We start from the raw sequence: 54,475 nt of genomic DNA, 5'->3' as shown, positions 1-54,475 counted from the left end.
GTTCGCGTTGGAAGGGTCGGCCAGGATCACGCCCGAAGGCGCCTGCGCACCGGGCGTGATGTTGGTCCACGAGAAGCCGGTCTCGACCGACTTGTAGACCTTGGCCACGTTGCCCGCCTGCACCACCGTGGCATACATCAGGTTGAGGTTCTGCGGGTCCAGCCCGTAGGCGATGTCGACCAGCTTGCCCTGCTGCGGATCGCGCCTGACGAAGGTCGCGCCGCCGTCGGTCGAGAAGAACGCCTGGTACACCACGCTGCTTTCGGCCTGATCGGGAAAGCGCCCCTTGCCGCTGATCACCCAGACGCCGTTGGGATCGACCGGGTGCGTGCGCAGGCCCGTCACGCGCAGGTTGGCGGGCAGGTTCGAATTGGTCGGGCTCCAGGTCTCGCCCGCGTTGGCCGAGCGGATCACATACGGCTGCAGGCTGTCCCATTGCGGATGGACCACGGCATAGACGACGTTCGGATCGGCCGACACCGCGATGGCGGCGATGTAGCCCGTGCCGTATTTCTGGCTGAAGCCGGTGCCGTTGCTGTTGCCGACGAAGAGCCCGCCATCGGTGCCCACCAGCAGCTTGCCCGCGGGGTGTGCCGCGATCGAAGCGATGTGCGTCACGGTCAGTCCGCTGCTCGAACCGACCGCCTTCCAGCTGGCCCCGGTGTCGGTGCTCAGGTAGAGGCCACCGAGATCGGAGCCCACTGCCCAGTAGCCTTCGCTGGTGATCACCGGCGAATTGAAGGCGCCGCCGCCTCCGGGGTTGGCGGGCTTCCAGCTTTGTTGCGCATGGCTGCACAACGACGCGAAAAAGAACAACGACAGCGCTGCCAGCAGGCTGCGCAGGAATGTGTGCCTCATCGATCCCTCCGGTGGTTCCATCGCATCGCAGCGAGCCCCGACGGGCCGTGCCGCGCGCGCATGGTTCTCTTCCCATGGCCGCCGTCGACTGCTCCTGTGGACGGCGACGGCAGACTAGGTGGCACCCCCAGCCTTGTCAAGCTAAGGCATTGGCACTAACCGACAGCTCAGCGCGGCGTGCCCAGCAACCCGGCGCGGCGCGCCGCCATCGCGGCCTGCGTGCGATTGGACACGCCCAGCGCCGCAAAGATCGCGGAGATATGCGCCTTGATGGTCTTCTCCGTCGTCTCCAGACGTTCGGCGATCTGCGCATTGCGCAGGCCCTCGCACAGCAGGTGCAGCACCTCGGTCTGGCGCGAAGTGAGCTGGCTCAGCACGTCGGCCGGCGTCGACAGCACGGGCAGCGGTGAAGCGCTCTGCGGCGATGCCTGCACCACGTTCTGCTCGCCGGCGATCACGCGGCGCAGTGCATGCAGCAGTTGCTGGCTGTCGGCCGACTTGTGGACGAAGCCATGAGCGCCCGCTTCGAGCGCGGTCTCGATGTCGTGCGGGTCTTCGGAAGCCGACAGCACGAGGATGTGCAGGCCGCCGCGGCGCCGGTGCAGTTGCTTCACCAGCGCGGCACCGCCCAGGTCGGGCAGGTAGTAGTCGGTCATGACGGCATCGAGCCGGGGCAAGGTCGACAGCGCCTCCAATGCCTCGCTGCCGCTGCTGGCGGTTTCGATGTGCATCGAAGGCTCTGCCTCGCGCAACGCAAGGAACAGGCCTTCGCGAAACATCGCGTGGTCGTCGATCAACAGAATCGTGGAGGGCATCCTCCGATTCTGTCTCCAAAGATCGTGCGCTCATGTTTTGGCGCGGGTTCCGGTGAGCGTGGGCAACTCGGTCGCGCTGGAGTTGACGTTGACGCTGCGGTCGAAGCGCAGGTACGGCCCGGCAAAGCGGCACACCACCGTGTCGCGGAAGGCCGACTCGACGAAGGTCCATGTCATGACGAAGGTGCGTTCGTCGCGCCATTCGCCGCTGGCCACCACGCGCATGACCTCGGGCTGGTACTCGTGGTGCAGCTTGTTGCCGGTGATGGTGGTGTCGCCCTCGAAGGGCTTGCGCAGGCCCACCTGCACCTTGTGCGTGCCGCGCTCGTCCTGCATCGTGAAGAGGCAGGTCTCGGATGTGAAGTCGAGCTGCATCGCGCTCACCTTCTCCGGGTTCTCGGGGAATTCGAAGCGACGGCCCGAGACGGTTGCGGCGACGGGCGAGGTGCTCGGCCTCATCGGCGGCTGCAGTTGCAGCGTGCGCGTGCGGGTCTTCAGCAGCGCGTAGTCTTTTTCGCTGGTCGCCACGGTGCCACCGAACGCGGCAGGAAAGTGCTTGTAGAGGATGCCCGCGTTGAAGCCCGCCTTGGGCGGCAATGCCGAATTGAGCGCCAGCACCGCGTTCTGCTCGGGGAACACCACCGCATACTGGCCGAACAAACCATCGGCGTTGTAGGCACCGTTCGGGCCCAGCCACCACTGGTAGCCGTACTTGTTCTTGGTGTGCGGCGCGTGCACCGAATCCACCCACGCCTTCGTGAGGATCTGCTTGCCGTTCCACTGCCCGTTCTGCGCATGCAGGATGCCCAGCTTGAGCGAGTCGACCGTCTTCCAGCTCAGGCCGTTGGCGCCGGGCGAGATGCCTTCGGGGCCCACGTCCCACTCGTAGCCGGTGATGCCCATGGGATCGAACATGCGCGGCTTGAGGTAGTCGGCCGTCGATTGCCCCGTGGTCTTCGTCACGATGGCCGACAGCATGTAGGTTGCGGCGCTGGTGTAGACGAACCTGCTGCCCGGCGTGTAGACCACCGGGATCTTGAAGAACTCGGCGATCCAGCTCGTGCGGATCGGCCGCCACACCGAGCCCGACACCATCGACTCGTGGCCGGTGCGCATGGTCAGCAGATCGCGCACCGTCATCGCCGCGAGGTTGGCGCTGACCGTGGCCGGCAAGTGCTCGGGAAAGAAAGACACGACCTTGTCGTCGAGGCCGAACTTGCCATCGGCGATGGCCATGCCGACCGCGCACACGGTCACGCTCTTGGTGAGCGAATGCGTCATGTGGCGGCGCTCGGGCTTGTACGGGTCCCACCAGCCTTCGGCCACCACATGGCCGTTGCGCCACAGCATGAAGCTGTGCAGCTCGAAGGCGCCGCGCTCGGCATCGTCGAGAAAGGCCAGGATCGAGGCGGGCGAAATGCCCTGCGCCTCGGGCCGGCTGCGCGGCAGGCCGTCTGCAAAAACAGGCGCGGCGGCGGCACCGGCCGCGGCCCAGCCGATGCCGGGCACGGAGGCCATGGCGGTGCCGCCCAGCGAAAGGCGCAGCAGGCCACGGCGCGAGATGTGAGAAAGCGAAGGCGTTGTTTCTTGCATGGTTGTTGGTGTTGTCTCTTGCAGGCTGAAAGCCTGCACAGTTTCGCGCCGACAGCTGTCAATCGCCTGTCGGCAATTGCAGAGAAAACCCGCTTGCCCCTGTGCATTGGCAGCACCCGCATCGACGCCAACGCCGGGCAATGAGTACCTTCGACCCGAGGGAAAACGCCAAGCCCCGCCTCCCCGTTCCTTCCTAGAGTTGAACTCGCCCGACTGGATGCGGCAGCAACAACCGAAGGAAGACGCGCCATGGAGTTCGACTACGTGATCGTGGGTGGGGGTTCCGGCGGCGCGACGCTGGCGTCGCGCCTGAGCGAAGACCCCGCCGTGAAGGTCTGCCTGATCGAGGCCGGCGGCGACGGCCGGGGCATTCTCGTGCGCGCGCCGGCGGGCACGGTGGCCATGCTGCCGGGCCGTCCGCCCATCAACAACTACGCCTACCAGACCGTGCCGCAGCCGGGCCTGAACGGGCGCCGCGGCTACCAGCCGCGCGGGCGCTGCCTGGGTGGCTCCAGCGCGATCAACGCCATGCTCTATGTGCGCGGCCATCGCGACGACTACGACGACTGGGCGCGCGCAGGCTGCGCCGGCTGGTCCTTCGACGACGTGCTGCCCTGGTTCAAGCGAGCCGAAGGCAACCAGCGCGGCGCGAGCGCATTGCATGGCGCCGATGGCCCGCTGCAGGTGTCGGAACAGCAAAGCCCGCGCGCCATCAGCGAGGCCTTTGTGCAGGCCGCGATGGAATGCGGCATTCCGCGCAACGACGACTTCAACGGCGACGAGCAGGAAGGCGCGGGCCTCTACCAGGTCACGCAGTTCCATGGCGGTGCGAAGAACGGCGAGCGCTGCTCGGCCGCCGCGGCCTACCTGCACCCGGTGATGGACAGGCGCCCCAACCTCACCGTGCTGACCGGCACGCAAGCCCTGCGCGTGGTGATCGAAGACCGGCGCGCGGTCGGCGTGGAGGTGCGGCGCGGCGGCAACATCGAAACCATCCACGCGCGGCGCGAAGTGGCGCTGTGCGGCGGTGCCTTCAACTCGCCGCAGCTGCTGATGCTCTCGGGCATCGGCGACCCCGCCGAGTTGGGCCGCCACGGCATCGCGGTCAAGCACGCGTTGCCGGGCGTGGGCCAGAACCTGCAGGACCACACCGACTTCATCCTGGCCTACAAGTCGAAGGAAACCGACCTGTTCGGCATCGGCCTTGTCGGCGGGGTGCACTTGATGCAGGCGATGCTTGAGTGGCGCAAGCGCGGCACCGGCCTCATTGCCACGCCCTTCGCCGAGGGTGGCGCCTTCATCAAGTCGTCGCCCGAGCTGCGCCGGCCCGACCTGCAATTGCACTTCGTGATCGCGATCACCGACGACCATGCGCGCAAGCTGCACATGGGCTTCGGCTTTTCATGCCACGTGTGCGTGCTGCGCCCCAAGGGCCGGGGCGACGTGCGCCTGACCGATGCCAGCCCCGATTCGGCGCCGCGCATCGACCCGCGCTTCCTGTCCGATGCGGAAGACATGGCACTGCTGCTGCAGGGCGTGAAGAAGACGCGCGAGATTCTTCGCGCGCCGGCGCTGGAGAAATACCGGCACAGCGAGGTGTACACGGCCGACGCCCACACCGACGAAGAACTCACTCAACACATCCGCGCACGCGCCGACACCATCTACCACCCGGTGGGCACCTGCAAGATGGGCGTGGATGCGATGGCGGTGGTCGACCCGCAACTGCGCGTGCACGGCATCGCGGGCCTGCGCGTGGTCGATGCCTCGGTGATGCCGACGCTGATCGGCGGCAACACCAATGCGCCAACGATCATGATCGCCGAGCGCGCGGCCGGCTGGATGCGCGGGCCGGCGACCTTTGCGCAACCGGCTACGGCTGCGACGAGCCTCGCACCACAAGCTCTCCCGGAAGCAGCAGCTGGCGCGGCGCTGCATCCAGACCCCGCAGCCGCTCGATCAGGCATGTAGCCGCCGTGCGGCCGATGGCATCGGTCGGTTGCGCCACGGTGCTCAGGCCGGGGCCGATGAGCGAAGCCCATTCGGGATCGTCGAAGCCGACGAAGCCCAGGTCGTTGCCGAACTGCCAGCCCAGCCGCGCCATCGCCTGCGCCACGCGCAGCGTGACGACGGCATTGCCAGCCACCACTGCCGCGCGACGGCCGCGCTTGGCGCGCTGGCGCAGGGCGCGCAATGCGTCGTCGAGCGCATCGCTCTCGCCTTCGACGCATTCGAAGATCTCGCCCGCCACGCGCGGCTCGTGCGCGGCCACGCAGGCGCCGAAGGCGGCCGTGCGCTCGCGCCGCGAACTCACGCCCTTCTGCGGCTCGGTGACGTAGAGCAGTTCGCGGTAGCCGCCGTCGACCAGATGGCCGCAGGTATCTTTCATGGCCGCGTGGTTGTCGAGCGAGACGAAGTCGGTGTGCATGCCGGCATGCTGGCGGTCGACCAGCACGGCGGGCTTGCCATGCAGCGTGACCGCATCGACCACGTTGCTGCCGCGCCCCAGCGTGTTGAGGATGAAGCCGTCGACCTGGTAGCCCGCGAGCGCATCGATGGCCTCGCGCTCGCGCTCGCTCTCATTGCCGAGGTTGAACAGCATCACGAGGTAGCCGGCGTCCTGGCACGCCTTCTCGGCGCCGCGCAGCACCGCGACGGAATACGGGTTGGTGATGTCGGCCACGATCAGGCCGATGAGCCGCGAGCGGCCGTGGCTCAGGGCCTGCGCCATCGGGCTCGGCGAGTAGGCCAGCTTGGCGATGGCGATCTCGACGCGCGCAGCGATGTCGGGGCTCAGCAGCCGCTCGCGGTGATTGAGGAAGCGCGAGACGGTGGCTTTGGAGACGCCTGCCGCTTCGGCGACGTCGGCGATGGTGGCGCGGCCGGTGGGTTTCATGGTCTTGCTCCTTCCCCCTCTGGGGGAAGGTTGGGATGGGGGCAGGCAGAGCGCTCAATGGATACGCCGCTTGCCCCCACCCCTGCCCTCCCCCAGCGGGGGAGGGAGAAAGGCCTGACGGAAATCATGCGGCGGCCGTGTCGTACGGCGCTGTCGGCTTCTCACCGGCCAGCACCTGCAGCAGATTCGTCGTCGCCAGTTCGGCCATCGCGTGCCGCGTCTCGTGCGTGGCCGAGCCGATGTGCGGCAGCGGCGTCACGCGCGGGTGCGTGCGCAAGGGTGAATCGATCGGCAGCGGCTCTTTCGCGAACACGTCGAGCCCGGCCGCGCGCAGCGTGCCGTGGTCGAGCGCATTCAGCAATGCGGCCTCGTTCACCGTCGCACCGCGCCCGCCGTTGATGAACGCCGCGCCCGGCTTCATGCGGGCAAAGAAAGCGCCGTCGATCATGCCGCGCGTGGTGTCGGTCAACGGCAGCATCGCCAGCACGATGTCGGCGCGCGCGAGCAGGTCGTCCAGCGGCGTGTGGGTAGCGCGGCCTTGCAGTTCGGGCGCCTGCGTGGCCAGGTCGACCGGTCGGCGCGCGTGGTACAGCACCGGCATGCCGAAGCCCAGCGCGGCGCGGCGTGCCACGGCCTGGCCAATGCGGCCGAAGCCGAGAATGCCCAGCGTCTTGCCGTGCACGTCGGTGCCGAAAAATTCTTCGCCGATGTTCTTCGTCCAGCGGCCTTCGCGCACAAAATTCGACAGCTCGACCACGCGGCGCTGCGTGGCCATGAGGATCGCGAACACCGTGTCGGCCACGGTCTCGGTCAGCACGTCGGGCGTGTGGCACAGCACGATGCCGCGCTTGTGCAGTTCGGCCAACGGATAGTTGTCGACGCCGACCGATACGCTCGAGATCACCTGCAGCTGCGGCGCCGCATCGAGCAACGCGGCATCGACCGGATGGCTCGAACCGATCAGCCCGTTCGCGGTGGCGAGCGCGGCGGCAAAGGCTTCGGGCTCCTTGCGCGGGTCGGCCACGGCGACGTGGTGCACGGCCTGCAAGCGCGCCAGCTGGTCTTCGGGCAAGGGCCGGAAGACAAGCACGTTCCTGGGTTGCGTCATGGTCTTCAAAGCCCCGCTTCTTCAAGTTCGGCGCGCGTGGGCAGCCCTTCGGTATCGCCCAGCACCTGCACGGCGCGCGCGCCAATCCATGCGCCACGGCGCACGGCTTCGGGCACGCTCTTGCCTTCGAGCAAAGCGCTCACCACGCCGGCCGCGAAGCCATCGCCTGCGCCCACGGTGTCGATCACTTCCTTCACCGGAAAGCCGTCGACGCGGCCGGTGCCGGCTACGTCGCTGTCGTAGTACGCGCCCTCGGCGCCGAGCTTGACCACCACCAGCTTCGCACCACGTTCGCGGTAGAAGCGCGCGACGGCCTCGGGCTCGGTGTGGCCAGTGAGCAGCAGGCCTTCTTCGATACCAGGCAGCACCCAGTCGGCACGCGAGGCGAGTTCGTTGACCCAATGACGCATGGTCTCGGTCGACGACCACAGCGTGGGCCGCAGGTTGGTGTCGAACGAGATCGTGCGGCCAGCAGCGCGCATCACGTCCATGGTCTTGAGCGCGGCCTGCAGGCTGGTGTCGGAGATGGCGGCGAACACGCCGGTGGCGTGCAGATGGCGCGCCGAGCGCAGCCACGCTTCGTCGACATCGGCCGGGCCCATGTGGCTCGCAGCCGAGCCCTTGCGGTGGTATTCGATCGGCGGGTCGCTGCCGTCGGTGACGCGGCCCTTGAACTGGAAGCCGGTGCGCTGCGTCGCGTCGGTGATCACGTGCGAGCAGTCGATGCCCTCAGCGCGCATGGCAGCCAGCAGCGCGCGGCCCATCGAGTCGGTGCCCAGGCGGCTGGCCCAGCCCACCTTCAGGCCCAGGCGCGAGAGGCCGATGGCCACGTTGGTCTCGGCGCCGGCGGTGCGCTTGTGAAAAGCCTGCGCGTTTTCGAGCGGACCGGGCCGGTCGGCCACGAGCAGCAGCATGGCCTCGCCGAAGAGAGCGACGTCGAAGGCGGTGGGTTCTTCTGTCATGTGATGTGTGTTCTACGCGCGCGCGGCGCGGATGAAGTCGATCTGCGTGCGGGTAACGGCCGGCAGGTCGTCGCCCACGAGCGGGTATTCGATGGCGTGCGGCACGTCGGCGGGCAACGCGCGCAGCACCGCGCGCCACGGCGCGACCGAGTCGCCCAGCGGCACCGCCACCCACTTGTGCGGCAGGCGCTGCGCGCCCTTGCAATGCACATAGCGCACGCGTCGGCCGAGCGCCTGCGCGGCCTGCAGCGGGCATTCGCCAAGCCAGTGCCAATTGCCCATGTCGAAGGTCATGCCGAGTTCGACGCCGGCGCGGTCGGCCACGTCAAAGAAGGTCTGCAGTGCGGCCAGCGTGCCGGCGCGCACCGTCTGGTCGTTCTCGATCACGAGTTCGACGCGGGTTTGCGACAGCTCCACCTTCAGGCCCCAGAGCGAGCCGTGCGACGAAGGCTGGAAGTCGCCGATGGACATCTTCAGCCGCTTCGCACCCACGCGCGTGGCAGCGGCAATGCCGCGCTTGAGCGCGGCGCTGTCGAGCCAGCCGCCTTCGGCCCACAGGCCCTCGGGGCTGGAGTACACGGAGGCAAGGCCGTTCAGCGCGGGCAATTCGGCATCGGCATCGCGCAGCATCTCGCCGCGCACCTCGACCGAATCGGCACCCGCCGCCAATGCCAGTTGCGAACACCAGAGCTGCCCATGCCGCCCCACCTCGGCCGCGCCGAAGGACGACAGAGAAATCAGGACCTCGAAGGACATCAGTGGCCCTGGTTCGAGCTGAGGATCTGGCCGAGGAACTGGCGCGTGCGCTCGTCCTTCGGGTTGCCGAAGAACTCTTCGGGCGGCGCCTGCTCGACGATCTTGCCCTCGGCCATGAAGATCACGCGGTCGGCCACGCTGCGGGCAAAGCCCATCTCGTGCGTCACGCACAGCATGGTCATGCCGTCTTCGGCCAGGCCGATCATGGTGTCGAGCACTTCCTTGACCATCTCGGGGTCGAGCGCGGAAGTGGGTTCGTCGAACAGCATGATCTTGGGCGCCATGCACAGCGCGCGCGCAATCGCCACGCGCTGCTGCTGGCCGCCCGAGAGCTGGCTGGGGTACTTGCCGGCCTGCTCGGGAATGCGCACGCGCTTGAGGTACTTCATGGCCACCTCTTCCGCCTGCGCCTTGGTCATGCCGCGCGAGCGCATCGGCGCCAGCGTGCAGTTCTCAAGAATGGTGAGGTGCGGGAACAGGTTGAACTGCTGGAACACCATGCCGACTTCGGCACGCACTGCGTCCACGTTCTTGCCGCCGGCCGTGAGGTCGATGCCATCGACCACGATGCGGCCCTTCTGCACCGTCTCCAGGCGGTTGATGCAGCGGATGAGCGTCGACTTGCCCGAGCCCGACGGGCCACAGATCACGATGCGCTCGCCCTGGCGCACCGACAGGTCGATGCCCGTCAGTACCTGGAATTCACCGTACCACTTGTTGACCGCTTCCATGCGGATGATGGCGTCCGTGGTGGAGGCGGCGGTTGTGACTGCGTCCGTCATGCTTGGGGGTTCCGTCGTCGGTTCAGCGCTGGGCTCAGTTCATCTTCGGCAGGTCGACCTGCAGCCACTTTTGATAGAGCTTGTTCAGCTCGCCATTGGCGGTGTTCTTCTGCACGAAGTCGTTCACCGCCTTGTGCAGCTCTTCCTGGCCGGGTCGCATCGCGATGCCCATCGATTGCTGCACCAGCGTGAACTTGTTTTCGTAGGTGTTGGCGGGCACGCGCTTGGCGATCTGCGCCGCCACGGTGACCGAACAGCCGATGGCATCGACCTGGCCCGAGATCAGCGCCTGCATGGCCGATGCGTCGTCGTCGAAGCGGCGGATCTCGGTGCCTTCGGGCGCGGCCTTGGTCACGGCCACGTCTTGCGTGGACGCACGGGCCACGCCCACGCGCAGGCCCTTCAGGTCGGCGGCCGCCTTGATGGGCGTCTTGCTCGCGCCGTACAGCACGATGGTCGCGGCCGCGTACGGCTGCGAGAACTGCACCTGCTTCGAACGCTCGGGCGTGATGGCCAGCGAGGCGACCAGCACGTCGACCTTGTTGGTCAGCAGGAAGGGAATACGGTTCGGGCCGGTCACCGGCACGATGTTGGCCTTGACGCCCCAGTCCTTGGCCAGCAGCTTGGCCACGTCGGCGTCGTAGCCGTCGGGCTGGTTCTTGGCGTCGGTGGTGCCGTAGGGCGGAAAGTCGACCAGCATGCCGATGGTGATCTCGCCCTTCTTCTTGATGTCGGCCACGCTCTGGGCCGAGGCGAAGGGTGCGAACACGGTCAGCGCGGCGCCGAGGCCCAGGGCTGCGATGGCAGCACGGCGGGTGGTGGTAACGGTCATTGGATGTGTCTCCTGAATAAAGAAAGGAAGCGACGAGAAAGGAAAAGCGAAAAGGCTCAACGTGCGAGCGCCTGGGCGCGCTTGCGCTCCATGCGGGCGGCCAGCAATGAAAGCGGCCAGCAGATCACGAAGTAGATGGCGGCCACCACCGAGAACACGATCAGCGGCTGGAAGGTGGCGTTGTTGATGATCTGCCCGGCGCGCGTGATCTCGGTGAAGCCGATGATGGCGGCGAGCGACGTGCCCTTGATGATCTGCACCAGATAGCCCACCGTGGGCGCCAGCGCGATCTTGAAGGCCTGCGGCAGCACCACGTCGCGCATGCGGGCCGTGTACTTCAGGCTCAGTGCCTCGGCCGCTTCCCACTGGCCGCGCGGAATGGCTTCGATGCAACCGCGCCAGATTTCGCCCAGGAAGGCCGCGCTGTTCAGGATGAGCGCCACGCCCGCGGCGATCCACGGGTTGATGTCCAGCCCCAGCACCGGCGCGCCGAAGAAGATCAGGAACAGCTGCAGCAGCAGCGGCGTGCCCTGGAAGATCTGGATGAAGGTGGTCGCGGCGGCGCGCGCGCCCTTCGACTCGGAGGTGCGCATGAGCGCGATGATCAGCCCGAGGATCGCGCCGCCGACGAAGGCGATGGCCGACAGCGCCAGCGTCCACTGGGCCGCTTCGAGGATGAAAAGGAATTCGGGAAAGCCGAAGGTACGCATGATGGTTCTTGCTCCGTCCGTCGTCGGTTACCGGCGGTCCGGGTAGTTGAGCGTGCGCTTGTAGATCAGCTTGAACATGGCCGAGAAGGCCAGTGCCAGCGCCAGGTAGATGGCGGCCACAACGATGTAGATTTCGAAGCTGCGGAAGGTCTGCGACTGCAGGTTGGCGGCCACCGAGGTCAGGTCGTCGGCCGAGATGACCGACACCACGGCCGAGCTCAGCATCAGCAAGATGAACTGGCTGGTGAGCGCCGGGTAGATGGCCTTCAGCGCGGGCTTGATGATGACGAAGCGGAAGATCTCCCAGGGCTTGAGGTTCAGTGCCCTGCCCGCCTCGATCTGCCCCTTGGGAATCGACTCGATGCCCGCGCGGATGATTTCCGTGGCGTAGGCGCCGAGGTTCACCACCATCGCCACCAATGCGGCCGTCTGCGGCGACCAGCGCAGGCCGATGGCCGGCAGCGCGAAGAAGAAAAAGAACAGCTGCACGAGGAACGGCGTGTTGCGGATCACCTCGATGTAGGCATTGACGAGAAAGCGCAGCCAGCCCGGCCCCGAGGTCTTGCCCCAGGCGCAGAAGATCGCGACCACCAGCCCGAGCACCGTGGCAACGAGCGACAGCTGGATGGTGATCCAGGTGCCCTTGAGCAACAGCGGCCAGGCGGCGAAGACGGCGTCGAATTGAAACTGGTAGTTCATGGTGAAGCGGCCGCGAATGGCCACGTGCATGCTTCAAAAGCAATGCTTGCAGCTTATATGAAACCGGTTTCAGACCATGTCAGGGATTCCCCTAGGTGGGCGTTTTGTCCCACGCCTTGCGTGTCTTGCCGGGGCAAGGGGGCAGAGATTGCGGGCGGCCTAAGATGCCGTCTCTCCCCCCCCCGGTCATTGCTCAAGGTCAGCGCATGCGCATCGCCATCGTCTCGGACATCCATGGAAATCTTCCCGCGCTCGAAGCCGTGGTCAGGGACATCGGCCGGCGCGGCGTCGATGCCGTCGTCAATCTGGGCGACAGCCTCTCAGGGCCGTTGATGCCGCTTGAAACCGCGCAGTTCCTGATGGCGCAAGACTGGGTTCATCTCGCAGGCAACCACGAGCGCCAGCTCCTGACCTTGCCCGCCGAGCGGCGCGGCCCGTCCGATGCGTTCGCGCATTCGCGGCTCGGCGCGAAGGAGTTCGAGTGGCTGGCTTCTCTGAAACCGAGCCTTCGCTTCAACCCGCAAGTCATGCTCTGCCACGGCACGCCGGACAGCGACCTTGTGTACTTTCTGGAGACCGTCGAGCCGACATGCTTTCGTGCGGCCACGATGCCGGAGATCGATGCGCGGCTCGGCCAAGTCGATGCCGAACTGATCGCCTGCGGGCACACGCACGTGCCGCGCGTGGTTCGTGCATCGAGCGGGCAGTTGATCGTCAATCCGGGCAGCGTCGGGCTGCCGGGGTATGACGACATTCACCCCTGGCCGCATGTCGTCGAGACGGGCTCGCCGGATGCGCGCTACGCCATCGTCGAGCGCACGGAAGACGGCTGGATTTCAACGCTGGTCTCGGTGCCCTACGACCACGCGAAGATGGCGGCGCTGGCAATGGCGCACGAGCGGCCCGACTGGGCGAGTGCGCTGTCTACCGGGCGCCTGCCGTAGCGCCTTCGATCAACCGCCCAGCGCGATGTCGGCGCTCGCGATCGCGCGGATCGGCACGCCGAAGCTGGAGATGTCCGAGAGCGTGGCGTTGTGGTGCGCCCTGATCTGCGCGCCCGTGGCGTGCGGCTTGTCGTGCGAGGTGTGTGCGTCGGCCGCGAGCACCACTTCGTCATAAGCCAGCGCGGCGGCGCGTCGCGTGGTGGTGTCCACGCAAAACTCCGACGAATAGCCGCAGATCACCACGCGCCGCACGCCCTGCCCAGACAGCCACGCTTCGAGCGGCGTGCGCAGGAAGGAATCGGGCGTGGTCTTGCGGATCTTCGTGTCGCGCGTGTCGACATGCAGCGCACCTGCAAGCTGCCATCGCTCGGAATCGAACTCCAGGTCGACGGCGTTCTCATGCTGGATGAAGGCCACAGGCACGCCGGCCGCGCGGGCGCGTTCGGTGAGCGCGTTGATGCGTTCGATGACTTCTTCGGCTTCGTAGGGGCGCGGCGCGTCGTCGCACAGGCCGCGCTGCACGTCGATCACGAGGATGGCAGTTTTCATGGCATTGGAAAGAAGAAGGGCTCTGGACGGCCCACAGTATGCCGCCCGCCATGCACCGGCCGCGCGCCGGCTCACTCCCAGGCGCTGACTTCCAGCCGCACCTTGCCGCTGATGCCCGGTGCCGCCGGCGCAGCGCCGAGGCTGGACAGCGGCACGATGAACTGCAGCTTGCCGCCGGTCAATTGCTTCGGACTCATCGGCAGCGAGGCCTGCCCCGCCGTGTCGGTCTGCCAGCCGTACTTGACGTTCCAGTTCTGCGCCGGGTCGTCTACCGTGGGCGGCGTCAGCTCGATGACCAGCGTGTCGCGAAACAGCGAGCTGCCTTCATAGTGGCCATCGAGCCAGAACTTGTTGTTGACCTGGTAGTCGGGCACACGCACGCCCAGCGTCATCGCGTAGGCCAGCGTCGGGCGGTCCTGGTTCACGCGGGCCTTGTTGGCCAGGAACACGGTCGACAGGTAGATCGAGCGGCGATCGGGCGTGGCCGGGTCGGTCAGCTCCTTGTGCGTTCGGCAGGCGGGCGAGTCTTCTTCGGCCACGCGCCGGCTCAGGTACCAGCGCTTGCCGCGCGGCGCGGCGAGCAGCTCGACCTGATAGAGCGCATCGACGTCGGCGCCCGCGGGCAGGTCGGGCGGCAACGTGACGCCATCGACGTCGAACCACAGGTCGACCCGCACATCGCCGAACAAAAAGCGCACAAGGTTCTGGTACGCCTCTTCGGAATTGACGATGCCGAAGTAGCCCGAGTGCGAACGGAAGGCGTAGGCAGTGGCCACCGGGCCCGTGTTGCCCGCATCGTCGATGGACCAGAGCGAGGCGTTCTCGATGCGCACCAGCCCGTCGCTGCCGTGGCCTGCGAACATGCGCGACAGGCCCTTGGCGGTTTCGTAGTCGCCCCGGTTGGAGCCGACCATGCAGAAGAAGCGCTCGGCCGGAAAGGCCGAGGTCGGCAGGTAGTCCATGCGGCCGTTGACCGCCGGCGTGGCCAGGTACTCCGACATCTTGTCGCGGTTGAAGGTGTTCATCTCGTTCACCGTGAGCCAGGCCGGCACGTTGATGCCGCCCATCTCGATGCCGTTGTGCGGCGTGGCATAGGTGAACACCTTGTCGACACAGGCGCGCGCATCCGCATCGCCCAGCGCGGGGTTCTGCAGGAAGGCGCGCACCACGAGGCCGCCCATCGAATGCGCGACGAGGTAGCAGCGGAAATCGGCGAGCGAATAGCCCGGCCCCTCGCGCTGCGCCACGAGGTCGCGCACGCGCAGGATCAACTGGCTCAGGCCCTGCGCGTAGACCTTCACGTCCCGGGCCTGGCCATCGCCCAGCAGTTCGGAGCCGCTGTCGTAGTAGCGGTAGATGACGACCGAGGCCGAGGGAATGCCGTCCACGTCGTTGCCGTTCTCGTCGGGCGAGGGCTTCCAGTCGTCATCAAGGATGTCCAGTCCGTTCTGGTAGACGCTCTGGTACTGGAAGTCGGCCAGCAGGCGCACCACCGGCGATTCGAAGACGAACTTCTGCGCCGCGGCATCCTTCTTGACGGTGGCCCGGTAGACGGTGGAGCCAGCGTTGAAGCCGCAGAACGGATCGGCCGCGGTGTCGTCGCGCTCGGCCTCGGTCATGGCGTAGCCGCGCACGTAGATGATGGGATAGCGATTGCCGCTCATGCCTTGCCTCCTCAAGCCAATGGAAGCCCGCCAGTGTGCCGGCCCGAAAAGACAGCCGCCATACAGCGCATGGCATAGGACCCGGCTTCAGGACGACTCAAACCGATAGCGCGCTCTGCCCGACATCGGCCTGCACAACGGCAGCGCCCCTTGTGCACAGGGCATCGGGTGCTCCCCGCAGCGAAATAAAGGAGGAGGGGCGAAGCCCCGGGGGACATTCGCAGAGGGGAGTACCCGATGTCCTGTGCACGCGCCCCGAAAAAATGCCGCCGTATGCCCCTGCTCCCAGAATGTTTCTACGGCTGAAACCATTGAAACGTCCGTCGTGGCTAGTCTCCAGCCATCCCATACATACGATTGCAGAGGGTTTTCTCATGGCTGACGATTCGGGCTCGCAGGGCGCCTACCTGCCCCAACTGCTGCGTCGTGGCACCGCGCTCGCCGCGGCCGGCTGCGCGTTCGTCGCGGGCTGCAGCGCCGCCGGCGGCGAGGCGCGCTACGACACCTCGCCGCAGTTCAAGGACGGCGGCTTCCACAACATGGCCAACCCCGACCTGCCGGCCCAGGCCAGCGCATGGCGCATCTGGTCGCGCTTCATCGTCGGCAGCAAGATCGACAGCGTGCCGGTCGATGCGATTCCCGTGCAGCCGATCGACAGGGCTACGCTCGATGCGCTCGACACCAAGGCCAACCACGTGGTGCGCCTGGGCCACTCGTCGCACCTGCTCAAGCTGCGCGGCAAGTACTGGCTGATCGACCCGGTGTTCAGCGAGCGCGTGTCGCCGGTGCAATGGGCCGGACCCAAGCGCTTTCACAAGCCGCCGATCGCGCTGGAGCAACTGCCGCCCATCGAGGGCGTGGTGCTTTCGCACGACCACTACGACCACCTCGACCTGGCGACCATCCAGCACCTTGCCAAAAGCGCGCGGCACTACTTCGTGCCACTGGGCGTGCGCTCGCGCCTGCTGGTGATGGGCGTGCCGGCCGATCGCGTGACCGAACTCGACTGGTGGCAAGAGGCCGAGCACGACGGCGTGAAGCTCACGGCCACGCCCGCGCAACACTTCTCGGGCCGCACGCTGGGCGACCGCGACCGCACGCTGTGGGCGTCGTGGGTGCTGCAAAGCGGCGACCAGCGCATCTTCTACAGCGGTGACTCGGGCTACTTTCCCGGCTTCAAGCAGATCGGCGAACGCTTCGGCGGCTTCGACATCGCGCTGATGGAAAACGGCGCCTACGACGCCATGTGGCCCGCTGTGCACATGACGCCCGAGCAGAGCGTGCAGGCCTTCGAGGATCTGCGCGGCAAGGTGTTCTTCTCGGTGCACAACAGCACCTTCGACCTGGCCTTCCACACCTGGCACGACCCGCTGGACCGCATCGCGGCGCTGACCGAAGCCAGGAAGATCGAACTGGCGACGCCGGTGATCGGCGAAGTGGTGACGGTGGGCGCGGCGCGCACCAACACGCGCTGGTGGGTCGGGCTGAAGTAGCACGCGGCGAACGCGCTACTGCGCCAATGCCCTGCTGGGCAACCCGACACACCGAGTGGTGACTCAGCCGCCGCGCTCCTTGCGCTCGCGCGCCCGGCGCACCTGCCGGGTTTCACCGGCCTGCGAGGCGATGCGGTCCTTCTCGCGCTTTTTTGCCGCGCGCTTCTCGCGCATGCGGCGGCCCAGCACGAAGCTGCCGAGGCCCGTGACCACGGCAATGAAAAGACCGATGACACTGATGTCGATGCCGCCCATCACAACACCCGGACGATGCTGGTCGGCTTGAAGCCCAGGTCGGCCGCCTTGCCCTTGCGTGCGCGGGTACCGCGTGCGTTGTTGAGCGTGCGGATTTCCAGCGTCTCTTCGCGCTCCTTGGCGCCCCGGCCGATGCCTTCGATCTTCACGCTGCGCGTGTAGGCCGCCGCACCTGCGAGCGTGTCCTTGTCGTCCAGGTCGATCAGCGTCAAGCCGCGGCCGCCCTTGGGCAGGCTCTTGAGCTCGGCGATGTCGAAGGTCAGGATGCGGCCACCGGTGGATGCACAGGCCACGTGCGTGGCTGCCGGCATCGGCTCGGCGCCGCTCGCACCGCCCACCAGCGAAGGCCGGCACAGCTGCTCGCCCTCGCCCACGTCGATGAAGGCCTTGCCGCCGCGCTGGCGCGACATCATGTTCTCGACCGTCGCGATGAAGCCGTAGCCACCGGTGTTGGCCAGCAGCACACTCGCGCCCACCGGGCCCGCAAAGAAATGCGTGACGTGCGTGCTGGCGTCAAGCTCGATCAGCGTGGTGACGGGCTGGCCGTCGCCACGCGCGCCGGGCAGCGAGGCCACGGGCACGGTGTAGACGCGCACGGTCTTGTCCTTGGAAGAGCCGAACACCAGCAGCGTGTCGACGCTGCGGCACTCGAAGGCACCGTACAGCGCGTCGCCCGACTTGAAGCTGTACTCGGGCGTCGCCGAGCCCTTTTCTCCGTTCGCGCCATTGGCCGCCGCGGCCTTCTCGCTGGCCCAGCCCTTCTGCGCGCGGACCCAACCCTTCTGCGACACGATCACGGTGACAGGTTCGTCGACCACCTTCACTTCAGCCACGGCGCGCTTCTCGGCCTGGATGAGCGTGCGGCGTGCGTCTTCGAAAGTCTTGGCGTCGGCCTCGATTTCTTTCACCAGCAAGCGGCGCAGGGCCGCGGGGCTGCCGAGGATGTCTTCGAGCTTCTTCTGCTCCGTGCGCAGCTCGTCGAGCTGCTGCTGGATCTTGATGGCTTCGAGCCGTGCCAACTGGCGCAGCCGGATTTCAAGAATGTCTTCCGCCTGCACTTCGCTGAGGTTGAAGCGCGCAATGAGCGCCGCCTTCGGGTCTTCCGCCGTGCGGATGATCGCGATGACCTCGTCGATGTTGAGCAGCACGAGCTGCCGCCCCTCGAGGATGTGGATGCGCTCCAGCACCTTGTTGAGCCGATGGCGCGAGCGCTTCTCGACGGTGATCTCGCGGAACGCGATCCACTCGTTGAGCATCTGGCGCAGCGACTTCTGCGTGGGCTTGCCGTCGATGCCGACCATCGTGAGGTTGATCGGCGACGAGGTCTCGAGCGAGGTCTGCGCGAGCAGCGTGGTGACGAACTCTTCCTGGCTGATGCGCGAGGTCTTGGGCTCGAACACCAGGCGCACGGCCGCGTCCTTGCTGGACTCGTCGCGCACCACGTCGAGCACCGACAGCATCGCCGCCTTCAGCTGCGTCTGGTCGGCGCTCAGGGCCTTCTTGCCCGCCTTGACCTTGGGATTGGTGATTTCTTCGATCTCTTCGAGCACCTTCTGCGTGCTCACGCCCGGCGGCAACTCGTTGACCACGAGCTGCCACTGGCCGCGCGCGAGTTCTTCGATCTTCCAGCGCGCGCGCACCTTGAGCGAACCGCGGCCGGTGCGGTAGGCGTCGGCGATGTCGCTCGCGCTGCTGATGATCTGCGCACCGCCCGGATAGTCGGGGCCGGGCACGATGGCGAAGAGTTCTTCTTCGCTGAGCTTGCCGTTCGACTTGATCAGCGCCACGCAGGCGTCGGCGATCTCGCGCAGGTTGTGGCTCGGGATTTCGGTGGCCAGGCCGACCGCGATGCCGCTTGCGCCATTGAGCAGCGTGAACGGCAGCCGCGCGGGCAGGAGGCGCGGCTCTTCGGTGCTGCCGTCGTAGTTGGGAATGAAGTCGACCGTGCCTTCGTCGATCTCGTCGAGCAGGAGGCTGGTGATGCGCGCCAGGCGCGCTTCGGTGTAGCGCATGGCCGCGGCGCCGTCGCCGTCGCGGCTGCCGAAGTTGCCCTGGCCGTCGACCAGCGGATAGCGCTGCGAAAAATCTTGCGCCATGCGCACCAGCGCATCGTAGGCGGCCTGGTCGCTGTGCGGGTGGAAGCGGCCGAGCACGTCGCCGACCACGCGCGCGCTCTTGACGGGCTTGGCGCCCACGGTGCCGTTGGTGCCGCCGAAGCCCAGGCCCATGCGCGACATCGAGTACAGGATGCGCCGCTGCACCGGCTTCTGGCCGTCGGACACATCGGGCAATGCGCGGCCCTTGACCACGCTGAGGGCGTATTCGAGATAGGCGGTCTGCGCGTAATCGGCCAGTGTGAGCGTGGTGTCGCCGTCGGTGGGGCCCGCAAGGTCGAGCGGAGGTTGGGAATCCATCGTCTGTCGTTTCCGGAAAATTTTTGTTGCTTGTTTGTTTATTCGTTCATGGCCACCGAGGCCGATTCCGTCGCCGACGAAACCGGCACCTCGGGCATGTAAGGAGAGCTCGGCACCACGGCCGGATCGGGCAAGGCAGGCATCGCAGGCATGCGCGCGGGCTGCTCGGGCGGCATGTTGCCGCGGCCGACCGCGCCGCCCATTTCCATGCGGATGCGCCCCGGCGACTTGCCGCCGCTGCTGCCGCCGCGCCCCGTCACGCCGGGCTTGAGGTACGCATAGAGCTGCAGCACGGTCTGCACGTAGTTCTGCGTTTCCTTGTAGTTCGGGATCTTGTTGCCCGCGCGCTGCACGGCGCCCTCGCCCGCGTTGTAGGCGGCCAGCGCCAGTTCGATCTGCCCCGGGAACATCGCGATCAGGTCGCGCAGGTAACGCGAGCCCGCGGCGATGTTGATGCGCGGATCGAACAGCTTCTTCTCGATGGTCGTGCGCTTGTCGGCCGACACGCCGTAGCGCTGCGCGGTGGCGGGCATGAGTTGCATGAGGCCCATCGCGCCTTTGGGCGAGACAGCCTGCGCGTCGAAGCCCGACTCGGTCGCGATCAGCGCCTGCAGCAGTTCGTAGTCGATGTCGTGCTTGTTCGACGCATCGCGCAGCGCGGCCTTGGCAGTCTTGTAGCTGGGCGAGGCTTCGAACAGGGCCAGCAAGGTCTGCGACGCCGGCGGCACCTTGCCGTCGATCTTGCCCGCGCCACGGCCCAGCGGCGAAATGCCTTGCGCGGTGTCGAAGCTCTGGCCGCCGCGAAAGAAGACCTGGTAGCGCTCGTCGATCTTTTCGGATGCGAAATGCGCCACGCCCTTGCTGTCGATGTAGCCGTAGATGTCGGCGGCGTGCGCACCCTGCAGCGACAGCACCAGGGCGGCGCCGAGCATGAAGGGACGGGACCAGCGTTTCATGGCGCTAGCGCCTGCAACGCAAGCCCCCGCCAGCGAACCGCAAATGATCTGGTGCCTGTTCATGCCTTGCTGAAAAGGAAATATTCGAGTCGGAATCAGACGTCGATATCGACGTCGTCGGCGCGCAGTTCCATGAGTTCGCGCCGGGCGGCCGCTTCGCCCTTGCCCATGAGCTTGGTGATCTCGCCCTGGGTGGATGTGAAGTCGAAGCGTCCCAATTGCACCTGCATCAGGCGCCGAGTATCGGGATTGAGCGTGGTTTCCCACAATTGTTCCGCGCTCATTTCGCCCAGGCCCTTGAAGCGGCTGATGCTCCAGGCGCCTTCGCGCACGCCGTCCTTGCGCAATTTGTCGAGCGTGGCGGTCAGTTCGCCCTCGTCCAGCGCATAGACCTTGGAGGCCGGCTTCTTGCCGCGCGCGGGCGCATCGACGCGGAACAATGGCGGCTTCGCGACATACACGTGGCCGGCTTCGATGAGCTTCGGGAAATGGCGGAAGAACAGCGTGAGCAGCAGCACCTGGATGTGCGAGCCGTCCACGTCGGCATCGGAGAGGATGCAGACCTTGCCGTAGCGCAGGCCGCTCATGTCGGGCGAATCATTCGGGCCGTGCGGATCGACGCCCACGGCCACCGAGATGTCGTGGATTTCGGTGTTGGCGAAGAGCCGGTCGCGCTCGACTTCCCAGGTGTTGAGCACCTTGCCGCGCAACGGCAGGATGGCCTGGCTTTCCTTGTCGCGGCCCATCTTGGCGCTACCGCCGGCGGAGTCGCCCTCGACCAGGAAGACTTCGTTGTGGCTGATGTCCTTGCTCTCGCAATCGGTGAGCTTGCCGGGCAGCACGGCCACGCCCGAGCCCTTGCGCTTCTCGACCTTCTGGCCGGCGCGCTGGCGGGTCTGCGCGGCCTTGATGGCCAGTTCGGCGAGCTTCTTGCCGTAGTCGACGTGCTGGTTGAGCCACAGCTCAAGCGCGGGGCGCACGAAGCTCGACACCAGCCGCACCGCGTCGCGCGAGTTCAGGCGTTCCTTGATCTGGCCCTGGAACTGCGGGTCGAGCACCTTGGCGCTGAGCACGTACGAGGCGCGCGCAAACACGTCTTCAGGCAACAGCTTCACGCCTTTGGGCAGCAGCGAGTGCAGTTCGATGAAGCCCTTCACCGCGGTGAAAAGGCCGTCGCGCAGGCCGCTTTCGTGCGTGCCGCCGGCGCTGGTGGGAATCAGGTTGACGTAGCTCTCGCGCACCGGCTGGCCGTCTTCGGTGAAGGCCACGCACCAGTCGGCGCCCTCGCCTTCGGCGAAGTTGTCGGCGTTCTTGTCGGCATGGCCACTGCCCTCGAACAGCGGGATCACCGGGTCGCCGTTGAGCGTCTGCATGAGGTAGTCGCTCAGGCCGCCCTTGTAGAGCCACTGCTGGGTTTCCTTGGTCTTCTCGACGGTCAGCGTGACGCTCACGCCGGGCATCAGCACCGCCTTGCTGCGCAGCAGGTGGGTGAGCTCGCCCATGGGCAACGCGGCGGTCTCGAAGTACTTGGCGTCGGGCCAGGCGCGCACGGTAGTGCCCTGCTTGCGCTCGCCGGCTTCGAGCTTGCGGATCTCGAGCGCCTCGATCACGTCGCCCGCGCTGAAGGCCAGCTTGGCCGCCGAGCCTTCGCGATGCGAGGTGACCTCGAGCCGCTTCGACAGCGCATTGGTCACCGACACGCCCACGCCGTGCAGGCCGCCCGAGAAGCTGTAGGCGCCGCCCGAGCCCTTGTCGAACTTGCCGCCCGCGTGCAGGCGGGTGTAGACCAGCTCGATCACGGGTGCTTTTTCTTCGGGATGCAGGCCGAACGGAATGCCGCGGCCGTCGTCTTCGATGCTGACCGAGCCGTCGGCGTGCAGCGTGACCTTGATCTTCTTGCCATGGCCCGCGAGCGCCTCGTCGGCGGCGTTGTCGAGCACTTCCTGAATGATGTGCAGGGGGTTGTCGGTCCGGGTGTACATGCCCGGGCGCTGCTTGACGGGCTCGAGGCCCTTGAGCACGCGGATGGAACCTTCCGAATAACCGGACGATGCGGACGATGAATTGGGGGGAGTCTTGGGGGGAGTCGCCATGGGGGCGGATTGTAGTCAGTGGTCTTGAAATAACTGGATACCCATACAGGCATCGCAAGGACGTCGCGGCGAAATTCAGGAACTTTCCCCGTCTTGCGGCTTGAACATGCGGGCGCCCAGGTAGTCGATCAAGGCCCGCAGCTTGGGCGAGGGGTAGCGCCCCGAGGGCCACAGCACGCTCAGGCCGATCGTATGCGGCCGCACGTGGTCGGCCAGCACGCTGCGCAGCCGGCCCGCAGCCAGCGCCTCGCGCACGCTGAAATCGGGCAGGCAGGCGATGCCACGGCCGCGCAGCGCAAAGCACAGGCGGGTTTCCATGTTGTTGCAGATCATGGAAACCGGCGGCTTGGCCTCGGTGCCGTCGGGGGCCGCCTCGAGCGGCCAGACTTCGACCTTGCCGGTGGCCGGGTAGCGGTAGTGCAGACAGGCGTGGCTTGCCAGATCGGCCAGCGTGGTGGGGGTGCCGTGGCGCGCGAGGTAGTCGGGCGAGGCCACGAGCAATTGCGAGAACGCGCCCAGCCGGCGCGCCGAGAGCCGCGAATCGGCGGGCTCGCCAGTACGCACCACGGCGTCGAAGCCTTCTTCGATGACGTCGACGAGGCGGTCGCTGAAATCCAGGTCGAGTTCGATGGCCGGGTGGTCGCGCATGAAGTCGGCCAGCACCGGCAGCACCAGCGAGCTGACCAGCGGCAGGCTCACCCGCAGCTTGCCGCGCGGGGCCTCGGCGGAGTGCGACAGCTCCTGCTCGGCCGCCTCGATCTCGGCCAGCACACGGCGGCTGCGCGCAAGAAACAGCGCGCCTTCGGCGGTGAGCGTGATGCTGCGCGTGCTGCGGTGGAACAGGCGCACGCCCAGCCGCTCTTCGAGCCGCGCCACGCGCTTGCCCACGGCCGATGCGGACACGCCGAGCGTGCGACCGGCGGTGACGAAGCTGCGGGTTTCGGCCACCTGGACGAAGACGGTGAAGCCACTGAGGCTGTCCATGGGAAGGCTCCATTGCGGACTTCAGTGTCCGTATTGAGCGGAACTGTATCCCCCTTTTTCCGCAGTCAGCTTCTTCCTATCGTGGGAGGCATGTCACTTCTCCATGAAATCTCACCCCCTTCTTCCGCGCCGGCGACAGCCTGGCGCGGCCCGCAACCGGCGCGCATCGACGCGGCGATCGACCACGCATTGGCCGAGCAGCGGCTGGTCGGCGCCGTGGTGCTGGTCGCCCATGGCGGCCGCATCGTGCACCGGCGGGCCGCCGGGCTGTCGGACCGCGAGGCCGGCCAGCCGATGCGCGAAGACGCGCTGTTCCGGCTGGCCTCGGTCTCCAAGCCCATCGTGTCGACCGCCGTGATGGTGCTCGCGGGCCAGGGCCGGCTCACGCTGGACGACCCGGTCACGCGCTGGCTGCCGGACTTCCGCCCTCGCCTGCCCGACAGCCTTGGCGGCGGCGAGGCCACGATCACGCTGCGGCAATTGCTCACCCATACGTCCGGACTGGGCTATCGCTTCTTCGAGGCGTCGGAAGACGGCCCCTATGCGCGGGCCGGTGTCTCCGACGGCATGGACAACAGCGGCCTCACGCTGGCCGAGAACCTGCAGCGCATCGCGCAGGTGCCGCTGCAGTTCGCGCCCGGCACGGGTTGGCTTTATTCGCTGGCCACCGACGTGCTGGGCGGCGTGGTCGAGGCGGTTTGCGGCGCGCCCCTGGCCGGAGCGGTGCGCACGCTCGTGACCGGGCCGCTGCAGATGCACGACACCGATTTCTTCGCGTCCCGCGATGACGGCCGCCTGGCCACGCCCTATGTGAACGGCCAAGGCACCGCGCCCCGTCGCATGGAAGGCCTGACCGTGACGCCCGCCTTCGAGGACACCGTGGGCATCCGTTTCGATCCGGCGCGGGTCTTCGATGCAACGGCGTTTCCCTCGGGCGGCGCGGGCATGGTGGGCAGCGCGGGCGACTTCATGCGCCTGCTCGAAAGCCTGCGCGGCGGCGGCGCACCGCTGCTGCCTGCGGGGCTGGTGGACGACATGGGCCGCAACCACACGGGCGCGTGGGGGCCGGACGATGCCCCCGGCTATGGCTTCGGCCTGGGTTTCTCGGTGCTGCACGACCCGCAGGCGGCGCAATCGCCGGAATCCGAGGGCACCTGGCGATGGGGCGGCGCGTACGGACACTCGTGGTTCGTCGACCGGGCCCGCGCGCTCAGCGTGGTGGCCTTCACCAACACGCTGTACGAAGGCATGTCGGGCCGCTTCGTGGCCGACCTGCGGGATGCCGTCTATGCATGAGCGCACATCACCACAGGCCGAGCGCGCACGGCTGCCGCTTTCGGGCCTGCTCGCGCTGGCGGCCGCCGGCTTCATCACGGTCCTGACCGAAGCGATGCCGGCGGGCCTGCTGCCGCAGATCGGCGAGAGCCTTGCCGTCACGCCCGCGCTGGTCGGCCAGCTCGTGACGGTGTATGCCATCGGCTCGCTGGTGGCGGCCATTCCACTGGTGGCCTTCACGCGCGGCTGGCGGCGGCGCCCGCTGCTGATGCTGGCGATCGGCGGCTTCGCCATCGTCAACACGGTCACGGCGCTGTCGACCCACTACCCGCTGACGCTGGTTGCGCGCTTCTTCGCCGGCGTGTTCGCGGGGCTGCTCTGGGCGCTGCTGGCCGGGCATGCGGCCCGGATGGTGCCGCCGTCGATGCAGGGCCGGGCCATCGCGGTGGCGATGCTGGGCGCGCCGCTCGCGCTGTCGCTGGGCATTCCCGCGGGCACGCTGCTGGGCGCGAGCGTGGGCTGGCGTCCGGCGTTCCTGATCATGTCGACGCTGTCGGTATTGCTGCTCGGCTGGGTTCGCTGGCGGGTGCCCGACTTTCCGGGCCAGGAGGCGGGGCGGCAACAGAGCGTGCGCCGCGTGTTCCTGCTGCCCGGCGTGCGCCCGGTGCTGGCGGTGATGCTGGCCTTCGTGCTGGCCCACAACATCCTCTATACGTACATCGCCCCCTTCCTGGCGCACGCGGGGCTGGGCGGGCGGGTCGACCTGGTGCTGCTGGTCTTCGGCGCGGCGTCGCTGGTCGGCATCTGGGTCACGGGGGTGCTGATCGACCGCTGGCTGCGTGAACTGGTGCTGGCCAGCACGGCGGCCTTCGGGTTGTCCGCGCTGTTGCTGGGCGCGGCCACGGGCTCGCCGGCGGCGGTCTACCTGGGCGTTGCGGTCTGGGGTGTCGCGTTCGGCGGTGCGGCCACGCTGTTCCAGACCGCCTCGGCGCAAGCCGCCGGCGACGCGGCCGACGTGGCGCAGTCGATGGTGGTCACGGCCTGGAATCTCGCCATCGCGGGTGGCGGACTGATCGGCGGCGTGCTGCTGCAAAGCCGTGGCGCGGGCGTCTTGCCTTGGTCGCTGGTGGTGCTGCTGGTTCCGGCGCTGATGCTGGCCTGGCGGGCCTGCGTGCACGGTTTTCCGGGCGTGCGCGCTGTCGCGGGCGTGACAGCGCGCTGAGGCCGGGGGCTTTGATGACCGTAGCGCATTGAAAACACGCCGATAAATCATCAATGGCTTTGGCCATCGGCTTGCCTGCCCAAGCAGGCAAATCGCTACATTCAACGCCATGCAAGCCCCAGCCCCCACTCTTTCGATCAAGCAGGTCCTGATCTGCGGCGCGATGATCGTCACGCTCTCGATGGGCATTCGCCACGGTTTCGGCCTGTGGCTGCAGCCGATCACGCAGGCCCAGGACTGGAGCCGCCAGACCTTCTCGTTCGCGCTGGCGATCCAGAACCTGTCGTGGGGCATCTTCGGTGTGTTCGCCGGCATGCTGGCCGACCGTTTTGGCGCCTTCCGCGTGCTGATCGGCGGCTCGTTGCTCTATGCGCTGGGGCTGTTCGGCATGGCGCATTCGCCGACGCCGCTGCTGTTCACGCTGAGCGCCGGCGTGCTGATCGGCGCGGCGCAGGCAGGCTCGACCTATGCGGTGATCTACGGCGTGATCGGGCGGCAGATCCCGGCCGAGCGGCGCTCGTGGGCGATGGGCGTGGCGGCGGCCGCCGGCTCGTTCGGCCAGTTCCTGATGGCGCCCGTCGAAGGCCGGCTGATCGGCCACCTGGGCTGGCAGACGGCACTGGCCGTGGTGGCGGTGCTGGTGCTGGTGATCGTTCCGCTGGCCTTCGGCCTGCGCGAGCCCAAGACCGCGGCCCTGGCCGGGCACCGCGAGCAATCGGTGCTGCAGGCGGTGGGCGAAGCCTTCCGCTACCCCAGCTTCGGGCTGCTGATGGCGGGCTACTTCGTCTGCGGTTTCCAGCTGGCGTTCATCGGCATCCACATGCCGACCTACCTGCGCGACAAGAGCCTGTCGGCCGACGTGGCCGGCTATGCGCTGGCGCTGATCGGGCTGTTCAATGTGTTCGGTACCTACACGGTCGGGCTGCTGGGGCAGAAGCTGGCCAAGCGCAAGATCCTTGCGGCCATCTACCTGGCGCGGGCGGTGTCGATCGCGCTGTTCCTGCTGGTGCCGATCTCGCCGCTGAGCGTCTACGTCTTCTCGGCGGCCATGGGCTTCCTGTGGCTGTCGACGGTGCCCGCGACCAATGCGATCGTGGCGGGCATCTTCGGCGTGGCGCACCTGTCGATGCTCAGCGGCTTCGTGTTCCTGAGCCACCAGGTCGGCTCGTTCCTGGGCGTGTGGCTCGGCGGCTATCTGTATGACACAACGGGCAGCTACAGCATCGTCTGGTACATCTCGATCGCGCTGGGCGTGTTCGCGGCGCTCATCAACCTGCCGGTGAAGGAAAGCGCGATTGCGCGAACGCCGGGGCCGGTCGGCGCGGCGGTCTGATTGCGTACGGCGGCAACCATGACACCTCAAATGCGCCAGCACATCGTCCACGCAGGCTGGCTCGTGGCCGCGCTGGCGGTGCTGGGCGGCGTGTTCGCGCTTTACGTGCACCCGGACTTTCTCGTGACGCTGGTCGACCAGATCTGGTCGTGCTTCTGAATGCCGCCCCTGTGTTCCGCCCCGCCATGAAAGATGCAGCGCCGATGCACGGCTCGAACGCCCCTTCCGACTGGATCGTCCGCTGGTCGCACCTGCTCGCCCCTGAAGCCACCGTGCTCGATGTGGCCTGCGGCGCGGGACGGCACATGCAGTGGTTCGCGGGGCGCGGGCATGCGGCCACCGGCGTCGACCGGTCGCCCGAAGCCATCGAGGCGGCCGGCGCCTTCGGCCATGCGGTCATGGCCGACATCGAGTCCGGCCCATGGCCCTTTCCGGGCCAGACCTTTGGCGCGGTGATCGTCACCAACTACCTCTGGCGCCCGCGGCTGGCCGACATCGTGGCCGCCGTGGCCCCTGGCGGGGTCCTGCTTTACGAAACCTTCGCCGCCGGCAACGAAACCGTGGGGAAACCCTCGCGGGCCGACTTCCTGCTGCAGCCCGGCGAGCTGCTGGCAGCCTGCGCCGGCCTGCGCGTGGTGGCCTACGAAGACGGCTTCATGGCCGAACCGCCGCGCTTCGTGCAGCGTATTGCCGCGATCCGGCCGGGCACGTCTGCCGCTGGCGAGCCGCCCCGCCACCGCCTTAAGGGAAACTGAGGCCCCCGGGGTGGCTGTCTCGGGGGGCGCCGGAGTAAGTAGAATCGGCGCTTTCGTCCACCGACAAAGAGATTCCCCCTTGGAGCAACTGACAGGCAGCATCGTCGCTCTCGTCACGCCGATGCACGACGACGGCAGTGTCGACTACCCCGCCCTGCGGCGGCTCATCGATTGGCACATTGACGAAGGCACCGACTGCCTCGGCGTGGTCGGCACCACCGGCGAATCGCCGACGGTCGATGTCGAAGAGCACTGCGAAATCATCCGCGTCTCGGTCGAGCAGGCCAAGGGCCGCGTTCCCGTGATGGCCGGCTGCGGCGCCAACTCGACCAAGGAAGCCATCGAGCTGGCCAAGTTCGCCAAGGGCGTGGGCGCCAATTCGCAATTGCAGGTCGTGCCGTACTACAACAAGCCCACGCAAGAGGGCCAGTACCAGCACTTCAAGGCCATCGCCGAAGCCGTAGGCGACCTGCCCATCGTGCTTTACAACGTGCCCGGCCGCACCGTTGCCGATATGGCGCACGACACCGTGCTGCGCCTGGCGCAAGTGCCCGGCATCATCGGCATCAAGGAAGCCACCGGGAACATCGAACGCGCCCAGTGGCTCATTCGCGACCTGCCCAAGCACTTTGCCGTGTATTCCGGCGACGACCCGACCGCGGTCGCGCTCATGCTCTGCGGCGGCCAGGGCAACATCAGCGTCACGGCCAACATCGCGCCGCGCAAGATGCACGAGCTGTGCGTCGCGGCGCTCGCGGGCGACGTCAAGCGCGCCATGCAGATCCAGTTCGAGCTGATGCCTCTGCACCGCAACCTGTTCGTCGAGCCCAACCCGATCCCGCTCAAGTGGGCCATGGCCCGGCTCGGCCTGTGCGGCGGCGCCCTGCGGCTGCCGCTCACCGAACTCGGCGAAGCGAGCCGTCCGGCGGTCGAAGGCGCCCTGCGCGCCACCGGCTTGCTGAAGAACTGAGCCCGCCTCCTCAATCCATCCCAAATCCGCCTTTACCCTGGCCTTATCAAGGTTAAGCAACCTTTTGCCCGAACTGTGCTCTGAGATGGCGGGCACTGCGGCCCATAGATTGACCGAACCATTCCAACAAGGAAGACGACGTTGAAGAACCTTTCGCAACTTTCGCGATATGCACTGCTGGCCACCCTCGTTGCCAGCCTCGCCGCCTGCTCCGTGCTCGAGAGCGACAAGATCGACTACAAGAGCGCAGGCAAGGCGCCAACGCTCGAAGTCCCGCCCGACTTGTCGCAACTGTCGCGCGACAACCGCTATTCGGTGCCCGGCGGCGCAGTCACCGCCAACGCCTACCAGGCTGGTGTGGCCAATGCGCCGAGCATCCCGACCGCCGTGTCGAACATCGGCGACGTCCGCATGGAACGCGCGGGCACGCAACGCTGGATCGTCATCAACCGCACGCCCGACCAGCTCTGGGACCCGGTAAAAGACTTCTGGCAGGAAAGCGGCTTTCTGCTGACCACCGAACAGCGCAACCTCGGCATCATGGAAACCGACTGGGCCGAGAACCGCGCCAAGCTGCCGCAGGACATCATCCGCGGCACGCTGGGCAAGCTGGTCGACTCGGTCTACTCGACCGGCGAACTCGACCGCTTCCGCACCCGCCTGGAACGCACGCCGACCGGCACCGAGATCTTCATCAGCCATCGCGGCATGCAGGAGGTCTACAACAACTCGCGTCAGGACCAGACCGTCTGGCAGCCGCGCCCCAGCGACCCTGAACTCGAAACCGAATTCCTGCGCCGCCTGATGGTCAAGCTCGGCGTCTCGCAAGAGCAGTCGAAGATCCTGGCCGCAACGACCGCGCCGACCAAGACTGCCACCATCGCCAATGTGGGCGGCCAGCCGGTCGTTCAGATCAGCGAAGGCTTCGACCGCGCATGGCGCCGCGTTGGCCTGGCGCTCGACCGCACCGGCTTCACCGTCGAAGACCGCGACCGCAGCGCCGGCCTGTACTACGTCCGCTACGTGACGCCGAACCCCGAGAAGAAGGAACCCGGCTTCTTCGGCAAGTTCTTCAGCAGCTCCAGCAAGGACGAAGCGCCGATCAAGTTCCGCATCTCGGTCAAGAGCCAGGGCGAATCCAGCACCGTCGCAGTGCTGAATGAAGCCGGCGTGCCCGAGACCTCGGCCAACGCACAGCGCATCGTCAAGGTCATCGCCGACGACCTGAAGTAACCCGCATGCTGCGCTTCCGAAGCCTCGGTAGCGGCAGCACGGGCAATGCCGCGCTGGTCGAAGCGACCAGCGGCGGCCGCACCTCGCGGATGTTGATCGACTGCGGCTTCGGCCTCAAGCAGCTCGATCTGCGGCTGGCCCGGGCGGGCCTTGCCGCCAGCGACATCGATGCGGTCTTCGTCACCCACGAGCACGGCGACCACATCGGTTGTGCCCATTCGCTGTCGCGGCGAAACCGCATTCCGGTCTGGATGAGCGAGGGCACGTGGCTCGCCACCGGTGGGCGCGATTTCGAGGGCCTGCTGAACCTGGTGCGCGACGACACGGCCTTTGCCGTCGGCGACATCGAGGTTCAGCCCTTCACCGTTCCCCACGATGCGCGCGAGCCGCTGCAGCTTCGCTGCACGGACGGCAATCGCAGCCTGGGCGTGCTGACCGACCTGGGGCATGCCACGGCGCACGTGCTGGCGCGCCTGAGCGGCGTGCACGCGCTGCTGCTGGAGTTCAACCACGACAGCGACCTGCTGGCCAACTCGGCCTACCCCGCTTTCCTCAAGCTGCGCGTCGGCGGCAACTATGGGCACTTGTCGAACGCCGCGGCGGCGGACATCGCGCGCGGCGTCCTTCACGACGGGCTGCGCCACGTGGTCGCCGCGCATCTGAGCGAGCAGAACAACCGGCCCGAGATCGTGCGGCGCCTGATGGCGCAGGCCCTGGGCGGCCAGGAGGCCGAGATGCTCACCGCCACGGCCGCCGAAGGCTCGCCCTGGCTGGACGTCTGAGCAAGTAAGTAAAGCCCGGGGCGACGCGCCCGCGCGCTTTCTCAAGCACCAATGAAAAAGCCGCCATCTGGCGGCTTTTTGCATGCTGAACCGGATGACGCCTACTGCTTCGGCGCCTCGTTCTTCTTGGCGGCTTCCGTGGCTGCATTCGCTGCATCCAGTGCCGACGAAGCAGCTGGCGCCGGGGTGGCGGCCGGATCGGCGGCGGGTGCGGGGGCAGGAGCCGGTGCGGGTTCGCTCACGGGTGCAGGAGGCGGCGTCACGACCGCAGGCGCGGCGTCCTCTTTCTTTCCGCAGGCGACGAGCGCGGCAGCGGCAATCAGCGAGGCAATCAGGACGGACGAGGACTTCTTCATGAGGACTCCTTTGGCAATGAAGGTCTGGAATCAAAAAATTCTAGACCTGCCTACCCGCCTGAATATGTCTCGCGGCCGCATTCGCGGCATTGGCTTACAAGCCGAGCGTCGATGCGGGAAACGCGGGCCGCCCACGGCGCCAGCACTCGTCGACGGTTTCGCGCAATGCTCTGCGGGTGCGCGGATCGGTGCCGCTCACGCCCCGGCTGCGCTCGGGGTCGATGCGATGCACGAACCATGACGGCGTCCAGATGGCGCTCGGCACCTCGGCGCCCTCGGCCTTGCCGGTCGCGCGGCATTCGATGATGTGGTCCCACATGCGGCGCCACGGCACGAAGCGCGCATGGCTGCGCTCGAGAATGTCGAAGCGCTGCGCCAGCAGCATCAAGCGGCGGCCGCTGGCCGACCAGGCCTGCAGCGCCTCGATGCTGGCGCGCTCGCCCAGCGGCCAGTCGGCAAAGTCGGGATCGCTGAAAACAATTTCTTTCCAGCCCTGTTGCGCAGCGGCCGACAAAGCGCTCCGAAGAAGCGTGTCGAACGCCTCCCGGCCGTCGAAGCGGCCTTCGGTCAACGGCGCAATGGCGTCATCCGGCATGCAGCCAGCCCGCCTCGCACCATTCGCCCAGCAGCGCCCGCGCGCCTTCGCTCGCACGGGCCAGTTCGCGCGGGCCGAGCTCGCGCTTGTCGGCCAGTCGGCGCATCAGCGTGGCGTCGGCACCGCCCGCGCGAAAGCTCTCGCCGTTGATGTACACGTGCCGCGCGTCGTAGAGCATGCGGGTGCGCCGGTCGAGCGCCACGTGCTGCATGGCATCGGGCACCTCGCCACCTTCGTCGAACCAGACGTTGGCCTTGGGCTCGGTGAGCGATTCGCCCAATGCGCGGTCGATGGCATCGGCGTCGCGCAGCGCGGCTTCGATGGCCTTGCGTGCAAAGCCCTGCAACGCGGCGGGCATGGCGGCTGGCGCCTCGACGGCCGGCTGTGCCGGGTCGCGGTAGCGCGCCAGTTCGGCGGGACCCGCGTCTTCCAGGTCTTCCGAATAGGCCTGCGCCATGCGCGCCAGCAGGTCGGCACCGAGCTCGCCCAGCGCCGACGAACGCAGGCCGATCGAACAGGTCATGCAGTCGTCGCCCACGGCAACGCCGTCGTGGGCGTACTTGGGCGGCAGGTAGAGCATGTCGCCCGGCTCCAGCACGAAGGTCTGCTCGGGCTCGAAGTTTTCGAGGATCTTGAGCGGAACGCCGGGCTGCAGGCTCAGGTCGCTCTGCTTGCCGATCGACCAGCGGCGTCGGCCCTGCGCTTGCAGCAGAAACACGTCGTAGCTGTCGAAATGCGCGCCGACACCGCCAGTGTCGCTCGCGTAGCTGATCATCAAATCGTCGAGGCGGGCGTCGGGCAAGAAGCGGAACTGGCGCAGCAGCGCGTGCACGCCTTCGTGATGCAGGTCGACGCCCTGCACCAGCAGCGTCCAGGCGGGCTGCTTCAGGGGCGGCAAGGCACGCCGCGGCAGCGGGCCGTGCTTCAGCGACCAGCCCGTCTTGCCATGACGGATCAGGCGCGATTCGACTTCCTCGCGCTCGGCCAGCGCAAACAACGCATGGCGGTCGATCGGTGGCACCATCGCGGGAATGGCCTGGCGAACCAGCAAGGGCTTTTTCTGCCAGTACTGCCGCATGAACTGCGCGGCACTCAGGCCGCCGAGCAACGGCAGCGGTTGTGTAATCTCCATGGGAGAATTCTGCAATGGAAATCTCTGAACAATGCGTGGTCGGCTTGACCTGGACCATGAAAGACACGCTCGGCGATGTGCTGGACGTGCTCGATGAGCCGGTGGAATTCATGGTGGGCGGCGACGACCTCTTCGAGGTGATCGAGGCTGCCCTGCAAGGCCATGAGCCCGGCGCCCGCGTGCAATTGCAGGTCGAGCCCGAGCAGGGCTTCGGCGACTTCAACGACCAGTTGCTCTTTCTGGAGCCGCGCTCGCTGTTTCCCGAAGGCACCGAGGAAGGCATGACCTTCGACGGCTCCGCCCTGCCCAAGGGCGTGAGCGACGGCATCCCGAAGGACACGATCTACACCGTGGCCGAGATCTACCCCGACCACCTGGTGCTCGACGGCAACCATCCGCTGGCGGGCATTGCGATCCGGCTCGACATCACCGTGCGCTCGGTGCGCGAGGCGACGGAAGAAGAAGTCGGCCGTGGCACGGCGGGTACGGCCTTCTTCAAGGTGCCGCCGATGGCACCGGGCAATCAGATGCTGCACTGACGGCGTCTTGCGTAGACCAGCAATGAAAAAGCCGGGCAGTGCCCGGCTTTTTCGTTGCTCAGCAGCAGGCTGCTTTACATGCGCGAGAGCTGGCCGTTGTCGATGCGCACACGGTCGCCGATGCGCAGGTCGCCCGGGCTCTGGACGTCGAAGGCGCGGTAGCCGCCACGATCGGTCTGCACCGACACGCGATAGCTTTCATAGGCGCGCGGCCCGTTCTGCTGGGCCTCGATGGAATTGCCCAGCAGGGCACCGCCCACGATGCCGAGCGCCGTGGCTGCGGCGCGGCCATTGCCACGCCCGAACTGGTTGCCCACCACGCCGCCGATGACACCACCCGCAACGGCACCACCGCCCGAAGTGCCGGTACCCGCGGTTTCGCTTCGCAGCACCTCGATGTTGGCCACGACGCCGTACTCGACATATTGCGCTTCGCGGTACTGGATGGCTTGCGGCGGCGCCTGGTAGGGGTAGCGCGAGGTCTGGTAGACCGGTGCCGGGGCAACGCAGGCCGTGAGCGTGGCCACGGCCAGCACGGAAGCGGTGACGGAAACAAAGCGCATTGAAATCTTCATGTTGAGTGGCTCCTCGGATAGAACGGCGCACGAAAAATGCGCCTGCCTGTGCCTAACGCCGCAGCCAACGCCGCGATGACGCAAAAACACATGCTGAAACCTTCGAGGCAACGGGCCCTCGCGGGTTCCACTCTTTACCGGTCGGAAACTCAGGCTCTCTTCAGGTTCGCCGCTCAGTGCTTCCCTGTGGAACCGTAGCCGCCCTCGCCTCGTTGCGTGGGTGCAAATTCGGTGACCACACGAAACTGCGCCTGCACCACCGGCACGATCACCAGCTGTGCGAGCCGCTCCATCGGCTCCAGCACGAAAGGCGTGTCGCTGCGGTTCCAGGCGCTGATCTTCAGTTCGCCCTGGTAGTCGCTGTCGATCAGCCCCACCAGGTTGCCCAGCACGATGCCGTGCTTGTGGCCCAGGCCCGAGCGCGGAAGGATGAGCGCTGCGTAAGCCGGATCGTCCAGGTGGATCGCGATGCCGGTGCCCACCAGTTGCCAGCCGTTGGGCGCCAGCGTGATGGGCGCATCGAGGCAGGCCCGCAGGTCAAGGCCGGCGCTTCCGGGAGTGGCATACGCGGGCAATTGATCCACCATGCGCGGATCGAGGATACGGACGTCGACTTTCACTTACTTGCTGCCTTGCTTCTGTTGCTGTTCTCTTTGCTTGCGGGCGGCCTCTTCAAGCACCTGCTGCCACTTGGCCACGCCCGGGGTGAGCTTCACGCCCTTCAATTTCTTGCCGAACCAGAGGGCCACGCCCAGGAGCAGGACCAGCGCACTGATCGGCACGCCCGCGGCCCACAGCACGAGGAACACCACCGCGCCGACGGCGCCCAGGACCTTGAGCACCAATGGGTCGAACGCGGCGTTTTGCTGCGGGGCTTCGCTGCCCGACGATGTTTCCTGCTGCCGCATGGCGGCCGATACAGGGCCTGAACTCTGCTGGCCCGGCGCAGGCGACATGCCGACATCGAGCCCCGGTTCGCCCGGCTGCGCCGCGCGCTTGGGCAGCGCGGCCCGGGCCGAGAGCTGCTCCACGTAGCGAGCGAAATCGCCATTGGGCGGTGTGTTCGATTCGGTGTTCATCAGACCCTCCAGTCGGGAAGCCGTGCGGCGATCTCGGTCATGAGTTCGCGTGCCAGGGTGAGCTTGGGCGCGCGCGGCAGTTCGCGCACGCCGTTGGCGTCGACCAGCAGCAGCGCGTTGTCGTCCTGCCCGAAGGTCAGGGGGCCGATGTTGCCGACCAGCAGCGGAATGCCCTTGCGCTCGCGCTTGGCCTTGGCGTGTTCGGCGAGGTTCTCGCTCTCGGCCGCGAAGCCGACGCAGAACAGCTTTCTGGCTTGGGCCCGCTCGCTCTTGGCGACCGTGAGAAGGATGTCGGCGTTCTCGACGAAATGGAGCACCGGCGTCTTGCCGCTGCCGTCTTTCTTGATCTTCTGCTCGCTGTGCGTGGCCGGGCGCCAGTCGGCAACGGCGGCAGTTGCTACAAAAATACTAGCAAACTGTGCAGCACGGACGGTCGCTTCGAGCATGTCCTGTGCTGAAAGCACGTCCACGCGCGTCACGCCGCGTGGCGTGGGCAGGTGCACCGGGCCCGCCACCAGCGTGACATCGGCCCCTGCCTCGCGGGCCGCGCGGGCGATGGCAAAACCCATCTTGCCGGACGAATGGTTGGTGATGCCGCGGATCGGATCGAGCGACTCGAAGGTCGGGCCGGCGGTGACCAGCACCTTCTGCCCCGCCAGCAGCTTGGGCTGGAAGAAGGCCGTGATGTCTTCGAGCAGCTGCGCCGGCTCGAGCATGCGACCGTCGCCGGTCTCGCCGCAGGCCTGCCAGCCGCTGCCCACGCCCAGCACGGTCGCGCCGTCGGCCGAGACCTGCATCAGGTTGCGCTGGGTGGCGGGGTGGGCCCACATCTCGCGGTTCATGGCAGGCGCGATCAGCAGCGGCACGCGGTCCGTGGGACGGGCCAGGCACATCAGGCTCAGCAGGTCGTCGGAGCGCCCCTGCACCAGCCGCGCGATGAAGTCGGCGCTGCAGGGCGCCAGCACGATCGCATCGGCCTCGCGGCTCAGGTTGATGTGCGGCATGTTGTTGGGCTCGCGGGTGTCCCACTGCGAGGTGTAGACGGTACGGCCCGAAAGCGCCTGCATGGTCACCGGGGTGATGAACTGCTCCGCTGCTTCTGTCATGACGACCTGGACCGTGGCGCCCGCCTTCACGAACAGCCGGCACAGCTCGGCCGACTTGTAGCAGGCGATGCCCCCCGTGAGGCCCAGGACGATGTGTTTGCCGGCGAGATCTTGCATGGGCCGTATTGTTGCTCACATGTCATAGAACAAATGGCAACAAGCCCTTGGCGGAAAGTGTCGCAAGGGGCACACCTATAATCGCAATTTCCCACTGCCCGGATTCACGTGTCCGGAACTGGCATGACCAAATTTGTCTTCGTCACCGGTGGTGTCGTATCTTCCCTTGGCAAGGGAATCGCCTCCGCCTCGCTCGCCGCGATCCTCGAATCGCGCGGCCTCCAAGTCACCCTCATCAAGCTCGATCCGTACATCAATGTCGACCCCGGCACGATGTCGCCCTTCCAGCATGGCGAGGTGTTCGTCACCGATGACGGCGCGGAAACCGACCTCGACCTCGGCCACTACGAGCGCTTCATCAACACGCGGATGCGCAAGGCCAACAACTTCACGACCGGCCAGATCTACAAGACCGTGCTCGAAAAAGAGCGCCGCGGCGACTACCTCGGCAAGACGGTGCAGGTGATCCCGCACATCACCAACGAAATCCAGGAATACATCAAGCGCGGCGCCGGCATCGGCACGGCGCACGAGGTGGATGTGGCCATCGTCGAGATCGGCGGTACCGTGGGCGACATCGAGTCGTTGCCCTTCCTGGAAGCCGTGCGTCAGATGAGCCTGCGCATGGGTCCGAACAACTCGGCCTTCGTGCACCTCTCGTACGTGCCCTGGATCGCCGCCGCCGGCGAACTCAAGACCAAGCCCACCCAGCACACCGCCAAGGAACTGCGCGCCATCGGCATCCAGGCCGACGCCCTGCTGTGCCGCGCCGACCGCCCGATCCCCGACGACGAGCGCGCCAAGATCTCGCTGTTCTCGAACGTGCCCGAATGGGGCGTGATCTCGATGTGGGACGTGGACACCATCTACAAGGTGCCCCGCATGCTGCACGAACAGGGCCTGGACGGCCTGATCTGCGACAAGCTGCGCATCAACACCCCGCCTGCCAAGCTGCAGCGCTGGGACGACCTGGTCTACGAAGTCGAGCATCCGCAGCAAGAGGTGTCGATCGCCATGGTCGGCAAGTACGTCGACCTGTCGGACAGCTACAAGTCGCTCAACGAAGCCCTGCGCCACGCCGGCATGAAGAACCATGCACGCGTGAAGATCGACTACATCGACTCCGAGACCATCTCGGCGCAAGACGTGTCGCGCCTGGCCAAGTACGACGCCATCCTGGTGCCCGGCGGCTTCGGCCAGCGCGGTGTCGAAGGCAAGATCTCGGCCGCCCGCTTCGCCCGCGAAGGCAAGGTGCCCTACCTCGGCATCTGCCTGGGCATGCAGGTCGCCACCATCGAGTACGCCCGCCACGTGGCGGGCCTGAAGAACGCCAACAGCACCGAGTTCGATCCCGAGACGCCCACCCCCGTGATCGCGCTGATCACCGAGTGGAAGGACCGCGACGGCACCGTGAAGACGCGCGACGAGAAGTCCGACCTCGGCGGCACCATGCGCCTGGGCGCGCAAAGCTCCGACGTGGCGGCCGGCACGCTGGCGCACAGCATCTACGGCGACGTGGTCACCGAACGCCATCGCCATCGCTACGAAGCCAACGTCAACTACCTCGACGAGCTGCGTGCCGCCGGCCTCGTGATCTCGGCGCTCACGCAGCGCGAGCACCTGACCGAAATCGTCGAGCTGCCGCAGGACGTGCACCCGTGGTTCATGGGCGTGCAGTTCCACCCCGAGTTCAAGTCGACCCCGTGGGGCGGCCACCCGCTGTTCAACGCCTTCATCAAGGCCGCGCTCGATCACAAGGACAAGGGTGCGGGCAGCACCAAGACACTGAAGGCCGTCGCATGAGCCGCAGGGCCGCTCCCAGGGCGAATACCGCAGTGCGAAGCACAGAGGCATCCCAATGAAACTTTGCGGATTCGACATCGGGCTCGACCAGCCCTTCTTCCTGATCGCCGGCCCCTGCGTGGTCGAGTCCGAGCAGCTGCAGATGGACACCGCCGGCACGCTGAAGGAGATCACCTCGGCGCTGGGCATCCCGTTCATCTTCAAGAGCAGCTTCGACAAGGCCAACCGCTCGTCGGGCACCAGCTTTCGCGGCCCCGGCCGCGACAAGGGCCTCGAGATCCTTGCGAAGGTGAAGCGCGAACTCGGCCTGCCCGTGCTGACCGACGTGCACACCCTCGAGGACATCACCGAGGCCGCCAAGGTGGTCGACGTGCTGCAGACGCCCGCCTTCCTGTGCCGCCAGACCGACTTCATCTACGCCGCGGCGCAGTCGGGCAAGCCGGTCAACATCAAGAAGGGCCAGTTCCTCGCGCCGCACGACATGAAGAACGTGATCGACAAGGCACGCGCGGCCGCCAAGGAAGCCGGCCTCGACCAGGACAGCTTCATGGCCTGCGAACGCGGTGCCAGCTTCGGCTACAACAACCTCGTGTCGGACATGCGTTCGCTGGCGATCATGCGCGAGACCCAGGCACCGGTGGTGTTCGATGCGACCCACTCGGTGCAACTGCCGGGCGGCCAGGGCACGACCTCGGGTGGCCAGCGCGAAATGGTGCCGGTGCTCTCGCGCGCGGCCGTGGCGGTCGGCGTGGCGGGCCTGTTCATGGAAACCCACCCGGACCCCGCACACGCCATGAGCGACGGCCCCAACGCCGTGCCGCTCAAGCACATGAAGGCCCTGCTCGAAACGCTGCTGGCGCTCGACCGGGTCACCAAGAAAAACGGCTTTCTAGAGGACAGTTTTCAAGCATGAGCAGCGGATACGTCATCGCCCACGTCGAGGTCACCAACCCGACGCAGTACGAGGAATACAAGAAGTGGTCCAGCGTCGCGATGCAGGCGCATGGCGCCGAAGTCTGCGTGCGCGGCGGCCAGATCCAGCCGCTCGAGGGCGACTGGAAGCCGACCCGCGTGGTCGTGCTCAAATTCCCCAGCTTCGAGAAGGCCAAGGCCTTCTACGACACGCCCGAATACCTCAAGGCCCGCGAAGCGCGTGCCGGCGCCGCCATCATGAACATGATCGCGGTCGAAGGTCTTTGACCCCGTTTTTGCAAGCGAACTCCCAAAGAGACCCAGAGAGAAAGACAAAAGATGAGTGCAATCGTTGACATCGTCGGCCGCGAAATTCTCGACAGCCGAGGTAACCCCACCGTCGAGTGCGACGTGCTGCTCGAATCGGGCACCATGGGCCGCGCGGCCGTGCCCTCGGGCGCATCGACCGGTTCGCGTGAAGCCATCGAGCTGCGCGACGGCGACAAGAGTCGCTACCTCGGCAAGGGCGTGCTCAAGGCGGTGGAGAACATCAACACCGAGATCTCGGAAGCCGTGCTCGGCCTGGACGCCAGCGAACAGGCCTTCCTCGATCGCACGATGATCGACCTCGACGGCACCGACAACAAGGGCCGCCTGGGCGCCAACGCCACCCTCGCCGTCTCGATGGCCGTGGCCCGTGCCGCGGCCGAAGAATCGGGCCTGCCGCTGTACCGCTACTTCGGCGGCATGGGCGGCATGCAGCTGCCGGTGCCGATGATGAACGTCATCAACGGTGGCGCGCACGCCAACAACAGCCTTGACCTGCAGGAGTTCATGATCATCCCCGTGGGCGCCAAGAGCTTCCGCGAGGCCGTGCGCTACGGTGCCGAAGTGTTCCATGCCCTGAAGAAGATCCTGGGCGACCGCGGCATCAGCACGGCGGTCGGCGACGAAGGCGGCTTTGCCCCCAGCGTCGAAAGCCATGAAGCAGCGATCCAGCTGATCCTCGAAGCCATCGACAAGGCCGGCTACGTTGCAGGCGAGCAGATCGCCCTGGGCCTCGATTGCGCGGCCAGCGAGTTCTACAAGGACGGCAACTACGTGCTGTCCGGCGAGAACCTCACGCTGTCGGCCGGCAACTGGGTCGACATGCTGTCGACCTGGGTCGACAAGTACCCGATCATCAGCATCGAAGACGGCATGCACGAAGGCGACTGGGACGGCTGGAAGCTGCTCACCGACCGCCTGGGCAAGCGCGTGCAGCTGGTGGGCGACGACCTGTTCGTCACCAACACCAAGATCCTGCAAGAGGGCATCGACAAGGGCATCGCCAACTCGATCCTGATCAAGATCAACCAGATCGGCACGCTGACCGAAACCTTCGCCGCCATCGAGATGGCCAAGCGCGCGGGCTACACCGCCGTCATTTCGCACCGCTCGGGCGAAACCGAAGACAGCACCATCGCCGACATCGCAGTGGGCACCAATGCCGGCCAGATCAAGACCGGCTCGCTGTCGCGCTCGGACCGCATCGCCAAGTACAACCAGCTGCTGCGCATCGAAGAAGACCTCGGCGACATCGCCAGCTACCCCGGTCGCGGCGCCTTCTACAACCTGAAGTAGGCCCGGCCTGCTGCATGCGCGCGCGCTTCGTTCCACCCGTCATCCTGCTGCTTCTGCTGGCCGTCCTGCAATGGCAGCTGTGGAATGGGCGCGGCAGCGTGCGCGACGTGCAGCAGCTGCAGACCAAGCTGGCCGACCAGAAAGAGGCCAACGCCAAGGCGGCGCTGAACAACGAGCGCCTGACCTCCGAGGTCAACGACCTCAAGGACGGCCTCGAAATGGTCGAAGAGCGTGCGCGAGCGGAACTCGGCATGGTCAAACCGAACGAAGTGTTCGTACAGATCGCGCACTGACCCCTCACCACTTCGCCCGCTGATGCCCGAGCTTCTCTCGGCCCCTGCCTTCGCGCTCTGGGGCTCCCCTGTCAGCTGGCTCGAACTCGTCGCTGCCGTCCTGGCGCTGGCCATGGTCGGCTGCAACATGCGCGAGATCCACTGGGGATGGCCGCTGGCAATCGTCAGCTCGCTGCTTTACGTGGTGGTTTTCGCCAAGGCACGCATCTACGGCGATGCTTCGCTCCAGGTCTTCTTTGCGCTCGTGGCGCTCTGGGGCTGGTCGCAATGGCTGCGCGGCCACCGCGCCGACGGCGGCGCGCTGCGGGCCAGCCGGCTGTCGCCGCGCGGCATCGCGCTCACACTAGTGGCCTGCGCGCTGGCGTGGCCCGCGGTCGCCCTCTTCCTTCGCCGCTTCACCAACACCGACGTGCCCTGGTGGGACGGCTTCGCCACCGGCCTGAGCCTGGTCGGGCAGTTCCTGCTCGGGCGCAAGTTCATCGAGAACTGGCTGATCTGGCTTGCCGTGAACCTGGTGAGCGTGGGCCTGTTCATCCACAAGGGCCTGTGGCTCACGGTCGGCCTCTACGCGGTTTTTGCCGTGCTCAGCGTGGCCGGCTACCTTGCATGGCGGCAACGCCTGCCGCAGGCGGTGCGCACATGACGCCCACACTGCCGACCGGCCTGGTCATCGCGGTGCTCGGTGCCGAAAGCACGGGCAAGACCGCGCTGGCCACGGCGCTGGTGCAGCGCCTGCGGGAGCGCGGCATTCCGGCGACGATGGTCGGCGAGTACCTGCGCGAATGGTGCGAGCGCGAGGGCCGCACACCGCGCCCCGGCGAGCAACAAGTCATCGCCGACGAACAGACCCGCCGCATCGATGCCGCTGCGGCCACGGGCGTCGTGGTGGCCGACACCACGGCCCTGATGACCGCCGTCTACAGCGAGCAACTGTTCGACGACCGCTCGCTCTACGCCGACGCGCTGGCCGCGCAACGGTGCTGCGCCATCACGCTGCTGACCGCGCTCGACATCCCCTGGGTCGCCGACGACATGCGCGACGGCCCGCATGCGCGCCAGCCGACCGACACGCTGGTGCGTGCCGCGCTCACGGGCGCCGGGTTGTCGTTCGCCGTGGTGCATGGCATCGGTGGCGAACGGCTGGCCAGTGCATGGAACGCCATCAATGCCATCGCCGGCAGCGAAGGCCGTGCACGGGCACGCGGCCGGGCGGACGCGAAGCCCGCCTCGTGGTCATGGCCTTGCGAGAAATGCTCCGACCCGGAATGCGAACATCGGCTTTTCACAGACCTGATCGGACGGCGCGAGTAACCATCGACGGCCTGCCGACGCCTCTTCCGGAGACCTGATGCCCTTGCGCCCCGCGACGCCTCTCTTCCTGCCCGCTTTCGTCTTCTCCACGCTGCTGGCCACCAACGCAGCCATTGCGGCGCCCGTCGCGGCCACCGTCGAGAACGGCACCACTCCCACGGCCTGCGCCGAAGAAGACAACGTGTCGATGGTGCTGCGCGGCGATGGCATCCGCCGCATGCGCATCGAGGCGCTGCAGCCCGACTACCTGGACAAGATCGGCAACGACGTCACCGCGCCCGATTTCTCGGGCTGCAATTTCGACGGTGGCGCGCACCCCACCGACCCGGCCCATCGCTTCAAGAAGCGCACCGTGGTGCTGCTCGACAACGCCGAGTGGCGCATCGTCGGCATGACGCTGCCGACCTTCTGGCGGCCGCAGCGCGTGCCGGTGCAAGTGGGTGCGCGCAGCGATCGCGGCTTTCATCTGCTGCAGGTGTTCAAGAAGGAAAACGGCAAGGCGCTCGAAGTCATCGTGCTCTATCCGTCCGATGGCTACTGGCGGCTCAAGCCGTTGCCGGAAGCGCGGTTTGGCGACGGCGCCTACGGCTCGTCGTTCCTGCTCGGCCCGGTCGAGCAGGCTGGCCGACCGGTGGTCGACATCGCGTCGATCCGCGTCGTGCCGAAGCCGCTGGCGATCCACCTGCGCTTCACCCATGGTGGCAGTGCTGTGGCGCGTGTCGACGAAATCAGCCGCACCCGCACCGCGCTCGATGTGTCGCTTTCAACGCCTACCGCGAGCACACAGCCTTTTTCGGTGCTGCGCTCGATGTACGTCGCGGCGGACAACGCGGACATGAGTGAAGTGCGCTGGCAGGAATCGCCGGATGCGGCACCGCAAGCCAGGCCGCTGCCGGAAGTGAAGTCACTCAAGGCAACGCAGGTGCGCTTCGGACGCAGCCTGCCTTCGAAGCACAACACGAGCGCACCCGACATCGAGTTCAGCGGCTTCGACAACGAGGCCGGCCCGCGCCATTGAGGCGGCAAGAAAAGGCAGCCCGGCGCAAGGGCCGGCTGCTGCCTGCTACTGAACGATCGGGCTGCCCGGAATCTGCTCGGTTGGCGGCCTGAAGATCTGCGCCGCATCGATCGCGTCGAAGCGGTACTGCTTGCCGCAGAAATCGCAGCCGACTTCGATGTCGCCGCGCTCGGCGAGGATCTCTTCGGCTTCTTCGACACCCAGCCCACGAATCATCTGCGCCACGCGTTCGCGGCCGCAGGTGCAGGCGAAGTGCGGGCCCAGCAGGCCGGCCTGCGGCTCGAAGCGCAGCAGCTTTTCCTCCCAGAACAGGCGGCGAAGAATGGTCTCGATGTCGAGCGTGAGCAGCTCGTCGCGCGTCAGGCTCGACGCAAGGATCGAGATGCGGTTGTAGTCCTCGTTCAGGCCGATCTGGTCTTCGTTGGCCTGGTCGCGGTCTTTGTCCGACGTGCCTTCGAGGTTGCCCTCGCCCTTCACCGGCAGGCGCTGGATCAGCAGGCCGGCGGCCACCTTGTCGTCGGCCGCCAGCACCAGCGTGGTGTCGAGCTGTTCGCTCTGCAGCATGTAGTGCTGCAGCACGTCGCTGAGCTTGCCCAGCTTCTCGCCGTTGTCGTCGAACAGCGGCACCACGCCCTGGTACGGCGTCGCGCCCGGCAGCTTGTCCTTGGGGTCGAGCGTGATCGCGCAGCGGCCCTTGTTGTTCACGTTGACCATGTCGGGCAGGCGTGCATCGGCAGGCAGGTCGCCGATGACCTTGGCGGTGGCGCGCAGGCTCAGGTCGGGCTTGGCCTCGGCCACGGCCACCTTGACCGGACCGTCGCCGAAGATCTGCAGGATCAGCGCGCCGTTGAACTTGATGTTCGACTGCATCAGCGTGGCCGCGGCCGTCATCTCGCCGAGCAGTTCGGCCACCGGCGGCGGGTACGGGCCGGTGGCGGTGTTGGAGGCGCGCCGCGCAAGGATCTCCTGCCACGCATCTGTCAGGCGCACGATCATGCCGCGCACCGGCAGGCCATCGAACAGGAATTTGTGCAGCTCGCTCAAAACGTTTTCTTTCTCTGTGTGCCTGCGGCCGAAGCGGTCAGGCGATCTTTTTAAGGCCCTTCGCGAAGCGATGGGCGTTTTCCACATAGTGCTCGGCGCTCTGGCGCAGCCGGGCGGCGGCCGCATCGTCGAGGGTGCGCACCACCTTGGCGGGCGAGCCGATGATGAGGGAGTTGTCTGGAAACTCCTTGCCCTCGGTCACGACGCTGCCGGCGCCAACGATCGAATTGCGGCCGATCTTCGCGTTATTCAAGACCACCGCCTGGATGCCGATCAGCGAGTTGTCGCCGATGGTGCAGCCATGCAGCATCACCTGGTGGCCCACGGTGACGTTGTCGCCGATGGTCAGCGGGCAGCCGATGTCGGCGTGCAGCACCGACAGATCCTGGACGTTGCTGTTGCGCCCGATGGTCAGCGTCTCGGTGTCGCCGCGCAGCACGGCGCCAAACCATACGCTCGCGTTCTCGGCCAGCTTGACGTTGCCCATGACCTGCGCGCTGTCGGCCACCCATGCGCCGTTGCCGAGCGTCGGCGCAACGCCGTCCAATTCATAAATCGCCATCGTGGTTGTCTCCGGGGGCAAAACTAGAATTGTAGGGATGCACCCCCGATTGAGCGCGCTGGCCGCGCTGCGACTGACCGACCCCGAACAGAAGGTGGCTGCAACGCGCGCCATTTCTTCGCATGGCGCTACCGATTCCATAGCAACCGACCCGATTCGCACCGCGGGCGACGACACCGGCGTGCCGGGCCGCCCCGACAAGCCGGAGCGCGTGTCGGCCACCGCCGTGCAGAAGCGCTCGCCCTTCACGCCCGACGGCCGTGCCGCGCTGATCCATTCGATCTGCCACATCGAGTTCAACGCGATCAACCTCGCGCTCGACGCCGTGTGGCGCTACGACGGCATGCCCGAGGCCTACTACCGCGACTGGCTTCGCGTGGCCGACGAAGAGGCGCTGCACTTCACGCTGCTGCATGCGCACCTGCAGGACATGGGCTGGCGCTACGGCGACTTTCCGGGCCACGACGGCCTCTGGAACATGTGCGAGAAGACGAAAGACGACGTGCTCGCCCGCATGGCGCTGGTGCCGCGCACGCTGGAGGCGCGCGGGCTCGACGCCACGCCGCTGATCCAGGCCAAGCTCAAGCGCGTGAACACGCCCGATGCGCTGCGCGCGGTCGAGATCCTCGACATCATCCTGCGCGACGAAGTGGGCCATGTCGCCATCGGCAACCACTGGTACCGCTGGCTGTGCGAGCGCGCGGGCATCGACCCCGAGGCCACCTACCCGGCACTCGTCGCACACTACGATGCGCCGCGCCACAAGCCGCCCTTCAACCTCGAAGCACGCAGTCGGGCGGGCTTCAGCCCCGAAGAACTTCGTGCGCTGACCGACTCCCGACCCGAATGAGCCATGTGATTTCCGACCAGACCTGGTCGCGCCCCGACCTGCTGGCCTGCCTGCAAGACCGCAAGGGCCCCGAGCCCCTGCATTTCGAACGCTGCGATTTCGAAGGCGCCGACCTGTCGCGCCTCGACCTGCACAGCGCGCAGTTCACGCTGTGCAATTTCGCCGAAGCCTCGTTCGACCGCACCCTGCTGTCGGACACGCGCTGGGCCGGGTGCAGGGCGCGGCAGGCCGACTTCGGCCTCGCGGACCTGACGAACGCGCGCTTTCAGGACTGCGACCTGAACAACACGCAGTGGTCGCGCGCCAAGATGGCCTCGGCCTTCTTCACCGGCGTGAAGCTCACGGGCGCGCACTTCGGCGAAGTGTCGGCACTGGGCATCGGCTTCAAGGATTCGCTGCTGGTCGACGCGCACCTGCGCGGCATGTCGTTCCGCAAGCAGACGCTCGAACAGCTCGACTTCTCCGAAGCCGATCTGTCGGGCTGCGATTTCCGCGAGGCGGTGTTTGAAGGCGGCAGCCTGCGCAACGCGCACCTGAAGCTCGCGCGCTTCGAAGGCGCTGACTTGCGCGAGGTCGATCTCGGCGGGCTGCGGCTCGCGAACGCGGCCCAGTTCAAGGGCGCGACCATCTCGCACCGGCAGGCGGCTTCGCTGGTTGAGGAACTGGGCCTGCGCGTGGTCTGAACTCAGGCCGAGGCTGGTGCCGGCCTGCTGTGCACCACCAGCTTCGGCGTGAAGTACTGAAGCACCTCGCCGCGCTGGTTGCGCGTCTGGCAACGCATCGTGACCATCGCGCGGCCGGGCTTGGAGCGCGAAGGCACGATGTCGACCACCTCGCTCACCACGTGCAGCACGTCGCCGGGCCGCGTGGGCTTGGGCCACTGCAGCTCGCCGCCGGAGCCGATGATGCCGTCCGCCAGCGGAATGCCGCTGTCGACCAGCAGCTTCATCGTGAGTGCCGCCGTGTGCCAGCCGCTCGCCGCAAGGCCGCCGAAGAAGGTGCTCTTCGCGGCCTCTTCATCGGTGTGAAAAGGCTGGGGATCGAACTGCAGCGCAAAGGCCTTGATCTGCGCCACGTCGAGCAGGTGTTCACCGCTTTGGAAGCGGTCACCGACCGACAGGTCTTCGAGGTACAGCGATCGCTTCGCGCCCGCTTCAGGGTGTGCAGCCATGGAGGTTCCTTGTTGTTCCTGCCGGCATTTTCGATCGAACCCGGCCTCAGACGCTCTCGAGGATGGTCGCGATGCCCTGCCCGCCGCCGATGCATTGCGTGGCCAGCGCGTAGCGGCCCTTCTCGCGCGCCAGCAGCGATGCCGCCTTGCCCGTGATCCGCGCGCCGGTCGCGCCCAGCGGATGGCCGATGGACAGGCCGCCGCCGTCGAGGTTGATCTTCGCCGGATCGAGCCCTAGGTCGCGGATGCAGGCCAGCGCCTGCGACGAGAAGGCTTCGTTGATCTCGATGACATCGAGGTCCGATGCGCTCAGGCCCGCGCGTGCCAGCGCCTTGCGGGTCGCGGGAATCGGACCGATGCCCATGATGGCCGGATCGACGCCCACCGTCGCGAACGAGCGGATGCGCGCCAGCGCCTGCAGGCCGTGCTTCGCGGCGAAGGCATCGCTGGTGACCAGCACCACGGCCGCGCCATCGGTCAGCGGCGACGACGTGCCGGCCGTCACCACGCCGTCCGGGCGGAAGGCGGGCTTGAGGTTCGCCAGTGCTTCGGCCGAGGTCGTGGGGCGGATGCAGCCATCGGCATCGACCACGTCGCCCGACGCCAGGCGCACCGGAACGATCTCGCCAGCCAGGCGGCCTTCGGCACGGGCGGTGGCGGCCTTGCGGTGCGACTCGACCGCGAAGGCTTCCTGGTCGGCACGGCTCACGTTCCAGCGCTGTGCCACGTTCTCGGCCGTTTCGCCCATCGAGATGTAGGCATCGGTATTGGCCAGCAGTTCGGGGCTGGGCGAGAAGTTGAAGCCGCCCTGCGGCACCATCGTCATCGACTCCACGCCCACGCACAGGAAAGCGTCGCCCATGCCCGCCTCGATCTGCGCGGCGGCGATGTGCACGGCCTGCATCGACGAGCCGCAGAAGCGGTTGACCGTCATACCGCCCACTTCATGCGGCAGGCCCGCGAGCAACCCGACGATGCGCGCCAGGTTGTTGCCCTGCGAGGCCTCGGGGTACGCGCAGCCCAGGATGATGTCTTCGAGCAGCGCGGGGTCGAGGTCAGTGCGCTTGAGCAGGCCACTGACCACGCCTGCGGCCAGCGTGTCGGGCCGGACTTCGGCGAGTGCGCCCTTCTTCGAGAAATGGAAGGGCGAGCGGGCGTACGCGGAAATGACGGCTTTCATGAGAACTCTCCTTGGTGCATTAACCTACCATCCAATCGGTAGGCTTCGAGGTCAAAAAATAGGCACGCCCCGCGTGCCTGCGATACAGCCCGGCCGTCAGCCGGGCAACGAACTCTTCAATTGCGCGATGGCCTCGTCGAAGTCTTCGACGCGCCCTGTCATGCGCGAGCTGATCAGCGCCCCTTGGCAGACCGAGAACACATAGGCGGCCAGCGACGCAACCGACCTGCCCTTCCCGCGCGAGGGCGCGGGTGCCAGCGCGCCCAGCACCCCGGTAAGCCACATCACCTGCGTGTTGCGCAGCTCCTGCACCGCCTGGCGCAGGTCTTCGTTGATGCACTCCCAGCCCGGCGCCAAGGCCCCGGCCGGGCACACGCCCGAGCCGGCACGCAGCGTGTTGCGGTACATGCGGAAATAGGATTCGAGCGCGTCTTTCGGCTCGCGTGCCCGTGCTGCGTCCCAGTCCTTGAAGAACTGGGTGGCCTGGCGGATCACGGCCACGCCCAATGCTTCCTTGGTCGGGAAGTGGTGGTACAGGCTGGCCTTGCGGATGCCGACCGCGTCGGCCACGTCCTGGAAGCTGAAGCCCAGGTACGAGCGCGTTTCGATGAGCTTGCGCGCAACCCCGAGGATCTGGTCGCGGGTGCTGCCGGTGGCAAGGGCTGTGGCGCTGGTCATCTACCTACTATAAGGTAGGGAACATCCCATCACAAGCCGAGGTGTCATCCAGGCGTCAGCTCAGTCCGCCTTGATGCCCGCGGCCTTGACGATACGGCCGTTGCTTTCGAACTCGCTGGCGATTTCCTTGGCGAAGGCCGCTGGGGTGCCACCGGTCGGCACGTTGTCGGTCGCCGTGAGCTTGGCGCGCAGTTCGGGGCTGGCCAGCGCCTTGTTGATCTCGGCGTTGTACCGGGCGACCAGCGCGGGCGGCGTCGCGGCGGGCGCGAAGACACCGAACACCGAGTTGATGTTCGCCGCCTTGTAGCCCAGCTCGCCGAGCGTGGGCACCTGCGGCAGGCTTTCGAGCCGCGCCGGCGCACCCACGGCCAGTGGGCGCAGCTTGCCCGACTGGATGTGCGAAGAGAGCGTCGGACTCGCATTGGTCGAGAGAATCTCGAACTGCCCGCCGATCGCATCATTGAGCTGCTGGCCACCGCCCTTGTAAGGCACATGCGTGATGTCCACGCCCGCCGCCGCGTGCAACTGCTCGAGCACGATGTGCCCCAGCGACGCCGACCCTGAGGTGGCCCAGCGCACCGCGCCCGGATGCGCCTTGGCATCGTCGATCAGCGCGCGAAAGTCTTTCGCCTTGCTGGCCGGCGTGGCGATCAGCAGCACCGGCGAATACATCACGCTCGCCACCGGCGCCACGTCCTTCAGCGGATCGAAGGGCAGCTTGCCCAGGTGCGGACTCAGCACCAGCGGGCTGATGGCCGAAAAGCCCAGCGTCGCGCCATCGGGCGCGGCCTTGGCGACCGCGTCCATGCCGATGGCGCCGCTGGCACCCGCGCGGTTGTCGACGATCACCGTGGTGCCCATCTGCGCGGCGAGCCGGTCGCCCAGTGCACGTGCGATCACGTCGCTGACGCCGCCGGCCGGGTACGCGACGATGAGGCGCAGGGTCTTGGGCACGGCAGCCTGCTGCGCATGCGCGCCGGAGGCGATGCACAGCGCGGCGACTGCGAGAAGCCGCGTCGCCACGCGGCGCGAATGCTTCGAGGAAGCGAGAAAGTTCATGATGATGTCTGTCGGTCGATGCAATGCCTGCATGGCGCGAGAAGCCCAAGAGGCACAGGAAGTGGTGTCAGTCCAGCTGCAGCTTGCGCTCCTTGATCAGCCTGGACCACTTCTCATTGTCCGCCTTGACGAAGGCCGCGAACTCGACCGGCCCGAGCGAATGCACCTCCGCACCCGCAGCGGTGAACTTGGCCTTGATGGCCGGTTGTGCCAGCGCCCTGGCCAGCTCGCCCGAGAGGCGTTCGACCACCTCCTTCGGCATGCCGGCTGGCCCCACCAGCCCCTGGAAGCCAACCGCTTCCATGCCGGCAAGGCCCAGCTCTTTCACCGTCGGTACATCGGGCAGCTGCGGATCGCGCTGCGGACCGGTCACCGCCAGCGCCTTGAGCTTGCCGCCCTTGACTTGCGGCAGCAGCACGCTGCCCGCGTCGATAAGGATCTGTGTCTGCCCGCCCAGCAGGTCCTGCACGGCAGGCGCGCTGCCCTTGTAGGGAACGTGCGTCATGTCGAGCCCCGTCACCTGATTCATCAGCTCACCATTCAGATGCGTCGACGTGCCGTTGCCGCCCGAGGCAAAGTTGACCTTGCCCGGCTGCCCCTTGGCCCACGCGACGAACTCCTTGAGGTTCTTCGCCGGATGGTCCGGCCGCGTCACCGCGATGTAGCTGCCCTGGCTGATCTGGCCGATGTAGGTGAACTGCTTGATCGGGTCGTACGGCGGCTTGCTCTGCAGGTACGGCGCAATCGCGAACGGGCCCGTGTTGGCCAGCAGCAGCGTGTAGCCATCGGCCGGCTGGCGCGTGAGCTCGGTGGCCGCGATCATGCCGCTCGCGCCGGGCCTGTAGTCGACCACCAGTTGCTGCTTGAGCGCCTCCTGCAGCGGCACCTGCACCGTGCGTGCCGCGAAGTCGATGCCGCCGCCCGGCGGGTAGCCGACGATCAGGCGGATGGGCTTGGCGGTGGGAAAGCCTTGCGCCATCGCGCCGGCACTGGCGGCCAGCAATGCCACCGCGATCCAGATGTTCTTCCTCATGAACAGAGTCTCCTTATTGTTTGTTGGAACGAACGAACGAACGAACGAAAACCGCGCGCCCTCATCCGCGCGGGTGGTGCTGCGCATGCAGCTGCTTGAGGCGCTCGCGCGCCACATGGGTGTAGATGGTGGTGGTCGAAATGTCCGCGTGCCCGAGCAGCAGCTGCACCGCGCGCAGGTCCACGCCGTGGTTCAGCAGGTGCGTGGCGAAAGCGTGCCTCAGCGTGTGCGGCGACAGCGGCACGTGAATGCCCGCGGCCGCTGCCTGCTTCTTCACGATCACCCAGAACATCACCCGCGTCATGCCTGCGCCGCGCGCGGTCACGAACAGGTCGGGCGTCTGCTGCCCGTCGAGGATGACCGGGCGCGACTCGTCGAGGTAGCGCTCGATCCAGCGGCGCGCCTCGCCGCCGAAGGGCACGAGGCGCTCCTTGTTGCCCTTGCCGAGCACGCGCAGTACGCCATCGTTGAGGCTCATGTCGATGGCCTTGAGCGCCACCAGTTCGCTCACGCGCAGGCCGCTCGCGTACATCAGCTCCAGCATCGCGCGGTCGCGCAGGCCGAGCGGCGATTCGACGTCGGGCGCGGCCAGCAGGTCGTCGACCTGCTTTTCCGACAACGTCTTGATGGCGCGCGGCATCTGCCGCGCCGGCGCAAGACGGATGCTCGGGTCGGCCACGATGCGGCGCTCGCGCAGTGCCCAGCGAAAGTAGCGCTTGAACACGGTGAGCCGGCGGTTGGCCGACGTGGCCTTGCCCTTGCTCGACAGCCGTGCGCCCATGTAGGCCTGCAAGTCGGTCTCTTGCGCGGCATTGAGCGTGGCGCCGCTGCGCTGCGCATGCAGCCACTGCGCGAACAGCGCCAGGTCGCGCCGGTAGGCTGCCAAGGTGTTTTTCGACAGGCCGTCCTCCAGCCAGAGGGCGTCGATGAAGTCGTCGATGTCGGGCGTGGGTGGAGCGGTGGGAGCTGCGGCCTCGGTCATGCGTTGCAAGATAACAAAAAGAAAAAGCCGCCCGTGATGCGGGCGGCTTTCGTCGAAAGAAAACCGATCAGTCGAGCTTCAGGTTCTGCTTTTTCACGACCTGCTTGTAGACCTCGAACTCGGCCTTGATCTGCGCGGAGAACTGCTCGGGCGTGTTGGCCACGATCAGCGAGCCGGTGTCTTCGATGCGCTTGCGCACCACCGGCTCTTCAACCGCCTTCTTCACGCCGGCGCTGATCTTCTCGACCACTTCCTTCGGCAGGCCCTTCGGGCCGAGGATGCCGTAGTAGGCCATGCGGTTCACCGGCTCCAGGCCCACTTCCTTGAAGGTCGGCACGTTGGGCAGCGCGGCCAGGCGCTGCGGCGCCGACACCACGATCGGAATCAACCGGCCGCTCGTGATGAAGGGCATGGCCGAAGGGATGTTGTCGAACATGATCGGCACCTGGCCTGCCACCACGTCGTTCAGCGCCGGGCCCGCGCCGCGGTACGGGATGTGCGTGACGAAGGTGCCGGTGAGGTTCTTGTACAGCTCCATCAGCAGGTGGCCGATGCCGCCGGTGCCCGACGAGGCATACGAATACTTGCCGGGGTTCTTCTTCAGCTCGGCCACGAACTCGGCGTAGTTCTTCGCCGGAAAGTTCGGGTTGACCGCGATGATGTTCGGCGTGGCCGCGATGTTGATGATCGGCGTGAAGTCGTTGATCGGGTCGTACGGCGTCTTCGGGTTGATGGCCGGGTTGGCCGCCGTGCTCGACACGGTGGCCACGCCGAGCTTGTAGCCGTCGGGCGTGGCGCGGGCCGTTTCGGCCGCGCCGACGATGCCGCCGCCACCGGCACGGTTGATCACCACCACCGGCTGGCCCAGGATCTTGCCCAGCGGATCGGAAATGACGCGCGCCACGATGTCCGTCGTGCCACCGGGTGCGAACGGCACGCTCAGTTCGACCGGCTTGGTGGGATAGCCCTGCGCAAAACTCTGGCCTGCAACCGCGACCAGCGCGGCGGCCCCCACCAGAGCGCTCCATTGACGACGTTGCATCGATAACTCCTTGATTTGACTGATGTCGAAAAAACGAAAGCCCGGATGCTAGCGGCAAGGGGGCCGTTTCCGTGCTGTGGAATACCCACGGTCCGGCCGGTTTATCCTCGAAGCGGTGAACTACGCGCAGCTCCTCTTTCCCGACTTTTCCCTCATCGCCATCGGCTGGCTCCTGTGCCGCTACACCGCGCTCGACCGTCGCGTGTGGGACCAGGTCGAGAGCCTCGTCTATTACTTTCTATTCCCGGTGCTGCTGTTCCATTCGATCGTGCGCAGCCCGCTCGATTTCGGCGCCACCTCCAGCCTGCTCACCGCGGGCGTGGGCGTGGGCATCTGCGGCATCGCACTGGCCTACGCCCTGCCGTACGTACCCGGCATCCGCTCGCACATCGACCGGCGCGACCACGCGGCCAGCACGCAGGTCGCGTTCCGCTTCAACTCCTTCATCTGCCTGGCGCTGGCCGAACGGCTGGCCGGCCCCGAAGGCCTGCTGCTGATCGCCGTGCTCATCGGCGTGTGCGTGCCGATGTTCAACATCGCGGCCGTGTGGCCGATGACGCGCCATGCGCAGACCGGCTTCGTGCGCCAACTGGTGCGCAACCCGCTGATCGTGGCGACGGTCGCAGGCCTGCTGGCGAACGTGCTCGGCATCACCGTGCCCGGCTGGGCCACGCCGACGCTCTCGCGCATCGGCGCCGCATCGCTCGCGCTGGGCCTGCTCGCGGCCGGTGCGGGCATGCAATTCGCGACGCTGGGGCGCGGCAAGGTGCTGGCGGTGTCGGTGCTGGCGATACGGCACCTGATTCTTCCGCTGGTCGCGTGGGGGCTCGCGATCGCATTGCGGCTCGACGCCGTGCAGGCCTCGGTGCTGATGGCTTTCTCGGCCGTGCCCACGGCGTCGAGCGCGTACGTGCTCGCGGCGCGCATGGGCTACAACGGGCCGTATGTGGCGGGGTTGGTGACGCTGTCGACGGTGCTGGGGGTTGTGAGTTTGCCGTTTGCGCTGGCGCTGCCGCGGTAGGCCGATGACGCCGCGTTCAGCTCATGCATTCGACCCGCTGTGCACTGGCGATTGAAACGCGCGCGGTCCCGACGTTTCTCGCTCCTCCATCAGCCACGTTGCAACATCGCCGGCACCGCTGATGCGAGCATCGCCACACCCGACGCGGTCAGCAATCCCAGCACGAGTTTGCGAAACGCCGCCTCGCTGATGCCGATGTAGAGCCGCGCGCCCAGCAACACGGGCACCGCCACGGCCAGCGCGACCAACACGAGCAACGGCACGGTCGAGCGCGCGATGCTGCCGCTTGCCAGGTGAACCGCAAACGCCACCGCGAGCATCGACAGGTTGAAGTTCTGGATCACCGCGCGTTGCGTATCGCGCTGAAAGCCGCGCAGCGTGCACCAGAGCGTGGGAATGGTCCCCGAGAAGCCGCCGATGCCGGCCATGGCGCCGCCGATGGCGCCGGCCACGCCGTCCGC

Annotated in this window: 58 protein-coding genes (2 of these 58 running past the window's edge); 23 read left to right on the top strand and 35 right to left on the bottom strand. The window is 67.0% G+C overall.

The window, feature by feature from the left end:
• The 3 genes from ACGLHS_RS02750 to ACGLHS_RS02740 all read right to left on the bottom strand — a co-directional run.
• On the bottom strand, positions 1 to 858 hold the 5' end (the start) of the coding sequence (locus ACGLHS_RS02750; RefSeq protein ID WP_394476614.1) for a hypothetical protein. It extends 1,347 nt beyond the left edge of the window; 858 of the gene's 2,205 nt are visible here — the first part of the coding sequence; its start codon is at positions 856 to 858; its stop codon lies off the left edge, out of view.
• A 167-nt stretch (positions 859 to 1,025) separates the two neighbouring features.
• Positions 1,026 to 1,673 carry a response regulator gene (locus ACGLHS_RS02745; RefSeq protein WP_394476612.1) on the bottom strand — a complete coding sequence of 216 codons (648 nt, stop codon included), beginning with the start codon at positions 1,671 to 1,673 and terminating at the stop codon, positions 1,026 to 1,028.
• Between the two features lie 30 nt (positions 1,674 to 1,703).
• Positions 1,704 to 3,266, bottom strand: a complete 1,563-nt coding sequence (locus ACGLHS_RS02740) for a serine hydrolase domain-containing protein (RefSeq protein WP_394476610.1) — start codon at positions 3,264 to 3,266, stop codon at positions 1,704 to 1,706.
• Positions 3,267 to 3,515: 249 nt separating this feature from the next.
• Here ACGLHS_RS02740 and ACGLHS_RS02735 point away from each other — a divergent pair, with 249 nt between their 5' ends.
• Complete coding sequence (locus tag ACGLHS_RS02735; protein WP_394476608.1) at positions 3,516 to 5,237, top strand: GMC family oxidoreductase; 1,722 nt, start codon at positions 3,516 to 3,518, stop codon at positions 5,235 to 5,237.
• Here the strand turns inward: ACGLHS_RS02735 and ACGLHS_RS02730 are convergent.
• From ACGLHS_RS02730 to ACGLHS_RS02695, 8 genes are all read right to left on the bottom strand, one after another.
• The gene (locus tag ACGLHS_RS02730; protein WP_093237091.1) at positions 5,140 to 6,162 is read right to left on the bottom strand and encodes a LacI family DNA-binding transcriptional regulator; all 1,023 of its coding nucleotides are present in this window, start codon (positions 6,160 to 6,162) and stop codon (positions 5,140 to 5,142) included. The two genes, ACGLHS_RS02735 and ACGLHS_RS02730, sit on opposite strands and share 98 nt — an antisense overlap.
• Positions 6,163 to 6,286: 124 nt before the next feature.
• Positions 6,287 to 7,270 (bottom strand): 2-hydroxyacid dehydrogenase, encoded by a 984-nt coding sequence (locus tag ACGLHS_RS02725; protein WP_394476605.1) that lies wholly within the window; start codon positions 7,268 to 7,270, stop codon positions 6,287 to 6,289.
• A gap of 5 nt (positions 7,271 to 7,275) precedes the next feature.
• Positions 7,276 to 8,232: a sugar kinase gene (locus ACGLHS_RS02720; protein ID WP_093237088.1), complete on the bottom strand. Its 957-nt coding sequence runs from the start codon at positions 8,230 to 8,232 to the stop codon at positions 7,276 to 7,278.
• Positions 8,233 to 8,244: 12 nt separating this feature from the next.
• Positions 8,245 to 8,988, bottom strand: coding sequence for a sugar phosphate isomerase/epimerase family protein (locus ACGLHS_RS02715; protein ID WP_394476602.1), 744 nt, complete (start codon positions 8,986 to 8,988; stop codon positions 8,245 to 8,247).
• Entirely contained in the window at positions 8,988 to 9,770 is a 783-nt protein-coding gene (locus ACGLHS_RS02710) for an amino acid ABC transporter ATP-binding protein (RefSeq protein ID WP_394476600.1), read from the bottom strand. Before ACGLHS_RS02710 ends, ACGLHS_RS02715 begins: the two co-directional genes overlap by 1 nt.
• A 34-nt stretch (positions 9,771 to 9,804) precedes the next feature.
• Positions 9,805 to 10,602 carry a transporter substrate-binding domain-containing protein gene (locus ACGLHS_RS02705; protein ID WP_093237085.1) on the bottom strand — a complete coding sequence of 266 codons (798 nt, stop codon included), beginning with the start codon at positions 10,600 to 10,602 and terminating at the stop codon, positions 9,805 to 9,807.
• Positions 10,603 to 10,658: 56 nt separating this feature from the next.
• Positions 10,659 to 11,312, bottom strand: coding sequence for an amino acid ABC transporter permease (locus tag ACGLHS_RS02700; RefSeq protein WP_394476597.1), 654 nt, complete (start codon positions 11,310 to 11,312; stop codon positions 10,659 to 10,661).
• A gap of 27 nt (positions 11,313 to 11,339) precedes the next feature.
• Entirely contained in the window at positions 11,340 to 12,011 is a 672-nt protein-coding gene (locus tag ACGLHS_RS02695) for an amino acid ABC transporter permease (RefSeq protein ID WP_394476595.1), read from the bottom strand.
• A gap of 206 nt (positions 12,012 to 12,217) precedes the next feature.
• Here ACGLHS_RS02695 and ACGLHS_RS02690 point away from each other — a divergent pair, with 206 nt between their 5' ends.
• On the top strand, positions 12,218 to 12,955 hold the full coding sequence (locus ACGLHS_RS02690; protein ID WP_394476593.1) for a metallophosphoesterase family protein: 738 nt from the start codon (positions 12,218 to 12,220) through the stop codon (positions 12,953 to 12,955).
• Between the two features lie 9 nt (positions 12,956 to 12,964).
• Here the strand turns inward: ACGLHS_RS02690 and ACGLHS_RS02685 are convergent, their stop codons facing one another.
• Positions 12,965 to 13,504 carry a cysteine hydrolase family protein gene (locus tag ACGLHS_RS02685; protein ID WP_093237083.1) on the bottom strand — a complete coding sequence of 180 codons (540 nt, stop codon included), beginning with the start codon at positions 13,502 to 13,504 and terminating at the stop codon, positions 12,965 to 12,967.
• A 71-nt stretch (positions 13,505 to 13,575) separates the two neighbouring features.
• Positions 13,576 to 15,168 (bottom strand): esterase/lipase family protein, encoded by a 1,593-nt coding sequence (locus ACGLHS_RS02680; RefSeq protein WP_394476590.1) that lies wholly within the window; start codon positions 15,166 to 15,168, stop codon positions 13,576 to 13,578.
• 374 nt (positions 15,169 to 15,542) lie between these two features.
• On the opposite strand from ACGLHS_RS02680, the gene ACGLHS_RS02675 reads away from it, so the two are divergent.
• Entirely contained in the window at positions 15,543 to 16,661 is a 1,119-nt protein-coding gene (locus ACGLHS_RS02675) for an MBL fold metallo-hydrolase (RefSeq protein WP_394476588.1), read from the top strand.
• A gap of 63 nt (positions 16,662 to 16,724) precedes the next feature.
• Here the strand turns inward: ACGLHS_RS02675 and ACGLHS_RS02670 are convergent, their stop codons facing one another.
• The 5 genes from ACGLHS_RS02670 to ACGLHS_RS02650 all read right to left on the bottom strand — a co-directional run bounded on the left by ACGLHS_RS02670 (position 16,725) and on the right by ACGLHS_RS02650 (position 23,363).
• Entirely contained in the window at positions 16,725 to 16,916 is a 192-nt protein-coding gene (locus ACGLHS_RS02670; protein ID WP_093237080.1) for a hypothetical protein, read from the bottom strand.
• Entirely contained in the window at positions 16,916 to 19,330 is a 2,415-nt protein-coding gene (parC, locus tag ACGLHS_RS02665; protein ID WP_394476585.1) for a DNA topoisomerase IV subunit A, read from the bottom strand. The genes ACGLHS_RS02670 and parC overlap by 1 nt, the downstream gene beginning before the upstream one ends.
• Before the next feature lie 38 nt (positions 19,331 to 19,368).
• Positions 19,369 to 20,286 carry a lytic transglycosylase domain-containing protein gene (locus ACGLHS_RS02660; protein WP_394476583.1) on the bottom strand — a complete coding sequence of 306 codons (918 nt, stop codon included), beginning with the start codon at positions 20,284 to 20,286 and terminating at the stop codon, positions 19,369 to 19,371.
• Positions 20,287 to 20,381: 95 nt separating this feature from the next.
• Entirely contained in the window at positions 20,382 to 22,379 is a 1,998-nt protein-coding gene (locus ACGLHS_RS02655) for a DNA topoisomerase IV subunit B (protein WP_394476580.1), read from the bottom strand.
• Positions 22,380 to 22,454: 75 nt separating this feature from the next.
• On the bottom strand, positions 22,455 to 23,363 hold the full coding sequence (locus tag ACGLHS_RS02650; RefSeq protein ID WP_394476578.1) for a LysR family transcriptional regulator: 909 nt from the start codon (positions 23,361 to 23,363) through the stop codon (positions 22,455 to 22,457).
• A gap of 90 nt (positions 23,364 to 23,453) precedes the next feature.
• Here ACGLHS_RS02650 and ACGLHS_RS02645 point away from each other — a divergent pair, with 90 nt between their 5' ends.
• From ACGLHS_RS02645 to ACGLHS_RS02610, 8 genes are all read left to right on the top strand, one after another.
• Positions 23,454 to 24,659, top strand: a complete 1,206-nt coding sequence (locus tag ACGLHS_RS02645; RefSeq protein WP_394476576.1) for a serine hydrolase domain-containing protein — start codon at positions 23,454 to 23,456, stop codon at positions 24,657 to 24,659.
• Positions 24,652 to 25,860, top strand: a complete 1,209-nt coding sequence (locus ACGLHS_RS02640) for an MFS transporter (RefSeq protein WP_394476574.1) — start codon at positions 24,652 to 24,654, stop codon at positions 25,858 to 25,860. Before ACGLHS_RS02645 ends, ACGLHS_RS02640 begins: the two co-directional genes overlap by 8 nt.
• Before the next feature lie 109 nt (positions 25,861 to 25,969).
• Positions 25,970 to 27,193, top strand: coding sequence for an MFS transporter (locus ACGLHS_RS02635; protein WP_093237074.1), 1,224 nt, complete (start codon positions 25,970 to 25,972; stop codon positions 27,191 to 27,193).
• Between the two features lie 18 nt (positions 27,194 to 27,211).
• Positions 27,212 to 27,352 carry a hypothetical protein gene (locus tag ACGLHS_RS02630; protein WP_176800997.1) on the top strand — a complete coding sequence of 47 codons (141 nt, stop codon included), beginning with the start codon at positions 27,212 to 27,214 and terminating at the stop codon, positions 27,350 to 27,352.
• Positions 27,353 to 27,378: 26 nt separating this feature from the next.
• Complete coding sequence (locus ACGLHS_RS02625) at positions 27,379 to 27,948, top strand: class I SAM-dependent methyltransferase (RefSeq protein ID WP_394476570.1); 570 nt, start codon at positions 27,379 to 27,381, stop codon at positions 27,946 to 27,948.
• Between the two features lie 43 nt (positions 27,949 to 27,991).
• Positions 27,992 to 28,918 carry a 4-hydroxy-tetrahydrodipicolinate synthase gene (dapA, locus tag ACGLHS_RS02620; protein WP_371126573.1) on the top strand — a complete coding sequence of 309 codons (927 nt, stop codon included), beginning with the start codon at positions 27,992 to 27,994 and terminating at the stop codon, positions 28,916 to 28,918.
• Positions 28,919 to 29,059: 141 nt separating this feature from the next.
• Positions 29,060 to 30,151 (top strand): outer membrane protein assembly factor BamC, encoded by a 1,092-nt coding sequence (gene bamC / locus ACGLHS_RS02615; RefSeq protein ID WP_093237071.1) that lies wholly within the window; start codon positions 29,060 to 29,062, stop codon positions 30,149 to 30,151.
• Between the two features lie 5 nt (positions 30,152 to 30,156).
• Positions 30,157 to 30,933 carry an MBL fold metallo-hydrolase gene (locus tag ACGLHS_RS02610; protein ID WP_394476567.1) on the top strand — a complete coding sequence of 259 codons (777 nt, stop codon included), beginning with the start codon at positions 30,157 to 30,159 and terminating at the stop codon, positions 30,931 to 30,933.
• Positions 30,934 to 31,034: 101 nt separating this feature from the next.
• Here ACGLHS_RS02610 and ACGLHS_RS02605 read toward each other — a convergent pair whose 3' ends face one another.
• The 3 genes from ACGLHS_RS02605 to ACGLHS_RS02595 all read right to left on the bottom strand — a co-directional run bounded on the left by ACGLHS_RS02605 (position 31,035) and on the right by ACGLHS_RS02595 (position 33,016).
• Complete coding sequence (locus tag ACGLHS_RS02605) at positions 31,035 to 31,289, bottom strand: hypothetical protein (RefSeq protein WP_093237069.1); 255 nt, start codon at positions 31,287 to 31,289, stop codon at positions 31,035 to 31,037.
• Positions 31,290 to 31,383: 94 nt separating this feature from the next.
• A complete protein-coding gene (locus ACGLHS_RS02600; protein WP_394476564.1) occupies positions 31,384 to 31,884 on the bottom strand; it encodes a hypothetical protein in 501 nt (166 codons plus the stop codon).
• Entirely contained in the window at positions 31,874 to 33,016 is a 1,143-nt protein-coding gene (locus tag ACGLHS_RS02595; protein WP_394476561.1) for a JmjC domain-containing protein, read from the bottom strand. The genes ACGLHS_RS02600 and ACGLHS_RS02595 overlap by 11 nt, the downstream gene beginning before the upstream one ends.
• A 14-nt stretch (positions 33,017 to 33,030) precedes the next feature.
• Between ACGLHS_RS02595 and ACGLHS_RS02590 the strand changes: the two genes are divergently transcribed.
• Positions 33,031 to 33,555, top strand: a complete 525-nt coding sequence (locus ACGLHS_RS02590) for a peptidylprolyl isomerase (RefSeq protein WP_093237066.1) — start codon at positions 33,031 to 33,033, stop codon at positions 33,553 to 33,555.
• 74 nt (positions 33,556 to 33,629) lie between these two features.
• Here the strand turns inward: ACGLHS_RS02590 and ACGLHS_RS02585 are convergent, their stop codons facing one another.
• The 4 genes from ACGLHS_RS02585 to coaBC all read right to left on the bottom strand — a co-directional run bounded on the left by ACGLHS_RS02585 (position 33,630) and on the right by coaBC (position 36,432).
• Positions 33,630 to 34,130, bottom strand: coding sequence for a glycine zipper 2TM domain-containing protein (locus ACGLHS_RS02585; protein WP_394476557.1), 501 nt, complete (start codon positions 34,128 to 34,130; stop codon positions 33,630 to 33,632).
• 173 nt (positions 34,131 to 34,303) lie between these two features.
• Positions 34,304 to 34,750 (bottom strand): dUTP diphosphatase, encoded by a 447-nt coding sequence (gene dut / locus ACGLHS_RS02580; RefSeq protein ID WP_093237064.1) that lies wholly within the window; start codon positions 34,748 to 34,750, stop codon positions 34,304 to 34,306.
• Positions 34,751 to 35,209: a hypothetical protein gene (locus tag ACGLHS_RS02575; RefSeq protein WP_093237063.1), complete on the bottom strand. Its 459-nt coding sequence runs from the start codon at positions 35,207 to 35,209 to the stop codon at positions 34,751 to 34,753. It abuts the gene before it with no gap.
• Complete coding sequence (gene coaBC / locus ACGLHS_RS02570; protein ID WP_394476552.1) at positions 35,209 to 36,432, bottom strand: bifunctional phosphopantothenoylcysteine decarboxylase/phosphopantothenate--cysteine ligase CoaBC; 1,224 nt, start codon at positions 36,430 to 36,432, stop codon at positions 35,209 to 35,211. The genes ACGLHS_RS02575 and coaBC overlap by 1 nt, the downstream gene beginning before the upstream one ends.
• Before the next feature lie 123 nt (positions 36,433 to 36,555).
• Between coaBC and ACGLHS_RS02565 the strand changes: the two genes are divergently transcribed.
• The 8 genes from ACGLHS_RS02565 to ACGLHS_RS02530 are packed head-to-tail and all read left to right on the top strand — an operon-like array spanning position 36,556 to position 43,392.
• A complete protein-coding gene (locus tag ACGLHS_RS02565) occupies positions 36,556 to 38,235 on the top strand; it encodes a CTP synthase (RefSeq protein WP_093237061.1) in 1,680 nt (559 codons plus the stop codon).
• 55 nt (positions 38,236 to 38,290) lie between these two features.
• Entirely contained in the window at positions 38,291 to 39,148 is an 858-nt protein-coding gene (gene kdsA, locus ACGLHS_RS02560) for a 3-deoxy-8-phosphooctulonate synthase (RefSeq protein ID WP_093237060.1), read from the top strand.
• The gene (locus ACGLHS_RS02555) at positions 39,145 to 39,435 is read left to right on the top strand and encodes a DUF1330 domain-containing protein (protein ID WP_093237059.1); all 291 of its coding nucleotides are present in this window, start codon (positions 39,145 to 39,147) and stop codon (positions 39,433 to 39,435) included. Before kdsA ends, ACGLHS_RS02555 begins: the two co-directional genes overlap by 4 nt.
• Positions 39,436 to 39,486: 51 nt before the next feature.
• A complete protein-coding gene (eno, locus tag ACGLHS_RS02550) occupies positions 39,487 to 40,770 on the top strand; it encodes a phosphopyruvate hydratase (protein WP_093237058.1) in 1,284 nt (427 codons plus the stop codon).
• A 14-nt stretch (positions 40,771 to 40,784) separates the two neighbouring features.
• Positions 40,785 to 41,063, top strand: coding sequence for a cell division protein FtsB (ftsB, locus tag ACGLHS_RS02545; protein WP_093237057.1), 279 nt, complete (start codon positions 40,785 to 40,787; stop codon positions 41,061 to 41,063).
• Positions 41,064 to 41,085: 22 nt separating this feature from the next.
• Positions 41,086 to 41,706: a nicotinamide riboside transporter PnuC gene (gene pnuC / locus ACGLHS_RS02540; protein WP_394476543.1), complete on the top strand. Its 621-nt coding sequence runs from the start codon at positions 41,086 to 41,088 to the stop codon at positions 41,704 to 41,706.
• Positions 41,703 to 42,374 (top strand): AAA family ATPase, encoded by a 672-nt coding sequence (locus tag ACGLHS_RS02535; RefSeq protein WP_394476541.1) that lies wholly within the window; start codon positions 41,703 to 41,705, stop codon positions 42,372 to 42,374. Before pnuC ends, ACGLHS_RS02535 begins: the two co-directional genes overlap by 4 nt.
• 37 nt (positions 42,375 to 42,411) lie before the next feature.
• Entirely contained in the window at positions 42,412 to 43,392 is a 981-nt protein-coding gene (locus tag ACGLHS_RS02530; RefSeq protein WP_394476539.1) for a hypothetical protein, read from the top strand.
• A gap of 45 nt (positions 43,393 to 43,437) precedes the next feature.
• Here the strand turns inward: ACGLHS_RS02530 and ACGLHS_RS02525 are convergent, their stop codons facing one another.
• On the bottom strand, positions 43,438 to 44,436 hold the full coding sequence (locus tag ACGLHS_RS02525; RefSeq protein WP_394476537.1) for an Hsp33 family molecular chaperone HslO: 999 nt from the start codon (positions 44,434 to 44,436) through the stop codon (positions 43,438 to 43,440).
• Between the two features lie 37 nt (positions 44,437 to 44,473).
• Positions 44,474 to 44,998 (bottom strand): gamma carbonic anhydrase family protein, encoded by a 525-nt coding sequence (locus ACGLHS_RS02520; RefSeq protein ID WP_093237052.1) that lies wholly within the window; start codon positions 44,996 to 44,998, stop codon positions 44,474 to 44,476.
• Between the two features lie 37 nt (positions 44,999 to 45,035).
• Here ACGLHS_RS02520 and ACGLHS_RS02515 point away from each other — a divergent pair, with 37 nt between their 5' ends.
• Both ACGLHS_RS02515 and ACGLHS_RS02510 read left to right on the top strand, forming a co-directional pair.
• Positions 45,036 to 45,848, top strand: coding sequence for a ferritin-like domain-containing protein (locus ACGLHS_RS02515; RefSeq protein ID WP_093237051.1), 813 nt, complete (start codon positions 45,036 to 45,038; stop codon positions 45,846 to 45,848).
• A complete protein-coding gene (locus tag ACGLHS_RS02510; protein WP_394476534.1) occupies positions 45,845 to 46,531 on the top strand; it encodes a pentapeptide repeat-containing protein in 687 nt (228 codons plus the stop codon). The genes ACGLHS_RS02515 and ACGLHS_RS02510 overlap by 4 nt, the downstream gene beginning before the upstream one ends.
• Before the next feature lie 2 nt (positions 46,532 to 46,533).
• Here ACGLHS_RS02510 and ACGLHS_RS02505 read toward each other — a convergent pair whose 3' ends face one another.
• The 7 genes from ACGLHS_RS02505 to ACGLHS_RS02475 form a co-directional block, all read right to left on the bottom strand.
• A complete protein-coding gene (locus ACGLHS_RS02505) occupies positions 46,534 to 47,019 on the bottom strand; it encodes a MaoC family dehydratase (RefSeq protein ID WP_394476532.1) in 486 nt (161 codons plus the stop codon).
• Between the two features lie 46 nt (positions 47,020 to 47,065).
• A complete protein-coding gene (locus tag ACGLHS_RS02500) occupies positions 47,066 to 48,199 on the bottom strand; it encodes a thiolase family protein (RefSeq protein WP_394476530.1) in 1,134 nt (377 codons plus the stop codon).
• Positions 48,200 to 48,295: 96 nt separating this feature from the next.
• Positions 48,296 to 48,877: a TetR/AcrR family transcriptional regulator gene (locus tag ACGLHS_RS02495; RefSeq protein ID WP_093237047.1), complete on the bottom strand. Its 582-nt coding sequence runs from the start codon at positions 48,875 to 48,877 to the stop codon at positions 48,296 to 48,298.
• 60 nt (positions 48,878 to 48,937) lie between these two features.
• Complete coding sequence (locus tag ACGLHS_RS02490; protein ID WP_394476528.1) at positions 48,938 to 49,936, bottom strand: Bug family tripartite tricarboxylate transporter substrate binding protein; 999 nt, start codon at positions 49,934 to 49,936, stop codon at positions 48,938 to 48,940.
• A gap of 67 nt (positions 49,937 to 50,003) precedes the next feature.
• The gene (locus ACGLHS_RS02485) at positions 50,004 to 50,969 is read right to left on the bottom strand and encodes a Bug family tripartite tricarboxylate transporter substrate binding protein (protein ID WP_394476526.1); all 966 of its coding nucleotides are present in this window, start codon (positions 50,967 to 50,969) and stop codon (positions 50,004 to 50,006) included.
• A 61-nt stretch (positions 50,970 to 51,030) separates the two neighbouring features.
• The gene (gene xerD / locus ACGLHS_RS02480; RefSeq protein WP_394476524.1) at positions 51,031 to 51,951 is read right to left on the bottom strand and encodes a site-specific tyrosine recombinase XerD; all 921 of its coding nucleotides are present in this window, start codon (positions 51,949 to 51,951) and stop codon (positions 51,031 to 51,033) included.
• Between the two features lie 67 nt (positions 51,952 to 52,018).
• Positions 52,019 to 52,993: a tripartite tricarboxylate transporter substrate binding protein BugE gene (locus ACGLHS_RS02475; protein ID WP_394476522.1), complete on the bottom strand. Its 975-nt coding sequence runs from the start codon at positions 52,991 to 52,993 to the stop codon at positions 52,019 to 52,021.
• A gap of 103 nt (positions 52,994 to 53,096) precedes the next feature.
• Here ACGLHS_RS02475 and ACGLHS_RS02470 point away from each other — a divergent pair, with 103 nt between their 5' ends.
• On the top strand, positions 53,097 to 54,014 hold the full coding sequence (locus ACGLHS_RS02470; RefSeq protein WP_394478151.1) for an AEC family transporter: 918 nt from the start codon (positions 53,097 to 53,099) through the stop codon (positions 54,012 to 54,014).
• Between the two features lie 89 nt (positions 54,015 to 54,103).
• Here the strand turns inward: ACGLHS_RS02470 and ACGLHS_RS02465 are convergent, their stop codons facing one another.
• Positions 54,104 to 54,475, bottom strand: partial view of a sulfite exporter TauE/SafE family protein gene (locus tag ACGLHS_RS02465; RefSeq protein ID WP_394476520.1) — the 3' portion only. It continues 381 nt past the right edge of the window; 372 of the gene's 753 nt are visible here — the last part of the coding sequence; the start codon falls outside the window, past its right edge; its stop codon occupies positions 54,104 to 54,106.

The organism is Variovorax sp. VaC1, assembly GCF_043658315.1.
Lineage (GTDB): Bacteria > Pseudomonadota > Gammaproteobacteria > Burkholderiales > Burkholderiaceae_C > Variovorax.
The sequence above is the reverse complement of the archived record's forward strand: the minus strand, read 5'-3'. Positions and strand labels throughout refer to the sequence as shown.

Coding starts and splice junctions, on each gene's coding strand:
- ACGLHS_RS02745 (WP_394476612.1), bottom strand. CDS start 1,673: ATGCCCTCCACGATTCTGTTGATCGACGACCACGCGATGTTTCGCGAA.
- ACGLHS_RS02740 (WP_394476610.1), bottom strand. CDS start 3,266: ATGCAAGAAACAACGCCTTCGCTTTCTCACATCTCGCGCCGTGGCCTG.
- ACGLHS_RS02735 (WP_394476608.1), top strand. CDS start 3,516: ATGGAGTTCGACTACGTGATCGTGGGTGGGGGTTCCGGCGGCGCGACG.
- ACGLHS_RS02730 (WP_093237091.1), bottom strand. CDS start 6,162: ATGAAACCCACCGGCCGCGCCACCATCGCCGACGTCGCCGAAGCGGCA.
- ACGLHS_RS02725 (WP_394476605.1), bottom strand. CDS start 7,270: ATGACGCAACCCAGGAACGTGCTTGTCTTCCGGCCCTTGCCCGAAGAC.
- ACGLHS_RS02720 (WP_093237088.1), bottom strand. CDS start 8,232: ATGACAGAAGAACCCACCGCCTTCGACGTCGCTCTCTTCGGCGAGGCC.
- ACGLHS_RS02715 (WP_394476602.1), bottom strand. CDS start 8,988: ATGTCCTTCGAGGTCCTGATTTCTCTGTCGTCCTTCGGCGCGGCCGAG.
- ACGLHS_RS02710 (WP_394476600.1), bottom strand. CDS start 9,770: ATGACGGACGCAGTCACAACCGCCGCCTCCACCACGGACGCCATCATC.
- ACGLHS_RS02705 (WP_093237085.1), bottom strand. CDS start 10,602: ATGACCGTTACCACCACCCGCCGTGCTGCCATCGCAGCCCTGGGCCTC.
- ACGLHS_RS02700 (WP_394476597.1), bottom strand. CDS start 11,312: ATGCGTACCTTCGGCTTTCCCGAATTCCTTTTCATCCTCGAAGCGGCC.
- ACGLHS_RS02695 (WP_394476595.1), bottom strand. CDS start 12,011: ATGAACTACCAGTTTCAATTCGACGCCGTCTTCGCCGCCTGGCCGCTG.
- ACGLHS_RS02690 (WP_394476593.1), top strand. CDS start 12,218: ATGCGCATCGCCATCGTCTCGGACATCCATGGAAATCTTCCCGCGCTC.
- ACGLHS_RS02685 (WP_093237083.1), bottom strand. CDS start 13,504: ATGAAAACTGCCATCCTCGTGATCGACGTGCAGCGCGGCCTGTGCGAC.
- ACGLHS_RS02680 (WP_394476590.1), bottom strand. CDS start 15,168: ATGAGCGGCAATCGCTATCCCATCATCTACGTGCGCGGCTACGCCATG.
- ACGLHS_RS02675 (WP_394476588.1), top strand. CDS start 15,543: ATGGCTGACGATTCGGGCTCGCAGGGCGCCTACCTGCCCCAACTGCTG.
- ACGLHS_RS02670 (WP_093237080.1), bottom strand. CDS start 16,916: ATGGGCGGCATCGACATCAGTGTCATCGGTCTTTTCATTGCCGTGGTC.
- parC (WP_394476585.1), bottom strand. CDS start 19,330: ATGGATTCCCAACCTCCGCTCGACCTTGCGGGCCCCACCGACGGCGAC.
- ACGLHS_RS02660 (WP_394476583.1), bottom strand. CDS start 20,286: ATGAAACGCTGGTCCCGTCCCTTCATGCTCGGCGCCGCCCTGGTGCTG.
- ACGLHS_RS02655 (WP_394476580.1), bottom strand. CDS start 22,379: ATGGCGACTCCCCCCAAGACTCCCCCCAATTCATCGTCCGCATCGTCC.
- ACGLHS_RS02650 (WP_394476578.1), bottom strand. CDS start 23,363: ATGGACAGCCTCAGTGGCTTCACCGTCTTCGTCCAGGTGGCCGAAACC.
- ACGLHS_RS02645 (WP_394476576.1), top strand. CDS start 23,454: ATGTCACTTCTCCATGAAATCTCACCCCCTTCTTCCGCGCCGGCGACA.
- ACGLHS_RS02640 (WP_394476574.1), top strand. CDS start 24,652: ATGCATGAGCGCACATCACCACAGGCCGAGCGCGCACGGCTGCCGCTT.
- ACGLHS_RS02635 (WP_093237074.1), top strand. CDS start 25,970: ATGCAAGCCCCAGCCCCCACTCTTTCGATCAAGCAGGTCCTGATCTGC.
- ACGLHS_RS02630 (WP_176800997.1), top strand. CDS start 27,212: ATGACACCTCAAATGCGCCAGCACATCGTCCACGCAGGCTGGCTCGTG.
- ACGLHS_RS02625 (WP_394476570.1), top strand. CDS start 27,379: ATGAAAGATGCAGCGCCGATGCACGGCTCGAACGCCCCTTCCGACTGG.
- ACGLHS_RS02610 (WP_394476567.1), top strand. CDS start 30,157: ATGCTGCGCTTCCGAAGCCTCGGTAGCGGCAGCACGGGCAATGCCGCG.
- ACGLHS_RS02605 (WP_093237069.1), bottom strand. CDS start 31,289: ATGAAGAAGTCCTCGTCCGTCCTGATTGCCTCGCTGATTGCCGCTGCC.
- ACGLHS_RS02600 (WP_394476564.1), bottom strand. CDS start 31,884: ATGCCGGATGACGCCATTGCGCCGTTGACCGAAGGCCGCTTCGACGGC.
- ACGLHS_RS02595 (WP_394476561.1), bottom strand. CDS start 33,016: ATGGAGATTACACAACCGCTGCCGTTGCTCGGCGGCCTGAGTGCCGCG.
- ACGLHS_RS02590 (WP_093237066.1), top strand. CDS start 33,031: ATGGAAATCTCTGAACAATGCGTGGTCGGCTTGACCTGGACCATGAAA.
- ACGLHS_RS02585 (WP_394476557.1), bottom strand. CDS start 34,130: ATGAAGATTTCAATGCGCTTTGTTTCCGTCACCGCTTCCGTGCTGGCC.
- ACGLHS_RS02575 (WP_093237063.1), bottom strand. CDS start 35,209: ATGAACACCGAATCGAACACACCGCCCAATGGCGATTTCGCTCGCTAC.
- coaBC (WP_394476552.1), bottom strand. CDS start 36,432: ATGCAAGATCTCGCCGGCAAACACATCGTCCTGGGCCTCACGGGGGGC.
- ACGLHS_RS02565 (WP_093237061.1), top strand. CDS start 36,556: ATGACCAAATTTGTCTTCGTCACCGGTGGTGTCGTATCTTCCCTTGGC.
- kdsA (WP_093237060.1), top strand. CDS start 38,291: ATGAAACTTTGCGGATTCGACATCGGGCTCGACCAGCCCTTCTTCCTG.
- ACGLHS_RS02555 (WP_093237059.1), top strand. CDS start 39,145: ATGAGCAGCGGATACGTCATCGCCCACGTCGAGGTCACCAACCCGACG.
- eno (WP_093237058.1), top strand. CDS start 39,487: ATGAGTGCAATCGTTGACATCGTCGGCCGCGAAATTCTCGACAGCCGA.
- ftsB (WP_093237057.1), top strand. CDS start 40,785: ATGCGCGCGCGCTTCGTTCCACCCGTCATCCTGCTGCTTCTGCTGGCC.
- pnuC (WP_394476543.1), top strand. CDS start 41,086: ATGCCCGAGCTTCTCTCGGCCCCTGCCTTCGCGCTCTGGGGCTCCCCT.
- ACGLHS_RS02535 (WP_394476541.1), top strand. CDS start 41,703: ATGACGCCCACACTGCCGACCGGCCTGGTCATCGCGGTGCTCGGTGCC.
- ACGLHS_RS02530 (WP_394476539.1), top strand. CDS start 42,412: ATGCCCTTGCGCCCCGCGACGCCTCTCTTCCTGCCCGCTTTCGTCTTC.
- ACGLHS_RS02520 (WP_093237052.1), bottom strand. CDS start 44,998: ATGGCGATTTATGAATTGGACGGCGTTGCGCCGACGCTCGGCAACGGC.
- ACGLHS_RS02515 (WP_093237051.1), top strand. CDS start 45,036: ATGCACCCCCGATTGAGCGCGCTGGCCGCGCTGCGACTGACCGACCCC.
- ACGLHS_RS02510 (WP_394476534.1), top strand. CDS start 45,845: ATGAGCCATGTGATTTCCGACCAGACCTGGTCGCGCCCCGACCTGCTG.
- ACGLHS_RS02505 (WP_394476532.1), bottom strand. CDS start 47,019: ATGGCTGCACACCCTGAAGCGGGCGCGAAGCGATCGCTGTACCTCGAA.
- ACGLHS_RS02500 (WP_394476530.1), bottom strand. CDS start 48,199: ATGAAAGCCGTCATTTCCGCGTACGCCCGCTCGCCCTTCCATTTCTCG.
- ACGLHS_RS02495 (WP_093237047.1), bottom strand. CDS start 48,877: ATGACCAGCGCCACAGCCCTTGCCACCGGCAGCACCCGCGACCAGATC.
- ACGLHS_RS02490 (WP_394476528.1), bottom strand. CDS start 49,936: ATGAACTTTCTCGCTTCCTCGAAGCATTCGCGCCGCGTGGCGACGCGG.
- ACGLHS_RS02485 (WP_394476526.1), bottom strand. CDS start 50,969: ATGAGGAAGAACATCTGGATCGCGGTGGCATTGCTGGCCGCCAGTGCC.
- xerD (WP_394476524.1), bottom strand. CDS start 51,951: ATGACCGAGGCCGCAGCTCCCACCGCTCCACCCACGCCCGACATCGAC.
- ACGLHS_RS02475 (WP_394476522.1), bottom strand. CDS start 52,993: ATGCAACGTCGTCAATGGAGCGCTCTGGTGGGGGCCGCCGCGCTGGTC.